We start from the raw sequence: 56,712 nt of genomic DNA on the forward strand, positions 1-56,712 counted from the left end.
GTCGACCATGGTGGGCGTATCCAGAGGGGCGAGCATCCGCGCGACGTTGAATTGGGCGATGTGATGTGTCGAGGGCATGGGATCACCTCACCAGGTCCCGAGGTATATGTCAACGAAAATTGTTTTTAGAGATCGGGGAGTGTCCAGGAGGGTAGATCGGGTGGATCAGTCGACCGGCCCCCGTCCGTTCGCCGCGTTCGCCGGCCCCGCGTTCGCGGCCCGTTGCCCCTGTGCGGTCTCCTCCGCCGACCGCTCGACCACCACGCAGCAGCGTCCCGGCACCGAGTCCAGCCTGGCCCGATGTCCGGTCGCGCCCAGGCCGTCGAGGAGCCCCTCCACCAGGGCCAGGTTCATCCCGCACACCAGCGGCGGGAAGTCCTCGGCGAGTTGGTGGAAGGGGCAGTTCCGAAGCAGGACCCGGGACGTGTCGTGCGGCTCTTCGGGCGTCGTCGGGACATCCGGATCGGGCCGCTCGTGGTGTGGCTGTGGCTGCGACTCCGGGACCGGCATCGGCACCCGGTCCGGGACCGGCTCGTATCCGCGCGCCGTCAGCGCCGCGACCACCCGATCGTGCTCGTCCGTACCGCCCGTTCCTGCCGCATCGCCCGCGCCACCCACCGTCGGCCCGCCGAGCGCCCTCCCGGCCAACCGTCCGGTGTCGTACGCGGCCGCGTGTACCGCCCGATCCGCGCCCGCGCGCTCGACCGCGTCCGCCAGGATCTGCCCGGCCGTGTCGTAGGCGCGCGGCGGCAGGCTCACGCTGGTCTCGACCGCGCTGCGGCGGTACAACTTCGCGGGTCGGCCGGCGCCGGGCCCACCCTTGCCGGCGGGCCGCGCGTACTCGGTGCCGAGCAGGTGTGCCTCGGCGAGTTTGTCCAGGTGGAACGCCGCGAGCGTGCGCTGGATCCCGACCGCGTCGGCCGCCTCGGCTCGCCCGACCGCGCCCTCGGCGGCGGCGACGTAGCGGTACAGGGCCCTGCGCACCGGGTCGGCGAGCACGCCGACCGTGTCGAGCGCGTCGTCGCCGGGCGGGGGAGGGGGAGAGAGGTCGGACACAACCGGAGTGTAGGCGAGCCGGTGGAGGCGACCTCGGGACGGTGGGGCGAGCGGTGCCGGCGCGGGCCGCCCGAGGCGCGGAGTCGGGTGCGTGGCCGCGGCCGCGCGGGTGCGGGCGACGGTGTGGCTGTCGGGCTCTACCGGCGGCGCACGCGACGGGTGATCCGGCTGGGGTGTGGGTGTTGGTGCGGGTGAGCGTACGGGTCGCGTCGGTCGCGCCCGCTCAGCCGAAGTCGAGTTCGCGGATCGGGGCCGACTCGCCGTCCCAGGTTCGGGCGGCCTCGCGGATCATCGCGAAGAAGTCGCGGTGCAGCGTGACCTCCAGGGCCTCGACGACGGTGCCGCCGTGCGCCTCGGTGGGGAAGTAGGCGAAACGGCCGCCCGGACCGGAGGTGCCGTGGTGGTACCGGTGTACACCGGCCCGGGCGAATTCGGCGAGGTACGCGTCGTAGTCGGTGGTGAAGTGGCCCAGATGATGCAGGCCCTCGCCGTGCTCGCGGCGGAAGTCGCGGTAGGCGCTGGGGGCGTCGGGGTTGAGCTGCTGGATCAGCTCGATCTGCCGGTCGCCGGCGTAGGCGATGCCGACGGCGATCCGGGCGTCGGTGGGCTCGCCCCGATAGTAGGTCTCCCGGATCGCCGCCTGCGGGAAGTGGAAGAACGGGCCGACGCCCAAACTGGTCGACCAGTGCCGCATTGCGGCCTCGACGTCGTCGACGACGTAGCCGAGCTGGTCGACGGAGCGGATCGCTGGTGCCATGGGTGCTCCCGGGGTCGGATCTGATCTGCGGGGGGACGGCGGGCAGGGGCGGGTGCTGAGCGGTCGGGGCGGGCGGTCGGGAAGGTCAGGCGCCCCCGGGAGATCGCACGCCAGGAGACCAAGGGCCCAAGGGCCCAGATCCCCAGGAGACCCGGTGCCCAGGAGGCCGGGCGCCCGGGGATGCCTCCGCTCACCGTTCCGGCCAAGCCCCCGCGACCAGCTCTCCGCCCTTGAGGACCGCGCGGGGTGGGCGGTCGGCCAGTACGCCGATGTCGGTCGTCGGGTCGCCGTCCAGGATCAGCAGGTCGGCGAGCCGGCCCGGTTCGATGCGGCCCAGGTCGTCGCCGCGTCGGGCCAGTTCGGCGCCGTTGCGGGTCGCCCAGCGCAGGACGTCGAGCGGGGTCACACCCGCGTGCTCGGTGTACAGGCGCAGCTCCGCGCCGTACATCCCGTGCGGGAAGCCGATCGCGCCGTAGTCGTCGCCGAGCACGAACCGCACACCGGCGGCCTGCGCCTTCGGGATCATCGCGTACATGTGGTTCAGATCGGCCTTGATCGCGTCGGCGGCGAAGCCCAGTCCCGAGCCCATGAAGCCGAGGAAGTGCTTCGGGAAGTGCAACGAGGGCACCACGAACGCGCCGGTCTCCACGAGTGCGGCGATCACCTCGTCGTCCATCTCGTCGCAGTGGTCGACGATGTCGATGCCCAGTTCGAGCGCCATCATGATGGCCGGCTTGTTGACCAGGTGCGCCCGGATCAGCACACCGCGCTGATGGGCCGCCTCGATCGCGGCGGCCAGTTCCGCGCGGCTCATCTCGATCCGGTCCTTGGGCGCGGTGGTGCCGTGCCCGCCGGTCACGAACAGCTTGATCACGTCCGCGCCGCGCTTGATCTCCTCGCGTACGCCGAGCCGGAAGCTCTCCGCGCCGTCGCACAACCGCACCGCGCCGGACGCGCCCATGCCCCAGTGCCACGGGACGCCGTCGTTGGAGTGCCCGGTGGTGGACAACTCGCGCGAGGAGGCCCAGAACCTCGGGCCGGGGATCAACCCGTCCTCGATCGCGCGCTTGACGCCGCCCTCGACGTCGTTGGACCCGCCCGCGCCGACTACGCCGGTGTAGCCGAGTTCGAGCGCGGTGCGCAGGTTCCGCGCGGCGATCAGCGCCTGGTAGGAGGGCGGGTACTCGTTGCCGTACGGCGTGTTCGGCTTCGAGCCCAACTCGTGGTAGGTCGCGTGGAAGTGACACGTGAACATGCCGGGCATCAGGGTGCGTCCGGCCAGGTCGACGAGTACGTCGCCGTCCTGCGGGTCGGGCCGCTCGCTCTGTATGGCGACGATCCGCTCGCCCTCCACCACCACCGTGCGATCGGCGACGGCGGCGTTGGTCCCGTCGAGCAGGTTGGCCCCGGTCAGTACCAGACGAGTCACGGCAGACCTCTCTCCCGCCACGGGAAATGACACAGCGTCAGATGCGGCGTGCAGCCATGTATGGCAGAGGCACCGACAGGAGACAAGGCCCAAACCCGCCGGCAACACCGGGCAGGCCGGCGCCGGGTCGTGCGAGTTGCGTCGGCCGGGTCGGCCGGTTGGATGGGCCGGGTCGGCCGGGTCGGATTCGCCGGGAGTGCCGGTGCGTGCCGATATTCCGCGGCCGGTCCGCCGCCCGGGTCGGGCAGGATGTGGCCGGTGAACCATGAGGTCCTCTACGGGCTTGCCGCCAATCCGGCTCTGCCGGCGGGGTTGCTCGATCGGCTGATCGCGATCGCCGACGAGGACTTGGCCTGCGCGATCGCCACGCACCCGGCGCTCACCGCCGCGCAGGCGACGGCGCTGGTCGGGCATCGGCCGGGGAGCGCGGTCGCGCTGGTGTACGCGGGTCGGCTCAGCGCCGCCGAGATCGATCCCGCGACCCGCCCGGACGTCGCACTCGCCCTGCTGGACCAGGGCGCCGGACCTCCGGAGTGGGCCCGCCTGTTCGCGGCCGACCCCGACGCCGACCACCGGGAGCGGTTGGCCGCCTGCCCCGACCTGCCGTCCGATGTGCGCGCCGCGCTCGCCGCCGACCCGGAGGTGTCGGTGGCCGCCGAACTCGGTTGGTGGACGACCACGGAGACCGCCGCTCGACTCGCCGAGCACCCGCACGCCGACGTGCGCCGCGCGGTGGCGGCCAACGACGCGACACCCCCGGCACTGTTGGCGGCCCTGCTCACCGGCAACGGCCTGACCCCGGCCCGGCGATGCGCGGTGTGTGATCGCGAACCGGTGCCCTTCGTGCACGATCCGCACTGCGCCCGGGTCGACTGCGAACTGCCCTCGAGCGCGGCCTGTGCCGGCGCGCACGAGTCGACGGTGCACCGGATACGGCACAACGCCCTGGGGAACCGGGCCACGCCGACCGAGGCGGTGGCCGGCTTCGTCGACCATCCATCGATGTTGCTGCGCGCCGAACTCGCGGCACGCGGCGACCTGTCGCCCGAGCAGACGGCCCGGCTCGCCGAGGACCCGATTCCGCTGGTGCGACTGGCCCTGGCGGAGAATCCCCATCTCGACGAGGCCGCCTGCCGCACGCTTGCCGACGACGTGTCCCACGATGTGCGGCGCGTACTCGCTGCCAACCCGGGCCTGCCGCTCGACGCACTCACCCGCGTGGCCGGCACCACCCGGCTCGGCCTCACCCTGCTGCCCCGCATCGCCACCGCGTCGCCGAGGGAGATCGCGACAGCCGCCGCGTCGGCGGACGCGGAGTTGCGGATGCTGGTGGCCGCACGTCGCGACCTTCCCGACACGATCCGCGACGCGTTGGCCGGCGACCCGGATGCCAAGGTGGTCGCGGCCGTCGCACCGCATCCCGGTCTGTCCGAGACCCGACTGCGGGCCATGCTCGCCCGGCACGGAGCCCGCGTGGCCGCCGGCGTCGCGGCGAACCCGGATGCGTCGTCGGCCCTCTTGGAGGAGTTGGCTCGCCGGTCGGCCCCAGCAGGCAAGGCACTGCGCGAGATCGCCCGACACCGCAACGCGACCGCGCGGGCGTTGCACGCGTGTCTCGCGGACGACCGGGCGAGGCGCCTGGCCGCCGGCCACCCGGCCCTGCCGCCGGCGATCCTGGTCGCCCTGCTCGCCGACGAGGACGCACAGGTGGTGCACGCGGCAGCGGCCAACCCCATGTTGCCGGTCGCCGTCATGGCGGTGGAGGTGTCCCGAGCGGAGGACCGGGGTTGGGCGGGGGACGCGGGCGGTGCGCCCGAAGTCGGCGGTGCGCCCGAAGTTGGTGGCGTGGCGCGGTAGCCGGCGGCTGCCACCCGGGAGGGCCCGACGGCCTTGCCCCCATATGCTCGGGTGTCGTCGCGGAGCGGGGGACGGATTGTTCGGGGGGCCTCTGCCGCGCAGGTTTCCTATGGCGCCCAAGTCGCCCGAGTCGCCCGGCAGGTCAAGGGCGGCCGGTCGCGGTTGGTTCGGGGTTTGGTGATTCGGCTGCTTTCAGGGTGTCGGTGGCGGCGCGGGTGAAGGCTTGGGCGAGTGGGGAGTAGGCGGCGGTGCGCCAGACCAGGCCCCAGGCCAGTGCGGGCGAGTCGTGGATGGGGATGTACGCGATGTCGCCCCGGGGGAAGTACTTGACCGCGTGCAGGGGGACCGGCGAGATGCCCAGCCCGGCCGCGATCGCGGTCAGCGTCTCGTGCGCCGTCGTGCTGGAGGGGCCGCGCGGGATCGGCTTCCCGCTGGGCGTCTGGGTCGGGTTGATCGCCTCGGCCCAATAGGCCGGGACCGAGTCGTCGATCCGGAACACCGGCCCGACCGCGAGGTCCTCGAGCGAGACCGACTCCCGTCCGGCGAACTCGTGCCGCGCGGACACCGCGAGCACCAGCGGCTCGGTCAGCACGATCGGGCCCACCGTCAGGTCCGGCTCCTCCACCGGCAGCCACACCAGTTGCAGATCCACCTCGCCGCCGCGCAGCAGCCCGAACGGGTCGCCGATGTGCGCCTCGCGAATGCGCAGCTCGCAGTCGGGATGCCGGCTGCGGAAGGTGTCCAGGACCTCGGGGATCTCGGCCAGCGTCGCGTCCATCGTGCCCAGCCGCAGCGTGCCGGAGAGGCCGCGCGCCGCCGCCGCGGCCCGCTCGATCCCGTCCTGAATGCGCTGGTAGCCCGCGGCCAGGTCCTCGCGCAACTGCCGGCCGATCGGGGTCAGCGCCACCCGCCGACTGGTCCGCTCGAACAAGGGCGCGCCGATCCGGCGTTCCTGCTGCTTGATCGCCTGGCTGACCCGGGCCGAGGACACCAGCAGTCGCTCGGCGGTACGGCCGAAGTGCAACTCCTCCGCCAACACCAGAAAGATCTCGATGTCCCGCAGCTCCATACGCCCCTGCCGTTCGTCGCCGTACCGTGCCGTGCTCCCCGCCGATGAGACCGGTGCGAGGCGGTGCGAACCGGCGCGAACCGGCGCGAACCGGTGTCGCGTCTCGTAATGCAACCTGCGCCGTACCCGTGCCGCACCCCGTGCCGTACCCCGTGCCGCCCTGGCATCGGTAACCCCTGGGTTAACGAGGGTTGCCGACATCGTCGTTGCTCGGGGAAGTGTCTCGGCACGATCGTAGAGACACGCCGGCCGGAACGTCCGGGCACCGGATCCACATCGCCGGTGGGCGTGCTCGACCGAGCGCGCTCGACCGGCGCGGCGCGGACCGTCACGGGCGCCGACCGCCGGGTGCCGCAACGCCCGGAGGCCACATGCCGCATGCCCCATACGGCATGCATACGGCGTGCATACGGGATGCCGTACGGCCTACGCACCGAACCACGGAATCGGGGATCGCCATGTCCAAGACCGCCATCGTCACCGGCGGGACCGGCGCGCTGGACCTCGCCCTCGTGCGCGGACTGTGCCGACGGCTGGGCGAGCACGGCGCGGTCTACCTGGCGTCCCGGGACCCGGAGCGCGGGCGCGACGCCGTGGCCCGACTGCGTGCCGAGGGGTTCGCATCGCACTTCGCGGCCCTCGATCCACGCGACACGACCGGTGCCTCGAGGCTCGCCGCGACGCTCGCCGACCGACACGGCGGCGTGGACGTGGTGATCGCCGGCGCCGCCGCCCGGGTCGACCTCGGGACGCGCAACCAGGACCAGGTCAGGGCCTACGTGGACACCGACAACCACGGCACCCACCGGCTGATCGAGGCGTTTGCCCCGCTGCTCAACGACGGGGCCCGATTCGTGCTCCTGGCCGGCGACTTCGCCGCGCTGCGGCACCTTCCGTTCCGGCTGCGCACACGCTTCGACGTGGATCGGGCGAGCCTGGCCGAATTGGCCGAGGTGATGGACGACTACGTACGCGCGGTGGAGGCGGGTCGGGCCGCCGCCGAGGGTTGGCCCGCGTGGATCGGCGTTCCGTCGATGATCGGCCGGGTGGCCGCGATGAAGGTGCTGGCGCGAGAGCTGGCCGAGGACGCGGCACGGCGCGACATCGTGGTCAACGCCGCGAGCGTGCGCCGCGCGGATCCGGCCGAGCCGATCGACGCCGCCGAGCGGGACGCGGAGGTGGAGCGGTCCGCCGCCGACGTCCTGTGGCTGGCCACGCTCCCGGCCGGCACGCCCGCACCGTACGCGGAACTGGTCCGCCGGCGCACCGCCGTCCCGTTCCGGGAGTGATCGGGGTGCGGCGGCCCAGGTCTGTGCGGCCCAGGTCTGTGCGCCCCGGCGACCCGGGGACGCTCCGGCCCGGGCGCACGGTGGTCCGGTGGCTCGAAGCGCGCTGCCGTGCCGGTGCCCACCCGGCGTGACGCGCCTGCAGTACGCACCTCCCCCACTCGCGCACCCGCACCCACTCCCGCACCCGACACCGCACCCGCCTCGCCACCGCCACCGCCCCGCCGGCGCCGGTCCCTCCCGCCTCGTGGTGGATCATCGAACCCTGGCGTGCGAGGGCGACGGCAACGGGTTGTGGTTCGGGTGAATCCTTTTGCGGTCCGGCGGGCTCTTATGTGTGCGTCGGCCGCTCGGTCGGCCCCGGAGTCGGAGGTGCCCATGGGAGTTGTCGTTGTCGGTGTCGCGGTCGGTGTCGCGCTGCTGGTGTGCTCGTGCGTCGTTCTGGTCCGAAAGCGGAGGAGTTCGCGTGGCTGAGACCGATTGGCCCGGCGAGCAGTTGGTCCTCGCCGCCCAGCGCGGGGACGTCGACTCGATCTCCGCGCTGGTCTCCGGTTCGTATCCGCACGTGCTGCGCTTCGCCCATTCGTTGTGCACGTCACCGCACGACGCCGAGGACGCGGCGCAGGAGGCGTTGATCATCCTCTACCGCCGGATCGGGATGTTGCGGGCGACCGCGGCGCTGGGGTCGTGGATGTTCCGCATCGTGCGCAACGAATGTCTGCGGCGCGCCCGGACGGTGCTGCGGTCGGCCGAACCGGACCGGGAGGCCGCCACGGAGTGCCTGGAGGACGACGTGCTCCGGCGGCTGGAGGCCGAGCGGGTGGCCGCGGTGATCGCCGCGCTGCCCGATGACCTGCGCCGGGTGCTGATCATGCGCGACGTACAGGGCCGGCCGGGGCGGCCGGTGGCCGAGGAGCTCGGCTTGAGTACGGCCGCCATGAAGTCGCGCCTGCACCGGGCTCGGGCGGCGGTCCGGGAGGCGCTTCGGCAACCGCTCGACGGGTACGAGGCGGGCCGCGACGGGAGCGGCGACGCCGGCGACATCGATGCGAGTGACCATCGACCGCGTGAGGGAGGCTCCGATGGGAGTGGTCGTTGACCGTGCGAAGGAGGCCCGGATGGGAGTGGGTGTCGACCGTGCGAAGGAGGTCCCGACGGGAGTGGTCGACGACCGTGTGCGGGAGGCGCCGGTGGGAGCGGACGCCGATGGCGTGAAGGTGGCCCCGTTGCCGTCGGCCGCCGACCGGCCGCGGAAGGCCTTTCGGCGGGCGACCCGCGACCGGGTGAAGGCGGTGGCCTCGATGGGGCTCGCCGGCGACCGAGGCGCCGCCCGTGATTCGGTGGCGCGGCATCTGGTTCGAGGCGCGGTGGGGATCGGGGCGCTCGTCGGCGCGTTCGCGTTGATCCCGGTGCTCGGCCCGGCCGCCCTGCTGCTCGCTCCGGTGGGTCTGATCGTGCTGCGCGGGTGCCCGACCTGTTGGCTGGTCGGGTTGATCCAGGCCATTTCTGCGGGCCGGCTGGAGCGCCAGTGCAAGGACGGCCGTTGCGAGTTGCAGGTCGCCCGGCCGCACGCTCGGCATCCCGCGAGTACGCCCACCGCCGCCGAGGAAGCGGCCGAGCGTTCGCCGGATGCCGTCGGTGAGCGAAGCGCCGCCTGAAGCGCTGCCCGATTCGCCGCCGTGCCGCCTGCCGCCCCCGTCGCTCGGAGGCCGACACCGACGGCCGGCGGCGGCTCGCGGAGAACGCACGTCCCGGCGTGGGGAAGTCGCCGGGACGTGCGGGATGGTGCCGGTCGCCGCCGCGACCTGCCGGTGGTCAGCCGCTGACGCTCTCCCGGCCGTTCTCGATGTGGCCGGCCAGTCGCCGGGTGAAGCCGTCGCCGCCCTCGATCGTCACGGTGACGTCGTACCAGCCGTCGGCCGAACCCGTCGACCAGTGCACCGTACGCTCCCGGCCCGGCTTCAGGGTGAGCGTGCGCTCGCGCTCGGAGCAGCCGAGGCCGTACGCGTTCGGGGTGAGCCTGAAGGTCACCGACTGCGTGCCGTGGTTGGCCAGTTCCAGGTCCAGCACCCGGCCCGTCGCGCGGATCCGCGAGGTGACCTCGGCGCCGGCCGCCGCCGTGGCTCCGGCGAACTCGCGGCGGAAGCCGTTCGGGCCCACCACCGTCAGGTCGTAGCGGTCGCCCTTGAGCGCGATCGTGTCCGAGCGCTTGCCCTGTACGTCGTAGTGCTTGGGCTTGGGCAGCTCGCCCGCGTAGGGGAACAACTGGAGGTGCACGCTGGATCGCCCGCCGTTGGCCAGGTCGAGGGTGAGCGTGCGCTTGGCGGCGTCCACGCGAGCCGACGCGTCCGGCTGGTACGGCAGCGGACGGGCCGGGCGGCGACCGCGCTCGGGCTCGGGCAGCTTCTGGTCGGCGGGCGGCGCGGGCCGCCAGCGCGAGGTGAACGCCGGGGCCGGGGCGGGCCGGGGCGGCACGTGCGAGCGGCGGGCCCGGTCGAAGTCGAAGGCGCCGGTCAGGTCGCCGGACACGGTCCGCCGCCACGCGCTGATGTCGGGCGCGCGAACTCCCGTCCAGGTCTCCAGGAACCGGGTCACCGAGGTGTGGTCGAAGGTCTCCGAGGAGACGTACCCGCCCACGGTCCACGGCGACACGATCATCATCGGCACCCGTGCGCCGAACCCGATCGGCCGACCGTTGTAGTACTCGTCCGTGACCTCCTCCGGCGGGCGCGGCGCCGGCACGTGGTCGAAGAAGCCGTCGTTCTCGTCGAACGTGAGCAGCACGACGGTGGAGTCCCAGATGTCGCGGTTGGACGCGATCGCGTCGAGCACCTGGTAGGTGATCGTCGCGCTGGCGGCCGGCGAGGAGGCGCCCGGGTGCTCGGAGTCGGCCGCCGAGGGCACCAGGTAGGACACCTCGGGCAGGGTGCCGGCGGCGATGTCCGCGCGCAGCGCGTCCGCCAGCGAGTGCGGCCGGCCGCGGCGCAGACCGCGTTCGTACAACACCCGGTCGGCGGCCGGCAGCGCCGCGACGCCCTGTTCCAGCTTGGCCAGCAGCGCGTCCTGTTCGGCCGCGGGCAGCCCGCCGAGCTTGCCGTAGAACGAGTCCAGGCTCTTGAAGTCGCCGGCCGCGGCCAGCGCCTTGCGCGCGACCTGCTTGAACGAGACGTAGAACTCCAGGTTGTTGTCCTGGTAGTTGTCCCACTCCTGGTAGACCTTCCAGGACCGGCCCGCGCGCTGGAGGTGCTCGGCGTAGGTGGTCCACGAGTAGCCCGCGTGGGTGTTCTCGGAGTAGGCGGCGTTGTCGATCGCCCGCCGGGTGCTGCTGCCGGGCTCGTAGCCGGTGTAGCCGCTGACCAGGTAGTTGCGGTTGGGCGAGGTCGACGACGGAAGCGCGCAGTGGTACGCGTCGCAGATCGTGAACGTGTCCGCCAGTTCGTAGTGGAACGGCAGGTCGGTACGGTCGTAGTAGGCCATCGTGGCGGGCGTCTTGGCGCCGATCCAGCCGTCGTTCCAGCCGTCGTTCCAGGCCTTGTGCCCGCCGTCCCAGCTGTGGTCGAGGTCGCCGATGTACTGCAGATCCTTGGACGCGTCCTGGGCCGCCTTGCGCAGCGGGAACGGCAACACTCGCCCGGCGGGGCCGCCCGGCTGCTCGAACACGTTGTGCCCGTCGCGCAGTCGGATCGCGTTGCGGTCCCCGAAGCCCCGGACCCCGCGCAGCGTGCCGTAGTAGTGGTCGAACGAGCGGTTCTCCTGGACGAGCACGACCACGTGCTCGATCGCCTTCAACCCGCCGCGCCGGGGCGGGGAGGCGAGGGCCTGCTGTACGGACGGCGGCAGGAGTGAGCCGGCGACGGCGAGTCCCGCGCCGCCCGCGCCGAGCTGGAACAGGCGGCGGCGGGATACGCCGGAGGGAGGCTGGGGGGAGGCCGACACGGGGAGCCCTTTCGGATGTGGGGACGAGCGCCCGTGCGATGGGTTCGCACGGATGGGGTGGTTCGGGTGCTGCACCGAGCCGTTCGCACGTACGGGGGTGGTTCGGGCGTGCGGAGGTGTTCGGACCACCGCAGTTCATCGGTCCGCCGTCGACCGGGGAGCGGATCGCGGGTGACGGACAGGCAAACTTCCGCCGGCGCGCGGGGCTGCGGTCCGCCGCGTCCGCTCCGGCGGGCACCCGGCGAGGGGCCGGGGCCGGGCGGGGCCGCGGTTGTGGGGGCAGGCCGGCGCGTGACGCGGGTGAGCTCGCGCTCGAAGAGCCGGCGCCCGCTTGCCGGGTCCGGCGTCATGGCACGGGCAGCACGTCGAAACCCCGATCCGGTGTCGTCGCCGGATCGGGGTGGTCGGGTGGTGCGGTCGAGACGAGGTCTACGGGGTGGGAGTCGCCGTGGTTGCCGCCTCTTGCGCGGCGGCTGCGGCCTTGGCCGCGGCCTGGAGGGTTTGTACCGGCGTGTTGGTTCGGAGCGCCTCGACGTAGATCAGGTGTTCCGGTGCGATTCGGCCCCGGACCATTCCGTCCTCGATGTCGGCCTCGGTCAGCCAGCCCTCCGCGACGAGCGTCTCGGTCGTGGCCGCCACCTCCTCGGCGGTGGTCGCGGTGAGGCCGGCGAGGAAGGCCACCTCGGCGCGGGCGTCGCCGTTGGCGTCCGAGTGGGCGGTGATGCCGAGGGCGGCCAGTCGTACCTGCGCGGGCTGCTTGCGCAGCTTCTTGTGTGAGATCAGGCGGGCGACCCAGCCCGAGGACCGGGTCCGGGGCAGCTTGCCCAGCGAGAAGCCGGTGGCACCGGGGACGCCGCAGCCGACCGGGTCCTCCTCGGTCGCCAGCAACTCCTCGACGTCGACACTGAGCCACCCGGACGCGGTCAGTTCGCCGACCGCGAGCTCGGCCTCCTTGCCGCAGACGCCGCGCAGATCGGGGCCGGTCAGGTTGGCGACACCCGAACCGACGCCGCGCAACAGGCAAACCAGCGCGAGCAGTCGGGCGACGGGGGCGGTGCCGGGGGCGGTCCGGCCGATGTACGTCAACGCGCCGCGCACCGGTTCGCCCAGGCCGCTCACCGCCCAGTGCCCACCGGGCTCCGCGTCGGGACGCGCGCTCTCCCACGGGATGCCGCGCTGCTGCGCCAACTGCTGGAGTGTGGTCTCGTACGCCCGACGAGCGCGGTCCGCCTCGGCCCGGACCAACCCGGTGCCCAGCGGATAGGGCGCGTCGGCCCACAGGGTGAGCGCGGCGGCCTTGCGCTTGGTCAGCTCGGCCACGACGGTCAGGTCCGCGACGCCGCCGGCCTGATGCGCGCGGAACCCCTCGACGATCGCGGTGAGTTCGGCCAGCAGCGACTCCGGCAGCCCGGGCGGCACGGTCAGCACGCCGAAGCGCCGCAGGCCGGTCTGCTCGCCGGCGTCCCTGGGCCCCTTCGGATCGCGCGGGCGGCGGGTCTCCTTCGCGCCGCGGGGCTGCTCGGCCGTCGTGCGCGGGCTTCGCGGCGGCGGTACGGAATCGGGCGAGGTCGGCTCGCGCAACTCGGGCAGCAGCGGCGACGAGGGACGCGGCGGCACCGGCTTGGCGGTCGGCTCCATCGGGCCGCGACCGGCCACGGACACCTCGATCGGCCCGTCGAGGCCGACCACGGTCAGCGGCGGGGACAGCGCCAGCAGGCCGCTGTCGACCAGATCGCCGGCGATGCTCATCGCGCTGCGCGAGCCGATCGTGCGCCCGTTGGGCCCGGCCAGGCCGGCCACCTCGCGGATGGTGATGCTCTGTCCCGCCGCGGCCGCTGCGGCGAACAGCGCGAACACCCGCAACTCCACCGGGGCCATGCGGTTCACATCCATCGAGCCGACCCTGGCGGCACGCGTCTTCAGAGGCATGTCCACCTGTCTACCGCACCGGGCCCTGCCCCGAAGCCCCATTCGGCCCCAACACCCGAAAGGACTAACCGAACAAGACGCGAACAACCCGAGAAGTCCGCTGCTCACCACCACCCTCGGGCCCGCCCGGCGCGGCGCTTCGTCCGGGTGGGTGTCGCACACCCTGGAGTCCCGCGCCCTGCCTACGGCCCGGGCCCGTGCGCAGACTGGGCGAACCAACCGCCGACCGACAACCCCACGGAGTACGGCATGACCACCGAACCCACCCGGACCGCCGCCGCCCGTGCCGCCGCGCGTGCCGCTGCCGGTGCCGCCGCCATCGTCGACGTCATCGGCATGTGGGTGACCGCCGACGGCCACATCCGCCAGGAACTCCGCGCCGACGGCCGCTACGACGAGGCCAGGGGCACCCGGCGCAGCGCCTATACCGGCAGCTATACCGTCACCGGTGCCCACCTCGACTACCTCGACGACACCGGCTTCACCGCCACCGGCGACATCCGCGACGGCGTGCTCTACCACGAACACCTGATCCTCTACCGCGAATCGGCGCCCGCCGAGCGCTCGTGACCCACCCGCCCCGTCACTCGCCGGTCCGCGCATCGGCCCCGGCCGCGCCGGCCCTCCGCGCCGCCACCGCGTCCGTGTACGACTCGTTCGTGAACGCCTCGCGGGCAACGCCGAGGTCGGCGAGCACCGCCCGCACCACCTCCAGCGCCGCCGCGACCCGATCGCGGTCCGCCACCAGGGTCTCGACCTCCACGAACGTCTCGCCCAGTTCAGGAACGTCCACCACCGAAGCGAGCAGACGCAGACCCGCGCGTTCGAACGCGTAGTTCCGACACCGCTTCTCGAACCGAATCGTCGGCAGGTACCCGAGCCCGCGCAACACCGCGTCCACACCGGCCGCGTCCCCGACCCGCGTCTCGTACTCGGGCTTCGACCCCGACACCGCCTCGACCGGGGCGTCCTTGTACGTCAACACGGACACCACGCCCTCCGCGCCCCGCACCGTCCGGACCCGCAACTCCCGTTCCCCACGCGCCAAAGCCCGCCCGGCATCGTCGTAGTAGGTGTCCTCGTACACCTCCTCCCGCCCGCCGGCGAACCCCTCCAACGCACCGAGGAGCCCCTCCCGATCCCCCACCCGAGCCTTCGACTCCACCTCGATCACGACCCACCCTTCCCACCGACCACCCGAACCGCCGCCTGGTGGAGAGCTTGTCGCGCCTGTACGACGCTCGACGACGAGGACACCAGGATCGGACGGGCCGACGCACGGTGCCACCACCGGACGCCGGCCGGGCCGAAGGATCGCGGCCGCGGCGTCGCGCGTCAGCGGAAGCGGGACCGGTTGGCGGTGAGGAATTCGGCGAAGGTGCGTGGTTTTCGGCCGGTCAGGTGTTCGACATCGGGTGTGGTGGCGGCCAGCGATCCGGTGCCGACGTCGGCCCACAGCGCGGCCACGTCCTCGGCGAATCGTTCGGGGACGCCCTGCGCCTCGAGTTGCCTCGCCATGTCCTCCGGAGTCAGCCCGACGACATGGACCGGTTTGTCGAGCAGCCCGGACAACTGTCCGGCGACCTCGGCCATCGTGAGTGCCTCCGGACCGGTGAGCACGAACGTCTCTCCCGCGCCTCGGGGTTCGGTGAGCAGGACGGCCGCGCACGCGGCGATGTCGTGGCAGTCGATGTACGACACGGGCGCGTCGTCCGCCGGGGCGATCAGGCTCCCGTCGGCGCTGAAGGTGCCCGCCCCGGTGTGGAAGTTCTGCATGAAGCCGCTGGGTTGCAGAAGGGACCACTCGATGCCGGACGCCTTCAGGTGCTGCTCGATCTCCCAGTGCGCACCCTGCGCGAGCCTGCCGCCCCGCCGCGCGTGCCAGACCGAGACCTTGACGATGCGCGCCACCCCGGCCCGCCCGGCCGCGTCGATGAAGGCCCGTTGTCGGGCCACCATCGGCTGCGCCGCCCCGTCGGCCGTCGGTACCGCGCCCGCGTCGTTGAGCAGGACCCGGTCCACGCCGACCAGCGCCGCGGCGATCGAGTCGGGATCGTCGAAGTCCGCCACGACGTACGGGCAGCCCAATGTCCGACCCTTGTCGGCGTCCCGGACGAGTGCGGTGAACGGTGCCTGGAGGTCCTGGAGTCGGCGGACCAGATGTCCGCCGATGGATCCGGTGGCCCCGGTAACCAAGATCATGTGCAGCTCCTTCGAGTGAGGACCCTCGGCTAAACTGAGGGCTCCTCGGAATAATAAGTCGAGGTACCCTCGAATAAGCAAGGGGCAGGTGGATGAGCGGCACCCGAACACGCCGACCGCGCGCCGACGCGCAACGCAACCGCGAGCACATCCTGGAGGCGGCCGACACGGCGTTCCGCGAACAGGGCACGGGCGCGTCCCTGGAGGGCATCGCCCGCCGGACGGGAGTCGCCATCGGAACCCTGTACGGGCACTTCCCCAACCGGCGGGCCCTCGCCGCCGCCCTGCTCCGCGAACGGCACGCGACCCTCTTCGAGTCCACCGAAGAACCACCGGAGCAGGTCACGCCGTTGGCCGCCCTCGCCCGCTGGATGGGCGCGGTCGCGGTACACGCGGCGGCCTACCGGGGCCTCGCCGCGCTGCTGATGGAGGGCCTCGGCGACGAGGCCTCGGAACTGCACGAGGCGTGCGAGCGCATGGCCGCGATCACCGAGAGCCTGCTGAGCACCGCCCGCGACGCGGGCGCGATCCGCGACGAGGTCACCGCCGCGGACGTCCACGCACTGATGAACGCCGCCGCCTGGCTGCGCGAACAAGTGCCACCGACACAGGCCGAACACCTCCTGGGCCTGATGGTCGACGGGCTACGCCCGGGCGGCGAGGACCCTGCGCCTGGCGACCGACCGGAACCGACGGCGGATCTCGGAGCTATTCCCGGGTCGTGGTGATCTGTTCGACCAGGTGACGGCGCAGGACCTGACCGGTTGCGGGAGTGCGGGGGAGTTCGGATACGTAGACCACGCGGCGCGGGTGCTTGTGGGTGGCGAGTCGGCCCGCGCAGGCGGCGCGCAGTGTGCTGAGGCCGGGTGGCCTCGCGGGGTCGGTCGGCACCACGACCGCGCAGATCAGTTCGCCCCAGGTCGGGTCCGGCAGGCCCACCACGGCCGCCTCGCGGACCCCCTCGGCCCGAAGCAGCACCGCCTCGACCTCGCCCGGCGCGACCGCCTCGCCTCCGGTGCGGATCAGCTCGCCCATCCGGCCGACGATGCTCAGGTAGCCGTCGGCGTCCACCGTCGCGAGGTCGCCCGTGTGGTAGCTGCCGTCCCGCAACACCGCGCGGGTGGCCGCCTCGTCGTCGAAGTAGCCGTCGAACAGCAGCGGCCCGCGCACGCACACCTCGCCGTCGGCCCCGAGCCGGACCTCCTGGTAGGGGCTCGGCACTCCGCAACTGCCCGGCTTGCGCGGCACGTCGACGCCGTCGAGCGCGGCCACGTTGCCCGCCTCGGTCGAGCCGTAGAAGACGCGGAGCACGGCGTTCGGGGCGGCCTGGGCGATCGCCGCGAGCAACTCCGGCGGGGTGCGGGACGTACCGGTGTCGGCGAACCGCAACGTAGCCAGCGTGCCGCCGCCCGACCCCTCCTCCGCCGCGAGCGTGTCCAACACCCGCTGCCAGACCGCCGGTACGCAGTTCAGCCGGGTCGCGCGGTGTCGGCGCACCGCGGCCACGATCTGCGCGCCGTCCGGCCGGGCGACCAGGACCACCGTGTCCCGCGCCTGCCATTGCTGCAGCGCGATCGTCCAGGCGCCCATGTGGAACAGCGGGTACGGGCACACCATCGCGCCGCGCGGTTCGAGTTGCGCACCGGGATGGGTGCGCAGCACGTTCGTGCGGTGGGAGAGGATCACGCCCTTGGGCCGACCGGTGCTGCCGGACGTGAAGAACAGCACGTGCGGGTCGGTCTCCCGCGGACCGTCGCAGGTCTCGCCAGTCTCGCCGGCCCCGTCGCTCCCGCCGCGCGGCGCGGCGTGCCGCGGATCCGCCGAGCCCCCCACCTCCGCCAGACCGAGCACCGGCACGCCGAGCGAGGCGCCCACCGCCGCGCCCGGCACACTCTCGTCGGCGATCATCAGCGCCGGCCGGGCCACCCGTACCGTCGCGGTCGCCTCGGCCGCGGACAGCCCCGGGCTCAGCGGGACGTACACCGCGCCGATCCGGGCCAGCGCCACGAACACCGGCAGCACGTCGAGCGTGGTCCCGTTCCAGCACGCGACCCGGTCGCCGCGCCGGACGCCGGCCGCACGCAGCGCGTGTGCGGTGCCGGACGCCGCCGCGTGCAAGGCGCCGAAGGTGAGCGCGTCCTCGCCCAGGACCGCCGCCGGCCGGTCCGGGACGGCTCGGGCCGCGCCGGTGAACACGGCGTCGATCACCAGACCCTCGTGCGCCATCGCCACCCCCTTTCGTCGGTGCTCCATGCCGGTGTGACAACCCCGGTCAGCGGTCCTTCAGTTCGACGATGATCTCGTGATAGCGCCGCTCGCCGACGTTGACCGCGGTCTCCACGCCGCCGCGCCGCATCGGGACGACCACGCCGGGCACCACGTCGGCGGCGAAGTACTCGCGGTACTCGCCCTCGGTGTCCGGCTCGGGTTCGACCGCGATCCGGTCGCCCGCGATCTGGATCAGGTAGTAGTCCAGCTCGTGCCGGTGCGCGTCGCTGCGCGCGCCCGGGGCGAGTTCGAGTTCCCAGATCCGGACCTTGTCGTCCTCGAACAACACCCGGGTACCGATCCCGCCGAGGGTGCGCTCGGCGGCCGGCTCGCCCGTCGCGGACACGGTTTCCTCGCTCATCTGCTGATCCGTCCTTGGGTCGCTGGGGTGGGATGGGCGTTGGTGGTGACGGTGATGGGCGGCCGGGGATTCAGCAGCCCGCGTCCGGGTCGATCCGGTTGCGGAGTTCCGCGCCGGCCAGATACCGGGCCAGGTTGTCGCGGAAGAGCCGGAAGACCTCGGTGAAGTGTTCGAGGGCCGCGCTGGAGCAGTGCGCGGACAGGTACAGGTTGGGCGCGTCCCACAGCGGGTGGTCGGCGGGCAGCGGCTCGGCCGCGACCACGTCCAGGGCGGCCCCGCCGAGCCGGCCGCCGCGCAGCGCCGCGATCAGGTCCGCCTCGACCACGAACGACCCCCGGCCGACGTTGCAGTAGAACGCGCCCTCGCGCATCGCGGCGAACGCGGCGGCGTTCATCGTGCCGACCGTGTCCGCGGTCTCCGGGGCCGCGGACACCACCGCGTCGCAGCCCGCCAACATCTCGTGCAGGTCGTCCGGGTGGAAGAGCCGGTCCACGTGCTCGGCGGGCACCTCCACCCGACGCCGGGTCGCGTGCACCGTCATCCCGAACGCCTGGGCTCGGCGCGCCAGTTGCGATCCGATCCCGCCGACGCCGATCAGCCCCAGAGTCCTGCCCCGGATCAAACCGCCGAACGCCGGCTTCCAGCGCCGCGCGTCCTGGAGCGCGTCCAGCTCGCGATGCCGTTTGAAGAACGCGAGCAGCCGGGCGAAGACGAACTCGGCGATCGGCGTGCCGTTCACGCCGGCCGCCGTGGTCAACCGGATCCGCTCGGTGGGCAGGCCCGCCGAGAGCAGTTGCCCGTTGCCCGCCGCGCAGCTCTGTACCCAGCGCAGTTTCGGCGCCAGGTTCGCCACCTCGAACGGCAGGTCCGCGACCAGCGCGATCTCGGCCCGGGCCAGCAGGTCGCGCTGGTCGGCGGTCAATTCGGGGGCGAGTTCGCGCAGTTCCGGGCGGGCCGCGGCGCCGGGACGGCCGCGCTCGGTGCGCAGGTGCTCGGGCTCGACGTAGCGGCAGTCCACGATCTCCAGCCGGGGATCGAGCGCGCGCACCGCGTCGAGGTCGGCCGCGAGTACGTGCGCGGGCCGGATGTCCCAGGCCGAGGGGTACATGACGGCGACCACGATGGACGGCCGATCGGGTTCGGCCTCGGGCCCGTGCGGCTGCTCGGGGGCGGGCGACTCACTCACGCGGGTGTCCTCCGGTCCTTGAGTACGCCGAGGGTGTGCGTCGCGGCGTGCGTGTTCGCCAGGTAGTCGGGCGCGGCGGCGGTGTCCACGAACCAGCCGGTCGGGCACATGGTCAGGATCTCCACGAACGAGAAGCCTTCGCCGCGCAGTTGGGTCCGGAACGCGTTCTTGATCATGCGGGTGGTGCGGGTGATGTTGACGATGTCGTTGACCGCGCCGCGCGCGACGTACGCGGCGCCGTCGAGTCGGGCGATCAGGTCGGCGAGTCGGATCGGGTAGCCGTGCACGGCCGCGTCGCGCCCGTCGAGCGTGTTCTTGGTGCGCTGGCCGAGCACGGTCGCGGCGGTCATGTGCCCGCCGGTCTCGCCGAATACACCGTTGTTGAGCATGAAGCACGTGACGTTCTCGCCGCGTGCCGCCGTGTGCAGCACCTCCTGGAGGCCCTCGTTGACCATGTCGCCGTCGCCCTGCACGGTGAACACGAGGGTGTCCGGCCGGCAGCGCTTGACGCCGGTGGCCAGGGACGGGGCCCGGCCGTGCAGGGCTTGCAACACCTCGATGTCGAGGTTGTTGGAGTAGGCCGTGTAGCAGCCGATCCCGAACACCGCGATCGCCTTGGTGACCTGGTCCAGCTCCTGCACCTGCTCGACCATCGAGCGCATCGCGATCGGCTCGCCGCAGCCCGGACACAGGTGATGCGCGCCGACGTCGATCAGGTCGGGGGTGAAGTCGTGCACGAGCCGGGCCCCGCAGGTGGGCGCGGTGGCGGTGGTGGTCAGCACGGGCAATTCGCGGCGTCCGGCGGGCTGCGGTCCCGGCCGGGGGCCGGACCGGGGACCGGACACCGGGCCCGGCGTGGTGGCCGCGCCGGTCGAGGAGCCGCTCGTCGGCATCCCGGCGGTCATCGGGGGTCCGCCGCGACTCGGGCGTCGACGGCCGGATCCCGGTCGGCTGCCGGATCGGGACCCGGACCCGGACCCGGACCCGGATCGGCGGCGGCCGGAGCCCGTGCCGATCCGTCGCCGGCCGACGCGAACACGGCCTCGATCCGCCGCCGCATCGCGCCGACGTCGAGGTCGGGCGCGATGCCGAAGCCGGACGAGTCCAGGCTGAGCCGGCCGATGAACCGCACCGGCGCCGCGCCGAGCACGGCCAGGCGTACGTCGTCCACCATCTGTCCTCCGCTGTTCTCGTACACCGCCACCACCCGCGCGCCCGCCGCCGCGGCGCGCACGATCTCGCTCGGGAAGGGCACCAGCGTGATCGGGCGCACATAGCCGACCCGCAGGCCCAGCGCGCGCAGGTCGCGAACGGCCTGGCGGACGTACAGCGCGGGCGTTCCGTAGGCGACCACCACGACCTCGGCATCGACCAGGAACCCGGTCTCCGCGCGGGGTTCGGTCTCCGCGACCATGCGTTCCATCGTGCCGCCGTGCCGGGTGTAGAACTCGGCCAGGTCGTAGCCGGCATCGGTGCGATCGCCGGCGTGCCGCTGCTTGCGGTCGGACAGCGGCGAGACGAGCTTGGCCGCCCCGGTCCCGCCGGACGAGCCGTCCAGCGCCCAGTCGCGCGCGGGCGGCGGGCCGAAGTCGCGCGGCCGGACGTCGACCGACACGTGCGTGTGGGCCAGGTAGTAGTCGCCCATCACCAGCACCGGGCTGCGCCAGAACTCGGCCAGGTGGAAGGCGTACTGGGTCAGCTCGACCGCCTCGCGCACATCGCACGGCGCGAGCACCAGGTGCCGGTAGTCGCCGTGCCCGCCGCCGCGGGTGGCCTGGAAGTAGTCGCCCTGCGCGCGCGCCATGTTCAACACCACCAGCGGCAGCCGCGCGTACACGATCTCGGCCAGCGACTCCTGCATCAGCGACAGGCCTTGGCCGGTCGACCCGGTCGCGGCCGGCGTACCGGTGGCGGCGGCGCCCCACGCCATCCCGACCGCCTCCAACTCGCTCTCCGCGTTGACGCAGACGCCGTCGACCTCGGGCAGCCGGGCCGCCATGTGTTCGAGCACCTCGGTGAACGGCGTCATCGGGTAGCCGGCGAAGAACCGGCAGCCGGCCGCGATCATCGCCTCGCCGATGGCGGCCGAGCCGGGCAGTACGGGCGGGCGGGTGTCGGCCGGGGTGCCTGGCCTGCTCATCGGCGGTCGCCTCCGGTCTCGTCGCGGGGTTCGTCGTACCGGTAGACCTGGAAGACGAAGTCCGGGCAGACCGCCGAACAGGCCTTGCAGGCGATGCAGCCGGGCAGGAGCTGCGGATAGCGGTAGCCCCGGTCGTTGACCTCGTCGACGGTCATCCGCAACACGTCCGCGGGGCACGCGTCGACGCACAGGTCGCAGCCCTTGCAGGCGTCGACGTCGATCACCAGGGTGCCCTTGCTGAGCACCGGTTCTCCGGGCCGCGTGGCCGCCGGGCCCGGGCCGCTCACGCGTACACCGGCCAGGCGCGCAACGCCGGTCCGGCGTGCGCGTGTCCCATCCGGAGCGCGCTGCGAATGCCGTCCGCGTGTTGCCTTCGGTACGGCGGCAACACCTCGGCGGCGGTGTCCAGCAGGGTGTCGAGGGCGACGACGGCGGTCGCGGCCGCGTACGCGCCGAGCGCGATCATGGTCACCGCCGAAGGGTTGCCGGTGCTCGCGGCCAACTCCGAGGCGGGGACGGGCACGAGCCGGCCGACGGTGGGCGTCGCACCCGGGTCGCACAGGCTCGTGTTGAGCACGAGCAGGCCGTCGTCGTGCAGTCGGGAGTAGACGCCGCCCGCGTGTGCGGGGTGCAGGACCAGGCCGGACCAGGCCGAGGCGACGGTCGGCGGACTCTCGACCGGCGCGTCGCCGAGGACGAGCGTGGTGTCCGAGTTGCCGCCGCGCATCATGCCGCCGTAGGACCCGAAGTACATCGCGTGTCGGCCCTCGGCCACCGCGGCCGCGGCGAGCAGTGCGGTGGCGAGCTGGATGCCCTGACCACCGATCCCGGTCAGGAGAACCTCGCGCTGCATGGAGACCCCTTCCTCGCTGCTTCTGCTGCCTGGGAGAACCGTGCGGGGAGGTACTCGGAACGCGGTGAGTATCTCTGAGAACGCCGTTCCGGATAGTATGATGCAGCGTTCCGGCACACAAGAGCGTCGGAGAATCGAAGGTGGGGACCGCCGATGGACGGGGTCGACGGGCTCGATGGGGCCCAGGCGACGGCGAACTCCGAGGGCCTGGTGGGCAACGCGGTCCGCCGGCCGCTGGAGGCGCGCTGGGCGGCCTACGAGCAGGAGGTCCGCCGGCTGATCGACGCGACCTACCGGGTGGTCGAGCGCACCGGCAGCCTCGATCCCACGATGCGCGACATCATGCGCGAGTCCGGGCTGTCGAACCAGGCGTTCTACCGGCACTTCCGGTCCAAGGACGAACTGCTCGTGGCGATGCTCGACGACGGCCGACGGCAAATGGCCGCGTACCTGGACCGCCGGATGTCGACCGCACCCGACGTCGCGGGCAAGGTCGCGGCCTGGATCGAGGGCGTCCTCGCCCAGGCCGGCGACCCGATCGCGGCCGCCCGCACGCGGCCGTTCGTCGCCCACCAGGACCGCCTGGCCGACCTGTTCCCGACCGAACAGCGCGACTCGATCGAGGCGATGCTCCGCCCCCTGCGCGAGGCGTTGGCCACCGCGCCGACCCCCGACCCCGCGGCCGACGCCCTCGCGATCTACCGCCTGACCCTGGCCACCCTCCACGACCACCTGCGCACGGGCACGGCGGTCGCCCCCGAGGACCGGGCCCACACGGTGCGCTTCGCGTTGGCGGGCGCGGGTGTGAGCGCGAACTGAGGCATTGCCTCAGTGCGCGACGGACGCCCGCGAGGATCGTCGGATGCGGACGATGTCGTGGTCGTGGCCGATGGAGAAGCCGGAGTCGTTCGGCTCGGCGCAATTGGTCAGGACGTAGTGTTCGAGGGCCTTGCGGCTCGGCAGCGGGTCGCGGGTGGCCAGGTCCGGGACGTTCACCATGAACTCGGCCACCGCGAGGGTGTCGGCCAGGTTGTCGGCACGAAAGCGCACGGGCAGCGTCTCGATGCTCCAGTCCTCGACGAGGCCGTCGTCGGCCGCTCGAAGCGCGCTCGCCGTCGCCGACAGGTCGAAGCGGACGTCGAAGAAGTGCCGCACGAGGCGCATGCACTCGTTCTCCGGATTCTGGAGCGCGAGGACGAGTTCACCGCCCGGTCGGACCCAACCCAGCATGCGCCGCACCGTGGGCAACCAACGCGGCTCCGGCAGGTAGTAGAGCATGTGCGAACACAGCGCGAAGTCGGCGACGGCGGGCAACTCCACCGCTTCGACGGGATCGCCCAGCACCTCCGCGTCCGGGCAGGCGAGGCGGAGCGCGGTACGCATGTACTCGCCGGGTTCGATGGCGATCGTGCGCTGGAAGTAACGGCCCAGGTAGCGGGTGGTCGCACCGGAACCGGCCCCGATGTCGACGAAGACCGAACGACGGGGCAACTGTTCGACCAGCGTCCTCAGACGGGCGTGGGTCACGGCCTTCTCGTCCGATCCGGCGAGGAAGAGTTCGAATGCCTGGCGGTATTCGTCCCCGGCGACGTCCAGGATCCGAATCGGGTCGGAAGGGGATGCTCCGGCGGGTGGCAATGCCATGCGGTTCGGCCTCCCCGCGAGGAGGGTCCCCGCAGATCGCTGTGGTCGTGGGACACCACGCTACGCGGTCGCGGGGACCCGATCCCGGATTGTCGAGGACAAGCGAACCGCGGTCGCCCGGCCGGCCGAACCACCGACACCCGGGCCCTGCCTCACAATCGCAGCCAGGCCGCGGTGTCCGAACCGAGTCGGTTGTCGTCGGTCAATGGCCCACTCGTCAGCAGTGGTTCGGCGTGTTCGGGAAGCTCCACCGGCTCCCGGCCCAGGTTGACCACACACGCGAACCGGTCGCCCCGGGCGAACGCGATCACCTGCGCCGGCGCCCCCGGCAACCAGGTCAGATCGCCGTCGCCGAGCGCCGATTCCGCGCGGCGCAGCCGGATCGCGGTCCGGTACAGGGTCAGCATCGAGTCCGGGTCGGCGCTCTGTGCCTCGGCGGTCCGGTCGGCCCAGTCGGCCGGCTGCGGCAGCCATGGCGGTGCCGACGCGCGCGCCGGGCTGAAGCCGTACGGCGGTGCGTCCCCCGACCAGGGCAGCGGTACCCGGCAGCCGTCCCGGCCCGGCGAGGTGCCGCCCGAGCGCAGGGCCATCGGGTCCTGCAACGCCGCTGCCGGGATGTCCTCCACCTCGGGCAGCCCCAACTCCTCGCCCTGGTAGACGTAGACCGCGCCGGGCAGCGCGAGGGTGAGCAGCGCCGCCGCCCGGGCCCGACGGGTGCCCAGTGCCGGGTCGGTCGGTACGCCGCGCGCCTTGTCCGCGAAGCGGAACGAGGTGTCCGCGCGGCCGTACCGGGTCACCGTCCGGGTCACGTCGTGGTTGGCCAGCACCCAGGTCGCGGGCGCGGAGACCGGGGCGTGCGCGGCCAGGGTGTCCTCGATCGAGGCGCGCAGCCGGCCGGGTTCCCACGGGCAGGACAGGAAGTCGAAGTTGAACGCGGTGTGCAACTCGTCCGGCCGCAGGTAGCGCGCGAAGCGCTCGGTGTCCGGCAGCCAGATCTCGCCGATCAGCGCGCGCGGATCCGGGTACGAGTCGGCGATCGCGCGCCACGAACGGTAGATGGCGTGCAGCCCGTCCAGGTCGACGTAGGGGTGCGGGGCGGTCGAGTCCGGATCCAGGTCGGGCAGCGCCGGATCCTTCTCCAGGAGTGCCGCCGAGTCGATCCGCACCCCGGACGCGCCCCGGTCGAACCAGAAGCGCAGTACGTCCTCGTGCTCCGCGCGGACGCGCGGGTGGGCCCAGTTGAGGTCGGGCTGGCGCGAGTCGAACAGGTTGAGGTACCAGTCGCCGGGCGTGCCGTCCGGGTCGGTGGACCGCGTCCAGGCCGAACCGTGGAACTCGGACACCCAGTTGTTCGGCGGCAGTTCGCCGTGCTCGCCGCGTCCGGGCCGAAACCAGAACAGCTCGCGCTCGGGTGCCGTCGGGTCGGCGATCGCCGCGCGGAACCACGGATGCTCGCTGGAGACGTGGTTGGGCACGATGTCCACGATGGTGCGGATGCCCAGCTCCAGCGCGTCGGTGATCAGCTTCTCCGCCCCGGCCAGGGTGCCGAACTCCGGTGCCACGCCCCGGTAGTCGGCCACGTCGTAGCCGCCGTCGGCCATCGGCGAGGGATACCAGGGGCTGAACCACAGCGCGTCCACGCCCAATTCGGCCAGGTACGGTAGCCGCGCGCGCACGCCGGCCAGGTCCCCGGTTCCGTCGCCGTCGGCGTCGGCGAAGCTGCGCGGGTACACCTGGTAGATCACCGCGCCGCGCCACCACGGTGCCGCCTGCGCTCCCTGTCGGCCGTGCTCTGCCACGTCGGCGTTCCTTTCGATGGAAGGAGAGGAGAGGAAAAGGAGCGGGTGCGGGCGAGGGGAGGTCTACTCCTTGACGCCGCCCGCGCTGATCCCGGCGATGATGTGCCGCTGGAAGACCAGGAAGACGGCCACCATCGGGATGCTCGCGATCACCATCGCGCCGATCAGGTAGGTCAGCGGCAGACTCGCGGACAGTTGCACCAGCGCGACGCTGATCGGCTGCTTGTCGGTGTCCGGGAAGACCAGCAGCGGCCACAGGAAGTCCTGCCAGACCGCGACCACCGCGAAGATCGACACCACCCCGAGCACCGGTCGCGACATCGGCAGCACGATGTGCCACAGGGTCCGCAGCGGCCCGGCGCCGTCGATCGACGCCGCCTCCAGCACGTCGTCGGGCAATTGGTCGAAGAAGCGCTTGAGCAGGTACAGGTTGAACGCGTTGGCCACCGACGGCAGCCAGATCGCCCACGGGGTGTTGAGCAGGTTGGTGCCGACGAACGGTACGTCGATCGCGGTCAGGTACTTGGGCACGAGCAGCGCGGACGCCGGCACCATCAGCGTGGCCAGGATCGCGCCGAGCACGATCTGGCCGAACACCGGTTTGAGTTTGGACAGCGCGTACGCCGCCGCCGTGCACAGCACGATCTGGAAGAACCACGCGCCGCCCGCCTGGAGCGCGGTGTTCCTGAGGTAGCGGGCCAGGTCCATCCGGCGCCACGCCTCGGCGTAGTTGTCCGCGTGCCATTCCTTGGGCACGTAGGTCGGCGGGCTCTGCAACATCTCGTCGGGGGACTTGAACGCGCCGGTGACCATCCAATAGATGGGGAACAGGAACGCGGCGGTGAAGCCCGCCAGGGTGAGTGCGAAGACCACCCAGTACGTGATCCTGCCTCGCCTGCCGCGCAGTCGCATCGGCGAGACGAGGGTGCGTACCTGCGCGCCGGCCCGGCGTCGGGAGCGTTCCGCCGCGCGATCCGCCCGCCGATTCGCGCGTCGATTCGCCCGGGCGCCGGCGCGCCCGCCGCCGGATCCGATCGTGATCGTCATCGCCGGCCCCCTAGTCCTTCGTCCGGGTCAACCGCAGGTACAGCGCGGAGAACGCCGCGAGCAGGATGAGCAGCAGCACGCTGAGCGCGCACGCGCTTCCGTAGTCGCTGTAGACGAACGCGTATTTGTAGATCAGGTACAGCACGGTGATGGTGGAGTCACCGGGTCCGCCGCCGGTGATGACGAACGGTTCGACGAACACCTGCATCGTGGCGATGATCTGCAGGAGCATCAGCATCAGGATGATGAACCGGGTCTGCGGGACGGTCACGTGTCGGATGCGCTGCCACAGGTTCGCGCCGTCCAGTTCGGCCGCCTCGTACAGCTCGCCGGGGATGCCCTGGAGCGCGGCCAGGTAGATCAGCACCGTGCCGCCCATGTTGGCCCAGGTGGCGACCAGGACCAGCGAGATCATCGCGGTGTCCTCGCCGTTGGTCCAGGTCGAGGTGGGCAGGTGCGCGGCGCGGAGCACCTCGTTGAACAGGCCCGGTCCCGGGTCGAAGAACCATTTCCACATCAGCGCGGTGACCACCGGCGGGATCATCACCGGCAGGTAGACCGCGAGTCGGAAGAACGCCCGGGCGTGCCGCATCTCGTTGATCAGCAAGGCCAGGACGAACGGCACCACGAAGCCGATCACCAGGGCGAGTCCGGTGAAGTAGAAGGTGTTGCGCCAGGCGGCGGCGAACTCGGGGTCGTGGAAGACGGTGGTGAAGTTGTCGAACCCCACCCACTCGGTGCCCGCGTCGGCCCGGCCGCCGGTGCGCTGGAAGGACAGTTGGATGGCCCGGATCGCCGGGTACCAGGAGAACAGCGCGAAGCAGAGCAGGCCGCCGGCGAGGAATCCGTACGCGGTCAGGTTGGCGGTGATCGTGCGGCGCAGGCGGGTTCGGTCCTGCGGGTGGAGGGCGGGGCCGCCTCGGGGGCCGGTCCGGGAGCCGCCGGGTCGCCATCGGGCCCGGCCCGGGGGGTCCGGCTTGGAGACCGCGACCGTGGTTGTCATGGCGTGCGCTCCCTCACTGCTGTCGCTTGTCGCCGCTGTCGTTGCCGCCCGCGGGCAGGTGGGTGGGCCGGGGCGGCCGCTGATGGGGGGTGCGCGGGCAGCGGGCCGAGTGCCGGGGCCGGGGTGGTGTCCCGGCCGGCCCGTCGGGCGTGTGGGGAGGGCCCGGTGGGGACCGCTGCTCGCGAGCCGGGGCTACTTGGCCAGTTGCTGGGTGATCTTGGTGTTCGCGTCGCCGAGCAGCTTGTCCAGGTCGGCGTCCTTCTTGGTCAGCACGCTGGAGACCACGCCGTCCAGGATCGAGTAGATCTGCTGGCCGTTCGGGGGCTCGGAGATCGCGGGGACCGTGGCGCCGGCGAAGCTCGCGTAGTTCTCCACCGGCAGGTTCGCGTTGGCCGCCTTGAGGTCGACGTTGGACTTCGCGGCGCCGCCGGTCCAGATGGCCGGCTCGGGCAGGCCGACCGGTTCCTTGTCGGTCTTGCCCCGGGCCCAGTCGTTCAGGCCCTTGCCCGGGGTGAGCGCGAGGAAGTCGAGCCACTTCAGGCCCGCCTCGATCTGCTCGGGGGTGCACTTCTTGTTGAACATGTAGCCGTCGCCGCCGGCCAGGGTGCCCTTGCCCTCGGGCATCGGCGCGATGCCCAGGTCGGCGAGCTTGCCGCCGAACTCGTTGACGATGGTGGGGATGTTGTCGGGCGCGGCCAGGAACATGCCGAGCCGACCGCTGCCCATCATCTGCTGGACGTCCGCGATGGTCAGCAACTGCTTGCTGCCCATGCTGTTGTCCGTCCAGCGCATGTCGTGCAGGGTCTGCAGGACGGCCCTGCCCTCGGGCGTGTTCACGGTGCCGGACTTGCCGTCGGCGGACACCGCCGCGCCGCCGCGCGAGTACAATTCGGCGACGAAGTGCCAGCCGCCCTGGTTGCTCGCGCTGTAGTCGGCGTAGCCGACCGTGCCGCCGCCGCTGTCGGCGATCTTCTTGGCCGCGGCACGGACCTCGTCCCACGTGGCCGGCGGTTTGTTCGGGTCCAGGCCGGCCTTGGTGAACAGCGCGCGGTTGTAGACCAGGCCCATCGAGTAGTTCGTGCGCGGTACGCCGAAGGTCTTGCCGCCGGCGTCCTGGAAGTACTTCACCAGGTCGGGGCGAAGTTCCTTGCCCGCGACGAGCTTGTCCATGTGAGCGCTGATGTCGGCCGCGCCGCCGCGGGCCAGCACGGTCTGCACGTTGGTGTAGTTGACGTAGAACAGGTCTTCCATCCGGCCGCCGGACAGCTTGGCCTCGAACGTGGTCGGGTCCGAGCAGGGGAACGCGTCCTTGGACTCGATGCTGATGTTCGGGTTGGCCTTCTCGAAGGTGGCCACGTCCTGTTCCCACTGCTTGCGGTCGACCTCGGCGGTGCGCGGCGGTTTGCAGTTGACGGTGATCGAGACCTTCTTGCCGCCGCCGGTCGCGGTGGTGTTCGCGGCGCCCGAGGGGTCGGCCTTGGCGTTGTCCGCCTTGTCGCCGGAGTCGTCCGAGCAGGCGACGCCGGCGAACAGGAGTCCGGCGGCGACGAGGGCGGCGGAGGATCTGCGGTACTTGGGCGTGGTGTCGCGCAGCCGGCGTGCGCGACGGGTTTCACGGATCTGGCGCATCTGAAGAGCCCTCCTCGTGGGGACCCGTCGGCCGCCGGGTCGCCGGCTGCCCGCGGGGGATTGCGGGCAGCACGACATGGCCCGGGGGCGGCCGTGCGGATCTCGGTCGGTACTCGATGGAACCCGACGATGGAACGAACAGGCGCAGACGTCCGGGAAGGTGCGTTCCGGACCCTGCGTGGCGCTGCACACTCAACCACGGGGGGCCAGGGCTCTACAAGATGTCGACGAGATTTCGCAAATTAGCGACAGTGATTGGCGGTTCGCTCGATGGCAGCCCGCAGAATGCCGCCTTTCAGTTGGCGGTGGGATCGGCGGAGCGGTCGTCCGGGGTGTTCCGACCGGCCGCCGGAACCGGCCCCGACGACTTGCGCAGCACCAACTCCGGCTCGAACAGCAGCTCGTCGTGGGTGACCCGGGTACCGGCGATCTCGGCCATCAGCAACTCGACCGCGGCCCGGCCCATCAGCTCGATCGGCTGGCGTACGGTGCTCAGCGGCGGGTCGGTGGCCGACATCAGCGCGGAGTCGTCGTAGCCCACGATCGACACATCGCCCGGAACGTGAAGTCCCAGGCGGCGTACGGCCCTTACCGCGCCGAGCGCGAGCGGGTCGCTGGCGCACACGAGTGCGGTGATGCCGCGATTGATCAGCCGGGTGGCCGCGGCCTGGCCGCCCTCGGGGGAGAACAGGGCGTGTTCGATCCGGTCCTCGGGGAGGTGCACGGCGAGCCGGGCCGCGGCCAGTTTGCGGTTGGAGGGCACGTGGTCCGGCGGGCCGAGGATCATCCCGATCCGGTCGTGGCCCAGCGCGGTCAGATGCGCGATCGCCTGCTCGGCGGCGGCCGCGTCGTCGCAGCTCACCCGTGGGAAGTCGAGGTTGTCCACGGCCGCGTTCATCAACACGGTGGGCAGGTTGCGCTCGGCCAGGCGGGCGTAGTGGCCGTGCGGCGAATCGGCCTGCGCGTACATGCCACCGAAGAAGATCACCCCGGAAACGGCCTGGTCGAGCAGCATCTCGACATAGTCGGCCTCGGTCACGCCGCCGGCCGTCTGGGTGCACAGCACGGGTGTGAACCCGCGTTGCGCGAGCGCGCCGACCACGATCTCGGCCAACGCCGGGAAGATCGGGTTCTGCAACTCCGGCAACACCAGCCCGACCAACCGGGCCCGCTCGCCGCGCAATTGGGTGGGCCGCTCGTACCCCATCACGTCCAACGCGGTCAGCACCGCGGCCCGGGTCCCCTCCGACACCCCCGGCTTCCCATTGAGCACGCGACTGACCGTCGCCTCGCTCACTCCAACCTTCTTCGCAACCTCAGCAAGTCGACGCACCATGCGCGCAAGACTAGTACGAGCAACGTCATCTTTTTGCACGATCACGCAAGTCTTGTGCAGGCAGGGGCGGGCGCGCGGGCACGGGGCGGCGCGGGCCGCCGACGTCCACCGTCGCGCTCCGCCCCGCGGCACCCGGGTGGTGCGGACCCGGGGCCGGCGCGAGGGCCCGCCAACGCCTACCGGCCGCCGCACCCACCACGTGCACCGCACCGAGACGCTACCGGGCAGGCGCGACCCGGGCACGTGAACGCGGCGACCGAAGGGTGCGCGGTTACGGGGTCGGGGGTGTGAGGGATTGGGCGGCTTCGAGGAGGGCTTCGACGATTTGGGATTCGGGGACGGTCTTGACGACTCGGCCGCGGACGAAGATCTGGCCCTTGCCGTTGCCGGAGGACACGCCGATGTCCGCTTCGCGGGATTCGCCGGGGCCGTTCACGACACAGCCCATGACCGCGACGCGCAGCGGGATCGGGAACCCGTCGAAGGCCGCCTCGACCCGGCGGGCCAGGCGGTGGATGTCCACCTGGAGTCGGCCGCAGCCCGGGCAGGAGACGATCTCGAGTCGGCGCGGGCGCAGCCCGAGGGATTGCAGGATGTGGCAGCCGGCCTTGACCTGTTCGGTGGGCGCGTCGGACAACGACACCCGGATCGTGTCGCCGATGCCCTCCGCCAGCAGGACGCCGAACGCCACGGCGGACTTGATCGAGCCCTGGAGGCCGGGCCCGGCCTCGGTCACGCCCAGGTGCAGCGGATAGTCGCAGCGCGCGGCGAGCAGCCGGTACGCGGCGATCACCGTGCGCGGATCGTGGTGCTTGACCGCGATCTTCAGGTCGCGGAAGCCGTGTTCCTCGAACAACGAGCATTCCCACAGCGCCGATTCGACCAGCGCCTCGGGCTCGGCCCGACCGCCGTGCCGGGCCAGCACCCGTGGGTCGAGCGAGCCGGCATTGACCCCGATCCGGATCGGTACGCCCGCCGCGCCCGCGGCTGCGGCGATCTCCCGGACCTTGTCGTCGAACCGGCGGATGTTGCCCGGGTTCACCCGTACCGCCGCGCAGCCCGCGTCGATCGCCTGGAAGACGTAGCGCGGCTGGAAGTGGATGTCCGCGACCACCGGGATCGGTGATCGCGCGGTGATCGCAGGCAGCGCGTCCGCGTCGTCCTGGGAGGGCACCGCGACCCGGACGATGTCGCAGCCGGCGGCGGTGACCTCCGCGATCTGCTGCAGCGTGGCGTCGACGTCGGCGGTCGAGGTGGTGGTCATGGTCTGCACGCTGATCGGCGCCCCGTCGCCCACCGGCACCGCGCCGACGTCGATCCGGCGCGACCGGCGCCGGAACGGAACCCGCGCGGGCACCTCGGGCAGGCCGAGGTCGGTGGCGGTCATACCGGTGCCTCCTGTGCGGATGGGCGCGTGCTCGCGGTTGCGCGGTACGGCTGTGTCGGGGCGTCTGCGATCGGCGCATGCCGTACCGGCGACGGGAGTTCGGCGCCGGCGGACGACGCACGAGGCGGCTTCGCTCGAATACCGGTCCGTCGGCGTAATCGCGGGTCGGTCGTGCGTGGTCGACCGAGTCTCGGGCACCCGTCGTACATGTTCCTCCCGGGTCGCGGCGGTGTGCGCACGCGGCGGCCGGACCGGGCCGAAGCCCGGTCGGCGAGACGTGCACATGGCAGTTTTCCCGACGATCGGACGATCGAGAAGGCGTGAAACCCGGCCCGGTGGCGCACCGATGATCACGACGGTACGCGGGGGGTGTGGACGCGGCGGAGGGCGCGATCGCATGCGCCGGGCGGGCACTTCGAGCGCCGTCGGGTGTCGGTTCGCGTGCCGAGGCGGAGGCGGGTTCGGGAGTCGGTCCCGGTGCGGGGCCGGGTGCGTCGGCGGCCTCGCGGCTCACCCGTCACGCAACATCCGCCGCAGCCGCTCGAAGGCGGTCGGACTCGGGCGGTTCGGCAGGAAATCGCGGATCTGCCGGGCGCATTCGGCGGGGCCGTAGGTGTGCGTGTCGCATTCGAGGTCGTACACGTCGTGCGCGTGCACCCGGTCGAACTGGAGGGCCACCAGGCCCGAGGGCCGGTCCCCGCGTGCCTGTTCGCGGCGCAGCAACTCGGCGCGCGGGCAGCGTAACCCGACCAGCACCACGTCCCGGGCGGGCAGCACGTCCAGGCAGTCGAGCAGGCGCCAACGTTTGCTGAGGACGTGGTCCATCACGACGTGGTTACCGGCGGCGGCCATGCCGGCGACCGCGCGGTGGAAGCCCCTGACCGTGCGGTCGATCTCGGCTTGGACGAGGTCCGGCGCGATGTGCCGCTTCGACCGCATGGCGTGGAAGGAGTCCACCGGGAGGTGGTGGTGCGAGGGTTCGAGAATGCGTAGCAGTTCCGTGGCGATGCTGGACTTGCCGGAACTGGAGGTGCCGTTCAGGAAGATGATGCGCCCCGTCGCGGGTCGCGGCCGTGACTCTTGCGGCGACGTCATCTCCGCAGTGTAGTGACCTATTACAGATCTCCTATATCCGTTATATCGGACTCGGCGCGACCATATCGCCCCTTCGTCGCTTCGATCGACTAGAGTGCCACTACAGTCAATGGCGAGAGCGGATGGGACGGCGGACATGGCGAGCTCGACGGGTTCCCCGGGGACGGGCGCACGTGCGGCCAAGGCCGCCGCCAACCGGGCACGCATGCTCGGCGCGGCGCGTGAGCTGTTCATCGCACGCGGATACGTCGCCACCACGATGGCCGCCATCGCGGCCGAGGCAAGCGTCGCGGTGCAGACGCTCTACTTCACCTTCGCGACCAAGCGGGCGATCCTGGCCGAGTTGCTCGACGTCGCGGTGGCCGGGGACGCCGAGCCGATCGCCACGCTGGACCGGCCCTGGGTGGCCGAGGCGCTCGCGGCTGCGCCGGTCACCCAGATCCGGCTGCAAGTGGCCGCCGCCGCACGGATCCTGGCCCGGGTCGGGCCGATCCTGGAGGTGGTGCGATCGGCCGCCGCGGTGGACCCGGAGATCGCGCGGTTGTGGCGGACCAACATCGCCCACCGACACACCGTGCAGCTACGCCTGGCCGAGGCGCTCGCGGCCAAGACCGACCTGCGGGCCGGCCTCGACGCGGCCCGCGCGGCCGACCTGGCGCTCGCCGTACTGGCCCCCGAGAGCTACCGCCTGCTCGTCCACGACCGGGGGTGGAGCCCCGAGGCGTGGCAGGTGTGGGCGGCGGACGCGCTGGTGCTGCAACTGCTCACGGGCGCGGTGGATCCGGGCTGAGCCCGATCCGCGCGCGGCCCGGCGGACCGTGCGGCACGATCTGACCAGAGTGACACTCCAGTGGAGGTGATGGGCGGATGAACCCGACCGCCGGCGCGGACGCCGGCCCGATAGTGCTCATCGGCGGCTACGGCGCGGTCGGCGTCGAGGTCGGCCGGACGCTCGCACCGTGGTTCCCGGGGCGGGTGCTGCCCGCCGGCCGCGATCTCGATCGGGCTCGTAGATGCGCCGCCGAACTCGGCGGCGCCTTCGGCGGGGCGCGCGTCGACGTCACCGAACCCGGCTCCGTCGTCCGACTTCTGACGGAGTATCGGCCCGCTGCCGTGGTCCTGTGCGTGGAGCCGCCGGATGCCGAGATCGCCCGACTGTGCCTGAGCGGCGGTGTTCCGATCGTCGACGTCGGCGCGTCCCACCACCTGCTCGCGGCGACGGCCGCGCTGCGCGATACGGCCACGTCGACCGGCGCCCGCGCGCTGTTGAGTGTCGGGGTCGCACCCGGGTTGAGCAACCTGCTGGCCCGCAGGGCACACACCGAAGTCGGCGGTGCGGATCGGATCGAGATCACGATTGTGCTCGGCGCCGGCGAGCGGCACGGCACGGACGCGATCCGCTGGACGCTCGACGGCCTCGCCGCGCCGGTGACCGGGACACCGGCCCGGGTCGGCCTGCCGGGATACGGTGTGCGCACGGCCCACCCGTTCCCGTTCTCCGATCAGTACACGCTGCGCGACACGCTCGGCGTACCCGACGTGACGACGCGGCTGTGTCTGGACTCGCGGATGTCGACGGGGCTGCTGTTCGGCCTGCGGCGTACGGGAGTTGCCCGCGCGGTCGAACGACCCGGGGTGCGCGGTGCGCTGACGGCGACGCTGCGTCGGGTGCATCTCGGCGGAGACGGGTTCGCGGTCCGGGTGGACGCGATCCGCGCGTCGCCCGGGAGGGCCGACGGCGACGCGGCGCCCACGGAACGGCGCGTCACGTACGCCGTCACCGGCCGAGGCCAGAGCCGGGCCACCGGCCTGGTCGCCGCACACGCGACCCGGCACATCCTGACCGGCGCGGCCCGACCGGGCGTGCGGCACCTCGACGAGGTCGACGAACTCCTCGGCCTGCCGGAGACCTTGGGACCGGAGGGCTTGCGACTCTGGGATTTCCGGCACGACGCCATCGGGACGGCTCCGACAGCGGGGTGACCACCGCGCGGGTGCGCTCGGGTGAGCCGGTGCGGAGCCGCTCGCGCCGGCGCCCGGGATTCAGGTCTCGGCCCACCGCTCGGCTTCCGGCGCCCGTGTCGCACCGCGTCGCGGTTCGGTCGCGGGGCGGCGCCTGTGCCGGTGGCCGCGGTGCGGGTCGGCGGGTTGGTCGGTATCCGTGACGCGGTGTCGGGTCGGCGGGCCGGACGCTGTACGTGACGCGGCGGCCGGTCGGACCGCGTGACGCCGTGGCGGGCCGGCAGGCTGGTCGGTGTGCGTGACGATGCCTTGCGTGGCCTTGCCGACGGTGGACTCGCCGACCGGGAACTCGCCGACTACGTGGCCGCCGAGCGGCGGGCCGGCGGGCCCACCGTCGGCGAGATCGGTGCCGTCGGATTGCGGCGACGGCAGCGGGAGCGCCTCGCCGGGCGGTCGGTCGGGCCCGAGGTCGCCGAGGTCCGGGACGTCGTCGCGGACGGGGTGCCGGTGCCGCCGATTCTTGCCCGCTTGTACCGACCGACCCTCGACGCCCTTCCCCTGCTGGTCTACCTGCACGGCGGGATGTGGACGATCGGCGGCCTGGAGTCGCACGATCGCCTGTGCCGTCGGTTGGCCCTGGCCGCGCGCACCTCGGTCCTGGCCGTCGACTACCGCCTGGCCCCCGAACACCCCTGGCCCGCCGGGCTCGACGACGCCGTGGCCGCCTTCCGCTGGGCCGCCGAGCACGTACGCGACTTGTCGGGTGCGGCGGGGCCGCCGGCGATCGCGGGGGACAGTTCGGGTGGGCACCTCGCGGCGCTGACGTGTCTGCGGACGCGCGACGAGGGCGGCCCGTCGCCGGCGGCGCAGATCCTCGCGTTCCCCAATACCGACCTGACGCTGTCCCGGCCGAGCACCCGGGACAAGGCCCGCGGCTGGGGGCTGACCACCGACGCCGTCGCGTGGGGTGTGGCCAACCTCGTACCCGACGCCGCCCGCCGCGCCGATCCGAGCGTCAGCCCCCTGTTCGCCGCCGACCTGTCGGGTCTGCCGCCGGCCGTGGTCGTCACCGCCGAGCACGATCCCCTGCGCGACGAGGGCGACGAGTACGCCGACCGGCTCGCCGCGGCCGGCGTCCGCGTCCTGCACCGTCGCGAACCCGGCATGATCCACGGCTTCCTGACGATGGATCACATCGCCGCGTCCGCCGCGTCGGCCGGGGATCGCCTCTTCGCCGACGTCGCGGCGGCGCTCCACGGGTGAGGCGGGCGGGTGCCGCGCCCGCCAGTGCGGCGGGCGTTGTCCACCATGGAGTCGATCTCGGGTCGGTCGCGTGATTCGGCCGCCCGATCAGGTTGCCCGATTCGGTCGTCGGATCGCGTGGGAACGCCCGGGATCGGAACGAAATCACCGATGTGGTCGACCTCGCGGAGTGTCGCACCTCCCGAAGGGGGGTTGCCCGTCGGGGCTCTGGCATGCTGGGCGGCGTCCGAGTACCCGTGATGGGGAAGCCAACGGAGGTCCCAGATGAGCCTTGCCCGCAGATCGACTTCGCCACCCAAAGCGAAGGTCGTGGTCGTGATCAACCGCAAGGGCGGTGTCGGCAAGAGCACGATCGCGGTGAACCTGGCCGCCGTCGAGGGCCAGAACTTCACTCCCACCGGGCCGTTCGACCCCGATGCCGACGCACCCGTGGTCGCCTGCGGAATCGACCCGCAGGGGTCGATGGAGGATTGGGCGGACCGGGTCCCCGAGGAACACCTGCCGTTCGACTACATGTCCACCAAGGGCAAGCCCGGCATGCTCGCCGAGTTGAAGGCCGATCCCGCGGTCGCGCGGATCATCGTGGACAGCCCGGGATTCATGGACACCGACCCCGAGGCCGAACTCGCCACCGACCCGCTCGGGCACGGCGCGGCGGCGGACGCCCTGCGGGACATGCTCGAGGTCGCGGACCTGGCGGTGGTCCCGATCACGCCGGAGTTCATGAGCTGGTCGCCCAGCGAGTACACGATCGAGCGGGTGCTCAAGCCGCGGGGGATCCCGTACATCGCGGTGGTCAACCTGTGGGACCCGCGCGACGGCGAGACCGACCGGGCCCGGGTCGAGGCGTGGATAGACGAACGCGGCTACCCCAGGGCCCGGGAGCCGATTCGCAAGTACAAGATCCACGCCCATGCGGCGGAGGGCGGACTCGTGGTCACCCAGTACAAGGAGAGCGGTACCGCGTTGCGTGCCCGCGAGGACTTCTACAAGCTCGCCCTCGCGATCGAGCAGGCGATCTGATGGGCCGTCAACGTACTCCCCGGACGGCCGCCGAGCCGCGTCGACTGCGGACCGCCGCCGACATGGCCAAGGAACTGCCGGCGCCGTTTCGGCCGTTGTCCGACAGTCCGGTCCTGATCGACGACGAACAGCGACAACTGGCCGCGTGCGAGGCCGCGATCGAGACGTTGCGGGTCGCGTTCTGGGCGGCGGGCAAGGCCTTGCAGATCGTCCGCGACGCGCGGTTGTACCGCACCCGCTACGAGAGCTTCGAGGACTACTGCCTCGACCGCTGGGACATGCAACGGCGGTACGCGGACCGGCTGATCCAGGCCTGGCCGATCGCGGAGGCGTTGAGTCCAATTGGCCTCAAGGCGGTGAACGAGGCCCAGGTCCGTGAACTCGTTCCGCTCGCGGGCCGATACGGGAACGAGGCTGCCGTGACGGTGTACCGCACGGTCGCCGAGGCGGAAGCCGTACCGCTGACGGCGGCGGTGTTGCGCGGCGCGGTGGCGGCGGTCGGTGAGGCGTTCTCCCCGGCGGCTGCGGTCGAGCAGGTCCGCGACTACCTTGCTTCGCTCGGCATCGAGCCGGAGCCCGAGGGCGACCGGGTGGTCGACTACACGGCCAAGGCCGCGGACACCATTCCGCGTCGCTGGCTGAGCACGCTGGCCCGGCAGGACCGGGCGGCGGCGGTGGCCTATCTCGACGAGCTGGAGCGCCAGGTGGCGCGGGCACGGCGGGAGCTTGCCGAGGGCGAAGCCGAAGGCCGTGCCGGTGTCCCGGGCGCAGTCGATGTCGCGGGTCGTCCGGACGGCGATGCGGGGTCGGGGTCGCGGTCGGGGTCGGGGCCGGGGTCGAGCGCGGACCGGAGCGCGGTGCCCGCGTAGGCGCCGCACGCCGCCCGAGCAGGACCGTCGGGTGAGTCCAATTGGACTCACCCGGTGAGTCGTTGCAGCCGGGCGGGCGCTCGTGCGTGCGTGGCGATGTGCCGGGGTGTGTCTGTGCGTCCTTCGGGGCCCGGCGACTCTTGCCTTCGTCGCACGCGTGCGGGTGCCTCCCGCGTTGCGCCGCCGGCCGCCTGCCGTCGGTTCCGGCTTCCCGCGTTCTGCCCCCCGCGTTCCGCACGTGCCGCGAGTACGGGGCAAGCGCGTGGGGCGGCCGGGCGCGGTCGGCGGGGACGGGTGCCGGTGCGTGCGTACCGCCGACGCGCCCGCCGCGCGCGTCCGGCCGGCGTACGGGCGGATATCGCCACGGGTGCGGCGGAGCGGATGTCTGCGGTACCTGATCGGATCGTCCCCGGCGGCCGGATCGCCTGTCACCGATGGCCTCGGAAGGTCACTTCCCGGAAGGTGACATCTCCAAGGGCGACTTCTCGAAAGGTGGCTCCGGAACGTGACCGCGGATCACCGACCGGACGTCGAAGCGGCCGTCGAAGGCCGAGCCGCGTACCGCGAAGCCGGGTTCATCCACCACGCAGGTAGCCTCCTCCACCGAAGGACGGTCCCTCACCCGAAATCCAGTCTCCGGCCGAAGGACGCCGCCGCCGAGGGAAGCTCCCACCGACCGTCGGATCGCCCACCCGGCGTTCGCTCCTCCGCGGCCCGAATCACTCACCGAAACGAGCACTTCCCGACTCGGACCCGTGCCTCGCGCGCGGGACGAAGGAGTTGTCGCAGACATGCTGGACCTCGCGCGCTGGGACTGGTCCCGGCACTGGCCCTACCTGGCCGGAGCCCTCGTCGTGCTGGCCTCGATCGTCCTCATCGAACGCGCCCGCCGCCGCGCGATCGCCGAACGCGCCCGCGTCGCGGCCCTGCCGGAGGAGGCCCGCAAGGCGCTGGAGAGCGACCGGTCCGCGACCCGGGACCGGCGCGGGAGGCGCGTCGAGGACCTGCTGACGGCGGCGGTCGCGGCGGCCGCGGCGGGCCTGTCGGCGGCCCAACTCGGCAAGTTCGGCCGGGACGTCATGGGTCTGCACGGCCCGTGGGCGTATCTGCCGTTCGTCGCGCTGGACTTCGCGGCCGTGGTGTGTGCGCTGCGGGCGCGCAGGCGGGCGTCGCGGGGCGCCGCGGCGGGGCTGTCGGGGGCCTTGGTGTGGGTCCTGGCGCTGTTGTCCGCGTCGATGTCGGCCAGCGAGGGCGACAACCTCGGCGAGGCGTTCGCGCTCGGCATCTGGGCGCCGATCGCGGCGGTGTTGTGGGAGCTGGGCCTGGCCGAGGAGCGGCACGCGCGGACCGAACGCGCCGACCGTCGAATCGGGTTGATCCGCTGGTTGCACCCGATCGAACGCGTCCTGGTCCTGGCCGAGCTGGCGGGTGACGAACACCTCGGCGCGGCCGACGCGACCGAACGTGTCCGTGAGCGCCGCGCGGCACGCGCGTTGTACCGCCTGCGCCAGGCCACCGAGGCCCGTGCGGCACTGGTCGACGGGGGCGTCTCCCGCCCCAAGCGCGGGACCGAGCGCAGGTACCGTCGCGCCGAGGCCTTCGCGCAACGTACGGCGGCGCGCGTCCGGTTGGCCGACGCCGAGGTGGAGGCCGCCGTACTGCCACAACTGCGCATCCTGGTCGACGTGGGCCGGCTCGCGAACATGAGCTGGCCCGCGCCGGACGCCACCGCCATTCCCCGACAGCGCGGCGGCCGGCCGCACCTCGGCACGGGTTCCACGCACCCGCAGGCCGGCGAACCGCACGCCTATCCGACCGCCACGGGCCGGGTTGCCGGCGTCGCGGTCTCCGCCGGCGCACAGCCGGAGGCCGGGTTTTCCTCCATGGGTGACGGATCGTCGGAGGACGAGGCTTCGGAGCGCGGTACGACTGCCGCCTCGTCGGGCGTGAACGGCTCGGGCCGTGGCGCAGCCGTGGGCGCGCCTTCCTCTTCGTCCTCGCCCGCGCACGGTGGAGACGGGGAGGCGGGGCGCCAGGGGACGAGGATCGGGTGGCCGGGCGCCGGAGACCTGCTGGTCGGCGGGACGGTCGGGTCGGCGCGTGCCGGGGACCCGCGTGACGGTGTGGTGGCCACCTGGCCGGGCGGCGTCGAGTCGGGTCCGGGGGCGGGGGCTCGGTCGCCAAGGGTCTCGGGTCCGGCGTCTCTCGGTGCCGGGGGGCAGGCGACCCGAGGTACGTCGAACGGGCCGCGCGGCCCGGAAGGCTGGGCCCGGGAAGCGGCGATGGCTTCGGCGGGCACCGAGGGCTCGACCCGGTCGTCGGGCGCCGGGGCGGGGGCGCCGCGAGCCGGTGAGCCGCGTCGGGCGGAGGCGGGCGACGGGGACTCGGATGACGGAGATCGGACCCGAGGCGTGACCGAGGACTCGTCGAGTGGGCACGGCTCCCGGTACGAGCGTCCCCCGGGTCCGGCGGCCGCCCAGCCCGACTTCGCCGCGCTGGGCCGCCCGCAACGGCGTCCCGGCGCAGCACGCGAAGCCGCGGTGGAGTCCGCACCGGCCGCCGTGGGCTGGGCCCCGGACCTGGCGACGACTCCGCCGGGCGACGAGGGCTTGCCTCCCGGAGCGCGGATCGCGCCGCTCGCGCCTGGCGCCGGCCACCGCGAGGCGGGTGCCATGGCCGGGCCGCGCGGAGGTGGGCCCGACCTTTCGGCCGGCGCCGGCGTGCACGAGCGGGGGACCGGGCCGGAACCCGCGGGTGACGGTCGGCACTTCGTGGGGACGGATGCGTACGGCGACGTGTACCCGCCTCCCGAGGCACCGGCCGGGGCGTCCGGTGGCGGGGGCGCGTACGGCGGCGACCTCGGCGACCTCGGCACGTGGCCGGAGTCCGGCACGCGCCGTGATGTCACGGAAGCCGAGGTGTCCGGCGATACGGCCGCGCCTCGGGGCACGGCGGCGGGTGCGCGTCGGCAGGTCGCGGGTCCGGACCCGGACGTGTCGGATGCGGTGGCGGGGGCCGACGCGGTGGCGGGGCCCGAGTCGTTCGGTGGCGGCAGTACGCGTCGCCACATGGCGGGTACGTGGTCCGAGGACTCCGAGTCGGAGTCGGATCGCGTGTCGGGTGTCGCCGGCGCGCGTCCTGTCGCCTCGGGGCAGGACACCGGTGGCGGGTCGTCGGGTTCGGCGTCGGGCTCGGGTTCGGCGTCGGGTGTCGGGGGAGGGCCGGGGTTCGACGTGGTGGCTCCCGAGGGGCGACTGCCCGATGCCGGCGTGCGCGGGGAGGGGGATGGCCGGTCGTGGGAGGTCGGTGATCTGCACCATCGCGCGACGACCGAGGTGCGCTGGGAGGGGACGCCGCAACCCGCCACGTCGGGCATGTCGCCGGCGGCTCCGAACAGGTACGAGGACGGCGCCGTCGGGTCGCCCGCCATGGCGGGTTCGTACCCGGACGCGAGTCCCGGTTCGCCCGACATTCCCAACCGGCCTCGCGATGCCGGCGGCGGCGTGAGCGCGTCGGGAGCGGTCCGACCCGACATGGCGGGGAGTGGCTCCGGTACGGGGGCGACACCCGTGTCGGCTCGTCCCACCCGCCACGGGCGGAGCCCCCGACACGACGGCGACCCCGACATGGCGGCGCCCGGCGACCCGACACCCGCCATGGCGGCACCACGCGGCCGGACACCCGACACGGCGCCCAATGCCGATTCCGGCAGCGGCGCACACCGGCCGCCATCGGATCCGACACTCCCGGACATGCCCGCCCCGCCCGCCAACCGCCGCGCGGAACCCGACGTCGCACCGTCACGCCGGTCGGCCCCGGCCAAGTCGGCGGCCGGCGGCGCCGATTCCGTGTCGGCGACACCCGACACGCCGTCGGAGCCGCCTGCCGGCGACCCGATCGAAACGTCTCCGGCAACCTCCATCGACTACGACGTCGCACTCCAGGGCCGCGTCGCCGACGGCGCGGCGCTCACCACCGCCGCGCGCCGTGACCCCCGAGTCCTCAGCCTCGCCGCCCTCCTCGCCGCCGAAGCCGACCTGACCGGCGCCGCCGTGGGCCGCAGCCTCGGCGTCAGCGAACGCACCGGCCAACGCCTGCTCCGCCTGGCCCAGGAGGAACTCGACGCCCGCCGCAACCACGCCGACAACCCCGACCTGGCCGACGCGGGCCTGTGACCCGGGGCCGCCACCACCCGGCCCGCCATCACCGAGGTGACCCACATCCGAGAAGTGAACTCACACAACCGAGATCCCGGCGCATGTCGGTGGTGGTCGTGACGTCGAGGGTTCGCCCGAACTCCTCGCCGGGTATTGGTGACCGGTGACCGGGCCCGTTCACCGAGTGCACCGTCTCGCGTTTCGCGGCCCGCCACACGGCACGCTGCGCACGGTGGGTTCCGCAATCGCGCGCACCTCGACCACGCACGTCGACCGGTTGCCCGATTCCCGAGTCCTGCTCCTTGAACGTCGGCCCGACCTCCGGCGACGGAGGCCGGGCCGACGCGTCCACCACCCTGCGGCGAACATGGCCGGTCGCAGCAACGACGGCCTCCCACAGCATGACCGGTCGCACCGACACGACGACGACCGCATGGCAGCACGAGCTCGGGACGGCCGGCGCGGCCCGCGCGGCCCGCGTGGTCGGTCGATCGGCGCCGCGCCAGGTACTTCGCGATCAGCAACCCCACGAACACTTCCGGTCACAGCACCGGCAGGCCCCGTCCAAGAGCCGTCGGCGGTCGTTACGCCGTTACTTCGACACGCAGAATGTTGTGGTCCGACAGGCCGTCGACCGAGTCGACCAGCACGTTTTTGATGGCGGCGCCCCGTACGGCCACATGGTCGATGTGCGGGGTCCGTCCGCCCGGTCGAGTCGGGGGCGACCCCGGGGGGAGTTCCGCGACACTGAAGTGCGGGCCGAGGCCGGCGGCCACGGTGCGGCGCGCGGCATTGAAGTCGCCGAGTACAACGACCGGTCCCGCCGAGGCGGCGGTCAGTTCCGCCAGGCGCGCCAGTTGACGCGGCTGCTGTCGGCCGAAGCTCACGTGCGTCGCCACGACGAGCGCACGGTCGGTCCGCACCGCAAGGAGCCCCTTGCCGGGATCATCGTCGAACGCGTCCGCGGCCACCTGATCGGCCTCCCCCCGTATCACCAGCACGAGGTACTCGCAGGGGTCGGTGAGCGTCGACGTTCCGATACGTACTCCAGGGACGCGCGGATAGCGCATTGCGTACACGGTACGCCCAGTCAACGCGCCTTGCAGACTGGCAAGTTGGTCGCCGCTTACTTCCTGCAGAGCGACAGCGTGCTCATCGAGTTCCGCAACGCGAGCCGTGACGGCGGCAATCCGCTTCGATTCGTCCGGCCAGTGCTCCGCCGCCGCTTCAGCCCAATTTTCCGCGTGGATTCGATGGAGCACATTCCAGGTCGCTGCGGTGATCACGATTCGCCATACTACTGACGCCACCACCCCATGACAGCCTCCCCACCGACGGCCGAGCCGGCCGACCCGGTCTCGTACAACGGAAGCCCGACCCGGTACTACGACGACGTGAGCGACACCTACCTGGTCCAGTCCTGGAAGGTCACCGACGCCGACCGGTTGGCCCGGATGGATGTGCCCGATCACCGGCCTCGGCGCCCCGTGTCTTGCTCCACGGCCCAGGTCCGCAGCCGGGTTGCGGCCTCTTCCCGTGACAGCGGGCCGCGTTCGAGATGCAGATCTTGCAGATGGCGAGTGGCCGCACCGATCAGTGGGCCCGGAGGTAGGCCGAGCAGCTCCATGATCGCCTTACCGTCCAGAGCCACCGGAACGTTCGGGAGCCTCCTGTATTTCTCGAACTCCGCAGCAGCACGGGCTGTTCTCTCGTGCTCCGCATGCCACTCGTCGTAGGTTGCCGCCCATCGAGCAGCCCGGCCGGCCGACTGCCAGCCGTCCATGTCCTGTTCCCCACCAAGCCCCGCCTCCAGGAACAGGTCGTGGTGGCTCGCTACTTCGGAACCGCTCGGAACGACATCGAGCAGGGCGAGCGCGGCATTGATCGGCCAGTCTTCCCGCGGACCGGTGAAGTCCCGGGTATGGGCCGGACCCCACGCCTTCACGCCGGTTCGCCACACGGCAGCGGTCTGGTATCCGTCTCCTCCGTGGAAGTCGGCCTCCACGTAGGCGATCGGCCCGCCCCGGGACCAGTCGCTCAAGGTCTGCTCGAAGGCCGGGGACATCACGGTGAATGGTTGACCGGGCCCGACGCCATCCTGACTGGTAGGCCGACCGGCCGGCTCCTCGAGGAGCTGTTTGGGGACAGGCACCAGCCCCATGCGCTGTCGGAGCGGGGCGACAGCCGCTGCCCGAGTCCCGGCAGTCCGGCTCCTGAGCAGGTCGAAAATTCCAATGACGGCGTTGAGCTGGTACGGCATTCCCGCAGGGTAGCCACACAGCCGCCCCACGGCGTTTCGATTTCGGAGCACCCTGCGGCAGGCGTCACTTCAGGCGCTTGCCGCCCGCGCCGCGCGAACAGCCTCCTCCACAGCGGGGTCGGCCGGTCGGACCGGCCCACCGAACGAGGCGAACACGCCACCCGGCTCCAGCAGCGCGGCCACGCGTGACCACCGACCCTCCGGGCTCGTCCAATGCAGCGCCGCCGCCGCGTACACCAGCCCGTGGCTTTCGCCCGGCCACAAGTCCTCGAAGGCGGCTTGCATCGTCCTGACACGAGCCGTGCCGTCGTGGCGCGGACTCGTCCGAGGCCTCCGGCATCGGTGGTCGTCCCGGTCGAGGACAGCACCCGCCTGGCCACGCGTGCGCGAAAGGTGCCGGAACGGCGGTGCGTCGCCGAGGAGTTCCCATCCGTATTCAGAGGAAAACGCGCGCGTTGTCCAGCCACGTCCGCGCGTCCCCACCGATCGCCGTGAGGTCGGTATCGGCTCGGGACCTGCGCTGGGTGACCCGGAGGCAGAAGTCGAGGGCACTGCCGTGCACCCGTTGCGTCGCGTCCTCCGGGCCCCATGCCCAGGTTCGGCCGTCGGGGTCGGTCGGTTCGACGCGGAAGGGCTCCGTCGGAACAGGTAGCCGGGCGGCATGGAACGAAAGCGCTCGCCCGATCACTCCCAAGGAGGCCCCATGCCGAAGCCGATCGGTCGCACGACGTGAGACACCCAGTGCGTCGAAAACGTCCTGCCCGTGCGCCCACACTTCCATGAGCCGAAGCGGTGCCATGAGCGTTGCGCTCACCTGCGAGCCGTACCAGGGAAATCCGCGATCCTGTGGCGCGTCACGCAGCGCGGCCGCCACCTCGGTTCGGCCGGTACGCCATTGTTCCAGCACCGTGGTTTCCGTTACTTCCGCCTACGGTGTACAACCCGGATCGGGCACGGGTCGACATCAGCCGAACCACGCGACCAGACGCACGTTCTCGTCCCCGTGTTCGGCGGCAAGGTCCCGCATCGCCGTCCAGAGCGCGACCCAGTTCTCCTTGTCCGGCGAGACGAACATCCGTGCCGTGAGGACCACGGGGCGGTAGACCACGCCGTCCAGCAGCACCTCCCCACCCGACGGCCACTCCGCCGGTGAGTCGAAGTCCCCGCCGAAGGCGTCGTCCGCGGCCTCGTTCATGGCGGGCGTAACCCACGCGAGGTCGTGCAGGACGAGATCGCCGTCCTCCCCGGACCGCCACTCGCCCGCCCAGAGCCAGGCGGGTCCGTCCGTGATGGGCGCGTCCCAGTCGACCGCGGCGACCTCGGCCCACGTGGCGTATGTGTGGCTGTGCTCGCAGTCGCCGTAGACACTGCTCTCCCGCACCGGATCCGAGACGTCGTCCGGGAGCCCCCGATGGGCGAAGAGCGGACGATCCGTCCCCACCTCACCCCGCCCGGTGCCGAAGAGACATTGGAACGCGTTGGTGTCCCGCCCCAGCCCGAGGGTCCACAGCGCGACCTCGACCTTCCAGCGGCCGTCGGCCGAGCGGCTCTCGATCGCACCATCGATGTCCGCCCCCATGAGGGACGAGACTAGGGCCGGCACTCGCCCTGTCGATACCCGGCGATCTCGAGAATCCGCCGCCTCCGACCGGGGGGACCACCCCATGACACGGATCGGGATTGCGCGCCCGCCGCCGACCCTCCCCCCGTCCGGCCTTCGGCCTGCCGCCCGCAGTCCGTACCGCTGGGGGATCACATCGCGGAGCCCCGGCCCGGATTGGGAGGCTTGGGGGTCGGTACGAAGATGCTCAGCCGGTGGGTGGTCGGATGGGTCAGGCGCCCACAGAACGTGTCCATCCGCACCGCCGACCAGTCGATCTGCCGGTCCGTTGCCCGGAGTTCCCGGATGTGCGCGCGCCAGGCCACCTCGTCCTGGGTCTCGAAGAGCACCTTCCAATGGCCCGCGTCGGGTGCGAAGCGAGCCGCGGCTCGCCGCGCATCGTCCTGCTGCCGACGCCTTCTCTTCCCTTGTCCCGGCACCGACTCAGCATCGCCGGCTCCCGTCGACACCGCAAGGCCATTACCCACCGCCCGCCGCCGACCCGACACCGCCCGACCCGACGAACCCCGACCAACCTTCGGACCCGCCGCACGCGGATCGGCGGCTCGATGTGGATGTCGGGATACTCGCCTCGGATTCGACCGGCGGGTTCGCCGGGGTGGTGTCTTCGGACTCCTATCGGGGAGGGCCCAGGGAGGCCAGTGCGGTGGGTGGTGTCGCGCCGGCGGCGGCTGAGCCGAGGAGGAGGGCGGTCAGGTTGTGGGGGAGCGCGTGTTCGTCGGTCGGCGTCGCTGCGGCGATGCGGTCCAGGCGGAATCCTCGGCCGGCTCGGCGGCTTCGGCACCAGGCGATGAGGTACCAGCGGCCGTCGGCGGTGAGCAGCCCGGCCGGTTCCACGACGCGGTCGCTTCGGTGTCCTGTCGCGTCGGTGTACGACAGTCGCAGCACCAGGTTGTCGGCGAGGGCGCGCTCCACCGCGGTACGGATCGCCGAGTCGCCGGGTGTCGGCAGGGTGACGATTCGTGCGGCGAGTTCCCGGGCCGCCATCGAGGCGGGGCCGGTCATCGAGGCCACGATCTTCTGCGCCGCCGTGCGGGCCGCGCCGGCGTAGGGGGTGGAGGCGTCGGCCGCGGCCAGTGCGGCGGTCAGCGCGGAGGCCTCGTCGACGGTGAGGCGGATCGGGGGCAGGGTCGTCTTCGGGTCGATCGACCAGCCGCCGCCGCGCCCGGGTATGGAGCGCACCGGGACACCGGTCTGCATCAGTGTCTGCAAGTCGCGCTGTACCGTGCGGGTGCCGACCTCGAACCGCTTGGCGAGCGTCGCGACCGTCAGAGGCCGCGGCGCCGCCGCGCGCAACTCTTCGACCAGCGCGTACAGCCGCGCAGTGCGTTTCATGCCGTCGACGCTACCTTCACGCGGAGGCCAGGAAGTCCCGTTGTCGGCGCAGCTCCCGCTCGGTGATGGTCAGGGGAAACAGCGTGAAGCCGTGCATCGCGCCGGCGACGACACCGAGCTGCACGGGCGCGCCCGCCGCCTGCCATCGTGCGGCCAGGAACAGCGAGTCGTCCAGCAGCGGATCCTCGGTTCCGACGACGATCCGGGCGGGCGGCAGGCCGGTCGGATCCGCGAACAGGGGCGAGACCTCCGGTGCACGGCGCTGCTCTTCCACCATCCCCGGAGTGAACAGCTCATAGCCGCTTCGAAGCGTGTCGGTGTTGCTCAGCAACTGTCGGGAGCCGAACCTGCGCTGGCTCGGTGTCATCGACAGGTCGTACGGGCCGAAGAGCAGATGGGCCGCCCGGAACGCGCCGGTGATGCCGTACCGGTCGCGAAGGCGCAGCAGGGTCAGGACGCTCAGGTGGGCGCCGGCCGACTCGCCACCGATCAGCAGCCGTTCGGTACCGAACTCGGCGGCGGCGTGTTTCACCAGCCACCGGGCAGCGGCCTCGCAGTCGTCGGGCCCGGCGGGGAACGGATGTTCCGGTGCGAGGCGGTACTCGACGCCGACCACGGCCAGCCGCGCCTGCTCGGCGAGCTGCCAAAGCCGCTCGTCCTGTCCGCCCGCGGACCCGAATACCCAGCCGCCTCCGTGAATGTGCAGGTATACGCCGTCGACGTGGTCCGGTACGAAGACCCGCACCTTCACTCCGCCGTCGACGACGCGGTCCCGGCCGTGCGGCAGCCGCACAGGTGGCGTGTCGCCGCCGAGCCGGTTGCGCCGCAGGAGCGCCAGCGTGGCCGGGCTCGGCGCCTGCGCCCGAGCCGGCCGGCTCGCGGCGGCAGCCTCGAACTGCTCATTGAAGGCCAGGGTTTCGGGGAGGCAGTCCTCATCCGTGATCGTCATGCCGTCGACGGTCGCAGCCGCCCGCGACAACCCCCTGTCACCCTTTCTCCGTCTTCTCTGTGATCCGGGTCATGTTCCCGGTCTCGCGTCGGGCCCGAAGCCGGGTGCGCGGCTACGGCTCTGGCGACCAGGCAACGGTCGGTCTCGCCTCGTCTCGCCTCGCCTCGCCTCGGTCATCGAGCCGGGCTCGGCGGTCCCTGTGTGACCGCCTCCGCATATCGCTCGACGAACTCCCCGACAGCCCCGGACGCCCCGTGCAATGCGAGTCGCTCGGCGAGCAGCGTCAGCCGCGCGTCGGCAGCAGGGCGCGGATGTTCGGCGTGGCGTCGCGGCGTCCTCCGGCCTCGGCGGACCGGGCGATCAGCACGGCCTCGCTCGGATTGCCCGTGTTGGCCACCTGATACGACAGCGTCGACAACAGATTCGCGGCCAGCGGTCGGTTCCCCGCGGCGTGCGCGAGTTGCACCCCCGCGAGGTAGTCGCGTTCGGCCTGCGCGTTCCGCCCCATGTCGGAGGCGACCCACCCGGCGAGCTGGGCGAGTTCGGCGCCGACGGTCAGCAGTGCACGGCCGGTCTCCTCCGTGTAGGCGCCCTCGCGGAGGACGGTGACGGTGTCCGCGAGTTCGGTGGCGATCGCCGGGTACAGGTCGTTGCCGCCCACGACGTCGTCCAGTCGCCGCAGGCGATCGCCGCGCTCGCGAATGGTGTCGGCGAGCGCGATTCCCACTCGTCGGCCGGATCGCATCTCGTACACCTGGGGAGCATCGGCGAGAAGCCATTCATGCGCGACGCGCACAGCCAGGCCGTCGGGGTGTTCGGCACGGAGAATGGCGGCGACCCCCTCGACATCGGCGCGTCCTCTCCGTGCGACGAGAGCGCCGACGCTTTCGCGTTGATGCATGCCCACTCCCGACATGGTGACATGGTGCACAAGCCGCGCTTCGGGCCCACAGTCTCACCCACGTACATGTTCCTCGCCGATCCCGGCGTCAGCGATATGGCAACAACGTGCGGGGGTTGGCTATCCGCGCCGCATGTGCCACACCGGGCCGACCGTCGAGGTTGCGGTTGTGGGGGCGATCGGAGCTTCATGCCGGTCGTTTGCGGCGTACCGTGGCCAAAGGCTCACACACCACCTTCTGGGGGCATCCATGGATGTGCCGGCTGACCTGTCGACGGGCGAGCGGATCGAGTGGTTGCGGACGCGGCGAGGCATGAGTCGACCCGTTCTGGCCGGTCTGTGCGGTCGCGGCCCCGACTGGCTGAAGAAGATCGAGAGCGGCGAGCGTGAACTGCGCGACTACCGGCTGATCCTGCGGCTGGCGTCCGCACTCGGAGTGACGGACCTCGGGGTCCTGACCGGCACCGGAGAGGTGATGCAGCCCGTGTCCCCAGCCCTGCACCACGAGTCGATCCCAGCCATTTGGGCGGCGATCAAGAAGCGCAACTACTCGGCGGTGCGCCCGGATGCGCCACCGGACGTCCCCGCGCTCCGTGCCCGCGTCGATGCGGCCTGGCGGCTGTGGCACTCGTCCCGGTACAACCGCACCGAGGTCGGGGAACTGTTGCCCGACCTGATCGGTGCCGGCGAGATCGCGGTCCGCGCCCTGGACGGGCCGCAGCGCCGCGACGCGTACGCGGTGCTCGCGACGATCTACCACCTGGCGCAGCAGCACATCGCGTACATCGCCCCGGCGGAACTCGTGTGGGTGGTGGCCGACCGGGGGATGTCGTCGGCGCAGTACGCGGATACCCCGGAAGCCCTGGCCGGCGCGGCCTGGTGCTACGGAAACGCGTTGCGCGAGACGGCCGACGGGGACGAGGCGCTGGCCGTGGTGGTCGACGCCGCCGAGGTGATGCGCCCGCACCTGGACGATCTCGGCGACGACGCCCGTGGGTTGTACGGCGCGCTGCAACTGCACGCGGCGATCACCCACGCGAAGCACGGCCACGACGGCGACGCCTGGGCACACTGGCAGCGCGGCGACGCCACCGCGAAGAGCCTGCCGGCGGGCTACCTGCACCCGTGGACCGTGTTCGGACGGCCGAACGTCGACATCCACGCCGTGTCGGTGGCGGCCGATCTGCTGCGCGCGGGCACCGCGCTGGAGTACGCGGATCGCATCGACCCGGAGAGCATGCCGTCCATGGAGCGCCAGTCGAGGTTGTGGACGGAGAGCGCCCGCAGCCACGTTCAGCGGGGCGAACACACGGCGGCGCTGCACTTGATGCAACGGGCGGTGGGTGTGGGCCCGGAGGCGGTCAGGTACACCCCGGCCGCGCGTGGAGTGGTCGCCGAGTTGTGGCGCACGACACGAGGTCCGCTTCGGCGTGAGGTGGTGGAACTCGCGGAGAACGTAGGGGTCGTCGAGGGCTGACTCATTCGACGATGCCAACTGCGCCAACTGCGCCAACTGCGCCAACGGCAAGAACGGCGACGACAGGGACGGATCGTCCCCTCCGCATAGGGGGACAATCCGTCCCTGTCGCTGCGTGTGCATTCGGTTACGGTCTCGGCACTGTCCGCCGCCACCGCGAGGGATGCCATGCCTCACCATCAGTGCACGCACGCTGCGCTCACCCCGGACGTCCGCCCGAAGCTCGACTCCGAGACCGGCGAACTGCGGCTGGGGATAACGCTCTACGCCGTGGACGAGCCCATCGAGCACCTGGATCTCGTCCTGTCCGGGCCCGAGGTGGCCGACCTGGTCGACGTGGTGCGCCCGTCGGTGACGAGGTGACCGTGGATCGGTCCACCGCGGCCGTCATCCACGTCGGTCCCTCAGGTGACGAGCACCATCCGATCCGGATCGAAGTCCCCGGCCGTGCGCCGCTGGACGTGACGCGGGCCGAGCTCACGGCGCTGGTGCACGAGTCCCGGATGTATCTGATGCGGACGTTTCCGACTCCGCCGGTCGGTCGGATCTCGAACTCGGGTGGGTGAGTCCCGCCCGGTGCCGCCCGCAGACGTCACCTGCGGGCGGCGGCGCGCCCGGTCCCGCGGCCACCGGCGCGGTTGCGGGACCGGGTTCGTCGCTCTCGCCCGGCCGGGGTTCGCCCGACCGACGCGGCCACGACTGCCACGACCACCCCACCCCACCCCACCCACACCTGGAGGAGAGGCCATGATTCGGCCCGAACGTGACTGGAAGCTGCTTCGATTCGAGTACGACCCCGACCTGCTGGGGGCGCAGTACGAACTGCCGACCGGCGAGTATCGGTGGCAGACGTTCGCCGTGTCCACCGGCACGTTGCCCGCGCTGGTCGGGGCTCTCCTGGCGCACGCCGACCAGAACGAGCGCACGGACATTCTGCGCGCGGAGGTCGAGCGGAACGACGAGGCGATGTCCGCCCGGTACAGGGCGATGACCGATCGCACGCGAGCGCCGTCGTGGCTGCCCGAGTTCCTCCGCCACGGCAACACGCTGCGGTGATCGCACATCTCGGCCGTGCCCGCCGCCGGTCGGGTGGTCTGCCGGTTCAGCGCCGCCGGAAGGGCCTCGCGCGATGGTCGAGAAGATGTCCGGCTGTGCGGCGAGGGTGAACAGTTCGGGTCCTGTGAGTGGGGCCGCCCAGCAGTGCGCCGGTCCGCGAGTTGCGGGTGCCCGATGAGTGCGCGTGCGGTGTCCGGTGGGTAGGACGTCCGGTCCCGAACGTGACGCCCACCGCCGTCGTCGGTGCGGCGCTCGGCGAGCCCGGCCGGGTAACTCGGCGCACCGACGCGGGAGTTGGGCACGCACAGTAGACGTGCTCATACTCGGATGAAGGCCGAGGCCCCGTCAGCCCGGGGTCCCGCCTCGCGCTCGTGACCCGAGCCGACATAATCCAAGCCTTCGGGGCAACCCCGGGATTGTCCGTTCGTCCGACCGACCGTCTTTCACGCTCCCTGCACGTTCTCCACGCTCTCCACGTCCTCCGGGCTCGCCAAGCTCTGCGAGCTCTGCGGACGTTCGTCGGACGTTCGTCGGACGACGGGCGCGGGCTCGTTCCGAAGCAGGCACCCCCTTCCAGTTCAGGAGCACTTCAGTGCAGCTGCACATCAGCAGGCACATATCGGGCGCCGTCGGCGTCGGTGTACTCGCGCTCGCGCTGCCGGTCGTCATGGCCGGTACCGCCGAGGCCAAGAAGGACCACGACACCTGCGCCCGGGTCGGCGTGGAGTACTCGCTCGACGGCGGCAAGCACTGGACCACCAGCGGCCGGATGGACGGCACCCTGGTGACCCGGATCGAGGTTCGGCTCAAGGACAAGCCGAAGAACAAGTGCGAGTACGCGGTGTCGCTGGCCTCGTACAACACCGAGGGCCCGACCTGGCCGACCTCGGGTACCCAGAAGTTCCTCGGCTGGGACTCCAAGAAGCTCAGCAAGAACAACCCGAAGGTCACCCTCGACGTCAGCGCGTACCGGCCGACCTGCTTCGGGCAGGTCGACCTGTACGGGAACGGCAAGAAGTACGACGGCGTGGCCAATCCGCTGCCGGCGTACCCCCGCAGCACGATCGCCAACCTGATCACGGCGTGGAACGGCGGCGACAAGTGCGCCCCGCCGACGACGCCGCCGACCACGACGCCGCCGACGACCAAGCCGCCGACGACGAAGCCCCCGGTGGAGACCACCAAGCCGCCGGTGGAGACCACCAAGCCGCCCGTCGAGACAACCAAGCCGCCGACGGAATCCACCAAGCCGCCGGTGGAGACCAGCAAGCCCGCGACCTCGTCCTCGGCCCCCGCCGTCGAGGAGACCAGCAGCACGCCGCCCGTCGGCAAGCCCGAGGTGACCCCGGTCGACGACACGGCCCCCGCGTCGCTCGCGGAGACCGGTTCGGACAACTCGAGCGCGATCGTGCTCGGCGCCTCGGCCGGCGTGCTCTTGGTCGGTGGCCTCGGCGCCTTCGCCTGGAGCCGCCGCCGCAATACGACCGGCACCGGCACCACCGCGTAATCCACACAACCACCACTCGGCGGGCCACCCGGGACTCCCACTCCGGAGCCTCGACAGGGCCCGCCGGCGGCAAGACGTACGGCCCGGCCGGGACATCCCGGCCGGGCCGTACTCGTGCGTAGGGCGGGTTCGTCGGCGACATCCCGCCGCCTCGCCGATGACCCTGGTTTCCCCAACCCGCCTGTGGCACGATCCGTCACCTCTGGTCGTGGGCGCCCTTTCGCGTCCCATACCGCTCTCGTCCGATGGAGTGAACGTATGTCGATAGCCCACGTGTCCGGCCGGTTCGACGGCAAGACCGCGGTGGTCACCGGAGCGGGTTCCGGGGTCGGCCGCGCGACCACGCTGCGCCTGGCCGCGGAGGGTGCGAACGTCTTCGCCTTGGACATCGCGGCGGCGGCGCTGGCCGAGACCGCGGAACTGGCGGCCGGGCTCGCGGGGAAGGTCGTCACCCGGGTCACCGACGTGGCGGACCGGGACGAGTGCTTCGCGGCGGTGGCCGCGGCCGTGGCCGAGTTCGGCGGGCTGGACGTACTGGGCAACGTGGCCGGCATCGCGCGTGCCGAGCACGTCCTGGAGGTCACCGAGGCGGACTACCGGCGGATGATGGGCGTCAACATCGACGGCTACTTCTTCATGTGCCAGGCGGCCATCCCGCACCTGCTCGAGCGTTCCGGCAACGTCGTCAACATCGCGTCCAACGCCGGTGTGATGGGCCTGGCGTACGGTGTGGTCTACACCATGAGCAAGGGCGCCGTGGTGCAGTTGACCCGGTCGCTGGCCTGGGAGTTCGCCAAGCAGCCGCTGCGCGTGAACGCGATCGCGCCGGGCGGGATCGACACCAACCTGGTCGCCAACTACCAGATGCCGGCGGACGTCGACTGGGATCTGGTCGGCCGGGCGATGACGCCGCGCCCGATGGCCCAGCCGGAGGACATCGCCGCGATGTTCTCCTTCGTGGCCTCCGAGGAGGCCCGCAACGTGCACGGCGCCATCCTGCACAACGACAGCGGCCTGACCGCCGGCTGACGCGACTCGCGGCGGGAGCACCGACGGCACGAACGGCACCGACGGCACTGACGGCACGAACAGAACGAACGGCACGAACGGCGCGAACGGCACGATCAGCGCCCAAGGTGCGAGGCCCGCAATCGCGCAGCACGCGCAAAGCAAACGACCCGGTCCACCACGGTTGCCCAACCGTGGTGGACCGGGTCGTCGGCCACCGCCCTACCAGGCCACCGCCCTACCAGGCGAACCCCCGGCCGGGCGAAGCCCGGTCAGGCGAACCCCCGGCCCGCCGTGGCCGTCACCGCGACTGGGACGGTTCTCCCGCGGCTCGGCGGTCGAGGGAGTCGCCGACGAGGTGGTAGACCGCGTTCGTGGCCGCGGTGTGCTTGGCGACCTCGCCGGGATCGCGGTCCTTGCCGTCCATGCGCCCGGTCATCTCGTAGATGAAGTAGCGGTACAGCGACTCGTGAATCCAGGTGTAGGCGGCTTCCGGCGCGAACACCTCGGTCTCCCGGTTGGTCGGGGGAGTGACCTGGTTGTAGTAGCCGGCGTTGGACTGGGCGAGCGTCGCCGCGGCGATGGCGGTGGGCATCGTGAGCACGCCGACCGTCGTCTGCACGTTGTTGGCCTTGTCCACGTACAGCGCGGAGACCGCGCGCACGCAGCCCAGTCGTTTGATCAGCTCGGCGGCTTCGCCGGAGGCCATCGGGCTGCAGTCCTCCAGGACCTTCACGCAGGTCCGGGTCAGTGTGCCGCCCTGGTACTTGTAGGGAAGCTGGGCGACGCCGAAGACCTCGTCGACGGTCACCGGCTTGGGGTCGGTCTGCGCCGAGCGCAGATCCTCACGGGTGAGCGTCCCGCGCGTGGGCTTGTCGGTCGCGGTGACGGGTGCGCACGGCCGCAACGGCTTGCCCGTCGAGGCCGCGGTCGGCGAGGCGGCCCCCGTGGCCCCCGTGGCCCCGGGCACCGGCGGCGTGCCGGGCGCGGCCGAAGACGCCGACCCGGGGGTCTGCGATCCGCTCGCCGGAAGCGGCGCGGCAGCCTTCTTCTTGTCGTCTCCGCCGCACGCCGTGGAGCCGGCCAACACGGCCAACGCGCACACCGTCACGGCGAACCCGCGAACTCGCGTGCGCCGCCTGGCGCGAACGGAATCGCGAACGGAATCGCGAACGGAGTCACGGACAGAATCATGCTCGGACATCGGGGACCCGTTTCGAATCACGGCCGACACCCACCGCCGCGCCCGGCCGCCGTGGATCCGGTGAAGCGGCCGGATTTCGTCGTACCGGCTGATAATCGTGGGAAACCTACCATCCGGTGAAGCAGCAAGATCAACCATGTGGGGCAATAGCACGATCCCCGCGCGAAATGGATAAGCCGATCACACCGTGTGGTTTCCCGACTCGGGCAGGCTCTCGAGCAGGCGGGTCAGCAGTCGCCCGGCCGCCGGACCGGTCGGGCCGTCGGTCGGCCAGGCGAGGGCGATGCGGCCGCGGGGGCTCGGGTCGGTGAGGTGCAGGGTGCGCAGGCCGGCCGCCGTCGCGACGGCGGGGGGCAGGGCCGGGAGTACGGCCACGCCGAGGCCTCGGGCGGCCAGTTGCACCAGCAGTTGGGGCGCGGCGGCCTCGAACGCGATGCGTGGGCGGAATCCCGCCTCGGCGCACGCGCGGTCGAGGGTCCCGCGCAGACCGGTGCCGCGGGGCAGACTGATCAGCGGACGATCGCGCAGTTCGGCCAGCGGGACGCTGGTGCGGCCGGGCGTCAGCAGCGGATCGTCCGGGGCCGTCGCGACGACCAGCGGCTCGTCGACGAGCATCCGGAAGGTGAGGCCCGGCGGGGGCTCCGGGTCCACGATCCCGACCATCGCGAGGTCGAGTTCGCCTCGGCGCAGGGCGGCGAGCATGCGCTCCGACGTGTCCTCGGTGAGCGCGATCTCGACCCGGGGGTGCTCGTCGTGGAAGTCGGCGAGCACCGAGGCCACGTCGAACTCGTGGGTGGCGGCGCCGGAGACCAGGCCGAGGGTGACCCGGCCGCGCAGGAGACCGGTGAACT

Annotated in this window: 53 protein-coding genes (2 of these 53 running past the window's edge); 18 read left to right on the forward strand and 35 right to left on the reverse strand. The window is 72.2% G+C overall.

Annotated elements, in window-relative coordinates; translation table 11 throughout:
- The 4 genes from ACWCPW_RS03940 to ACWCPW_RS03955 all read right to left on the reverse strand — a co-directional run.
- Positions 1-78 carry the beginning of a DUF3291 domain-containing protein gene (locus ACWCPW_RS03940; RefSeq protein ID WP_449759983.1) on the reverse strand. Its footprint begins 396 nt before the window's first position, so the window shows 78 of its 474 coding nt (coding positions 1-78); it begins with the start codon at positions 76-78; its stop codon lies off the left edge, out of view.
- A gap of 87 nt (positions 79-165) precedes the next feature.
- Entirely contained in the window at positions 166-1,056 is an 891-nt protein-coding gene (locus ACWCPW_RS03945) for a helix-turn-helix transcriptional regulator (RefSeq protein ID WP_449759984.1), read from the reverse strand.
- A gap of 223 nt (positions 1,057-1,279) precedes the next feature.
- The gene (locus ACWCPW_RS03950; protein WP_449759985.1) at positions 1,280-1,813 is read right to left on the reverse strand and encodes a VOC family protein; all 534 of its coding nucleotides are present in this window, start codon (positions 1,811-1,813) and stop codon (positions 1,280-1,282) included.
- Between the two features lie 190 nt (positions 1,814-2,003).
- Complete coding sequence (locus ACWCPW_RS03955) at positions 2,004-3,242, reverse strand: amidohydrolase family protein (protein ID WP_449759986.1); 1,239 nt, start codon at positions 3,240-3,242, stop codon at positions 2,004-2,006.
- Positions 3,243-3,500: 258 nt separating this feature from the next.
- On the opposite strand from ACWCPW_RS03955, the gene ACWCPW_RS03960 reads away from it, so the two are divergent.
- Positions 3,501-5,099, forward strand: coding sequence for a hypothetical protein (locus tag ACWCPW_RS03960; protein ID WP_449759987.1), 1,599 nt, complete (start codon positions 3,501-3,503; stop codon positions 5,097-5,099).
- 142 nt (positions 5,100-5,241) lie between these two features.
- Here the strand turns inward: ACWCPW_RS03960 and ACWCPW_RS03965 are convergent, their stop codons facing one another.
- Complete coding sequence (locus tag ACWCPW_RS03965; protein ID WP_449759988.1) at positions 5,242-6,168, reverse strand: LysR family transcriptional regulator; 927 nt, start codon at positions 6,166-6,168, stop codon at positions 5,242-5,244.
- A 458-nt stretch (positions 6,169-6,626) separates the two neighbouring features.
- Between ACWCPW_RS03965 and ACWCPW_RS03970 the strand changes: the two genes are divergently transcribed.
- From ACWCPW_RS03970 to ACWCPW_RS03980, 3 genes are all read left to right on the forward strand, one after another.
- A complete protein-coding gene (locus tag ACWCPW_RS03970) occupies positions 6,627-7,457 on the forward strand; it encodes an SDR family NAD(P)-dependent oxidoreductase (RefSeq protein ID WP_449759989.1) in 831 nt (276 codons plus the stop codon).
- 463 nt (positions 7,458-7,920) lie between these two features.
- Positions 7,921-8,553, forward strand: coding sequence for an RNA polymerase sigma factor (locus ACWCPW_RS03975; RefSeq protein WP_449759990.1), 633 nt, complete (start codon positions 7,921-7,923; stop codon positions 8,551-8,553).
- Positions 8,554-8,572: 19 nt separating this feature from the next.
- A complete protein-coding gene (locus tag ACWCPW_RS03980; protein ID WP_449759991.1) occupies positions 8,573-9,112 on the forward strand; it encodes a hypothetical protein in 540 nt (179 codons plus the stop codon).
- A gap of 157 nt (positions 9,113-9,269) precedes the next feature.
- On the opposite strand, the gene ACWCPW_RS03985 is transcribed toward ACWCPW_RS03980, so the two are convergent.
- Both ACWCPW_RS03985 and ACWCPW_RS03990 read right to left on the reverse strand, forming a co-directional pair.
- Positions 9,270-11,390 (reverse strand): phosphocholine-specific phospholipase C, encoded by a 2,121-nt coding sequence (locus tag ACWCPW_RS03985; RefSeq protein WP_449759992.1) that lies wholly within the window; start codon positions 11,388-11,390, stop codon positions 9,270-9,272.
- Between the two features lie 429 nt (positions 11,391-11,819).
- Positions 11,820-13,319, reverse strand: coding sequence for a hypothetical protein (locus tag ACWCPW_RS03990; protein WP_449759993.1), 1,500 nt, complete (start codon positions 13,317-13,319; stop codon positions 11,820-11,822).
- A 336-nt stretch (positions 13,320-13,655) separates the two neighbouring features.
- Between ACWCPW_RS03990 and ACWCPW_RS03995 the strand changes: the two genes are divergently transcribed.
- The gene (locus ACWCPW_RS03995) at positions 13,656-13,889 is read left to right on the forward strand and encodes an Atu4866 domain-containing protein (protein WP_449760214.1); all 234 of its coding nucleotides are present in this window, start codon (positions 13,656-13,658) and stop codon (positions 13,887-13,889) included.
- 13 nt (positions 13,890-13,902) lie between these two features.
- Here the strand turns inward: ACWCPW_RS03995 and cyaB are convergent, their stop codons facing one another.
- The gene (cyaB, locus tag ACWCPW_RS04000; protein WP_449759994.1) at positions 13,903-14,493 is read right to left on the reverse strand and encodes a class IV adenylate cyclase; all 591 of its coding nucleotides are present in this window, start codon (positions 14,491-14,493) and stop codon (positions 13,903-13,905) included.
- Between the two features lie 161 nt (positions 14,494-14,654).
- Positions 14,655-15,521, reverse strand: coding sequence for an SDR family oxidoreductase (locus ACWCPW_RS04005; protein WP_449759995.1), 867 nt, complete (start codon positions 15,519-15,521; stop codon positions 14,655-14,657).
- 92 nt (positions 15,522-15,613) lie between these two features.
- Here ACWCPW_RS04005 and ACWCPW_RS04010 point away from each other — a divergent pair, with 92 nt between their 5' ends.
- Positions 15,614-16,249, forward strand: coding sequence for a TetR/AcrR family transcriptional regulator (locus tag ACWCPW_RS04010; RefSeq protein ID WP_449759996.1), 636 nt, complete (start codon positions 15,614-15,616; stop codon positions 16,247-16,249).
- On the opposite strand, the gene ACWCPW_RS04015 is transcribed toward ACWCPW_RS04010, so the two are convergent.
- From ACWCPW_RS04015 to ACWCPW_RS04045, 7 genes are all read right to left on the reverse strand, one after another.
- Positions 16,230-17,774: a class I adenylate-forming enzyme family protein gene (locus tag ACWCPW_RS04015; RefSeq protein ID WP_449759997.1), complete on the reverse strand. Its 1,545-nt coding sequence runs from the start codon at positions 17,772-17,774 to the stop codon at positions 16,230-16,232. The two genes, ACWCPW_RS04010 and ACWCPW_RS04015, sit on opposite strands and share 20 nt — an antisense overlap.
- A gap of 19 nt (positions 17,775-17,793) precedes the next feature.
- Positions 17,794-18,150, reverse strand: a complete 357-nt coding sequence (locus tag ACWCPW_RS04020) for a hypothetical protein (RefSeq protein ID WP_449759998.1) — start codon at positions 18,148-18,150, stop codon at positions 17,794-17,796.
- A gap of 70 nt (positions 18,151-18,220) precedes the next feature.
- The gene (locus tag ACWCPW_RS04025) at positions 18,221-19,336 is read right to left on the reverse strand and encodes a D-2-hydroxyacid dehydrogenase (RefSeq protein WP_449759999.1); all 1,116 of its coding nucleotides are present in this window, start codon (positions 19,334-19,336) and stop codon (positions 18,221-18,223) included.
- Complete coding sequence (locus ACWCPW_RS04030) at positions 19,333-20,241, reverse strand: thiamine pyrophosphate-dependent enzyme (RefSeq protein WP_449760000.1); 909 nt, start codon at positions 20,239-20,241, stop codon at positions 19,333-19,335. The genes ACWCPW_RS04025 and ACWCPW_RS04030 overlap by 4 nt, the downstream gene beginning before the upstream one ends.
- The gene (locus ACWCPW_RS04035) at positions 20,238-21,476 is read right to left on the reverse strand and encodes a hypothetical protein (RefSeq protein WP_449760001.1); all 1,239 of its coding nucleotides are present in this window, start codon (positions 21,474-21,476) and stop codon (positions 20,238-20,240) included. Before ACWCPW_RS04035 ends, ACWCPW_RS04030 begins: the two co-directional genes overlap by 4 nt.
- A complete protein-coding gene (locus tag ACWCPW_RS04040) occupies positions 21,473-21,721 on the reverse strand; it encodes a 4Fe-4S dicluster domain-containing protein (protein ID WP_449760002.1) in 249 nt (82 codons plus the stop codon). Before ACWCPW_RS04040 ends, ACWCPW_RS04035 begins: the two co-directional genes overlap by 4 nt.
- 38 nt (positions 21,722-21,759) lie before the next feature.
- A complete protein-coding gene (locus ACWCPW_RS04045; protein ID WP_449760003.1) occupies positions 21,760-22,329 on the reverse strand; it encodes a 2-oxoacid:acceptor oxidoreductase family protein in 570 nt (189 codons plus the stop codon).
- Between the two features lie 153 nt (positions 22,330-22,482).
- Between ACWCPW_RS04045 and ACWCPW_RS04050 the strand changes: the two genes are divergently transcribed.
- Positions 22,483-23,148, forward strand: a complete 666-nt coding sequence (locus ACWCPW_RS04050; protein ID WP_449760004.1) for a TetR/AcrR family transcriptional regulator — start codon at positions 22,483-22,485, stop codon at positions 23,146-23,148.
- Between the two features lie 9 nt (positions 23,149-23,157).
- Here the strand turns inward: ACWCPW_RS04050 and ACWCPW_RS04055 are convergent, their stop codons facing one another.
- From ACWCPW_RS04055 to ACWCPW_RS04090, 8 genes are all read right to left on the reverse strand, one after another.
- Positions 23,158-23,973 carry a class I SAM-dependent methyltransferase gene (locus ACWCPW_RS04055; protein WP_449760005.1) on the reverse strand — a complete coding sequence of 272 codons (816 nt, stop codon included), beginning with the start codon at positions 23,971-23,973 and terminating at the stop codon, positions 23,158-23,160.
- Between the two features lie 152 nt (positions 23,974-24,125).
- Positions 24,126-25,772 (reverse strand): glycoside hydrolase family 13 protein, encoded by a 1,647-nt coding sequence (locus ACWCPW_RS04060; RefSeq protein WP_449760006.1) that lies wholly within the window; start codon positions 25,770-25,772, stop codon positions 24,126-24,128.
- A 63-nt stretch (positions 25,773-25,835) separates the two neighbouring features.
- Positions 25,836-26,819 (reverse strand): carbohydrate ABC transporter permease, encoded by a 984-nt coding sequence (locus tag ACWCPW_RS04065; protein WP_449760007.1) that lies wholly within the window; start codon positions 26,817-26,819, stop codon positions 25,836-25,838.
- 10 nt (positions 26,820-26,829) lie between these two features.
- Positions 26,830-27,822 (reverse strand): carbohydrate ABC transporter permease, encoded by a 993-nt coding sequence (locus tag ACWCPW_RS04070; RefSeq protein WP_449760008.1) that lies wholly within the window; start codon positions 27,820-27,822, stop codon positions 26,830-26,832.
- Between the two features lie 192 nt (positions 27,823-28,014).
- On the reverse strand, positions 28,015-29,451 hold the full coding sequence (locus ACWCPW_RS04075; RefSeq protein WP_449760009.1) for an ABC transporter substrate-binding protein: 1,437 nt from the start codon (positions 29,449-29,451) through the stop codon (positions 28,015-28,017).
- Between the two features lie 295 nt (positions 29,452-29,746).
- Entirely contained in the window at positions 29,747-30,787 is a 1,041-nt protein-coding gene (locus ACWCPW_RS04080; protein ID WP_449760010.1) for a LacI family DNA-binding transcriptional regulator, read from the reverse strand.
- 271 nt (positions 30,788-31,058) lie between these two features.
- Complete coding sequence (gene ispG / locus ACWCPW_RS04085; protein ID WP_449760011.1) at positions 31,059-32,174, reverse strand: flavodoxin-dependent (E)-4-hydroxy-3-methylbut-2-enyl-diphosphate synthase; 1,116 nt, start codon at positions 32,172-32,174, stop codon at positions 31,059-31,061.
- Between the two features lie 510 nt (positions 32,175-32,684).
- A complete protein-coding gene (locus tag ACWCPW_RS04090; RefSeq protein WP_449760012.1) occupies positions 32,685-33,269 on the reverse strand; it encodes a chloramphenicol phosphotransferase CPT family protein in 585 nt (194 codons plus the stop codon).
- Between the two features lie 136 nt (positions 33,270-33,405).
- Here ACWCPW_RS04090 and ACWCPW_RS04095 point away from each other — a divergent pair, with 136 nt between their 5' ends.
- The 6 genes from ACWCPW_RS04095 to ACWCPW_RS04120 all read left to right on the forward strand — a co-directional run bounded on the left by ACWCPW_RS04095 (position 33,406) and on the right by ACWCPW_RS04120 (position 42,561).
- Positions 33,406-34,059 (forward strand): TetR/AcrR family transcriptional regulator, encoded by a 654-nt coding sequence (locus ACWCPW_RS04095; protein WP_449760013.1) that lies wholly within the window; start codon positions 33,406-33,408, stop codon positions 34,057-34,059.
- Positions 34,060-34,136: 77 nt separating this feature from the next.
- A complete protein-coding gene (locus ACWCPW_RS04100) occupies positions 34,137-35,252 on the forward strand; it encodes a saccharopine dehydrogenase NADP-binding domain-containing protein (RefSeq protein WP_449760014.1) in 1,116 nt (371 codons plus the stop codon).
- Between the two features lie 273 nt (positions 35,253-35,525).
- Positions 35,526-36,494 (forward strand): alpha/beta hydrolase, encoded by a 969-nt coding sequence (locus tag ACWCPW_RS04105; RefSeq protein ID WP_449760015.1) that lies wholly within the window; start codon positions 35,526-35,528, stop codon positions 36,492-36,494.
- Positions 36,495-36,809: 315 nt separating this feature from the next.
- Positions 36,810-37,517: a nucleotide-binding protein gene (locus tag ACWCPW_RS04110; protein ID WP_449760016.1), complete on the forward strand. Its 708-nt coding sequence runs from the start codon at positions 36,810-36,812 to the stop codon at positions 37,515-37,517.
- Entirely contained in the window at positions 37,517-38,386 is an 870-nt protein-coding gene (locus ACWCPW_RS04115; protein ID WP_449760017.1) for a hypothetical protein, read from the forward strand. Before ACWCPW_RS04110 ends, ACWCPW_RS04115 begins: the two co-directional genes overlap by 1 nt.
- Before the next feature lie 791 nt (positions 38,387-39,177).
- The gene (locus tag ACWCPW_RS04120; protein WP_449760018.1) at positions 39,178-42,561 is read left to right on the forward strand and encodes a hypothetical protein; all 3,384 of its coding nucleotides are present in this window, start codon (positions 39,178-39,180) and stop codon (positions 42,559-42,561) included.
- 566 nt (positions 42,562-43,127) lie between these two features.
- Here the strand turns inward: ACWCPW_RS04120 and ACWCPW_RS04125 are convergent.
- The 9 genes from ACWCPW_RS04125 to ACWCPW_RS04165 all read right to left on the reverse strand — a co-directional run bounded on the left by ACWCPW_RS04125 (position 43,128) and on the right by ACWCPW_RS04165 (position 49,609).
- Positions 43,128-43,829 (reverse strand): endonuclease/exonuclease/phosphatase family protein, encoded by a 702-nt coding sequence (locus ACWCPW_RS04125; protein ID WP_449760019.1) that lies wholly within the window; start codon positions 43,827-43,829, stop codon positions 43,128-43,130.
- A 182-nt stretch (positions 43,830-44,011) separates the two neighbouring features.
- On the reverse strand, positions 44,012-44,803 hold the full coding sequence (locus ACWCPW_RS04130; protein ID WP_449760020.1) for a hypothetical protein: 792 nt from the start codon (positions 44,801-44,803) through the stop codon (positions 44,012-44,014).
- 69 nt (positions 44,804-44,872) lie between these two features.
- Positions 44,873-45,088 (reverse strand): hypothetical protein, encoded by a 216-nt coding sequence (locus ACWCPW_RS04135; protein WP_449760021.1) that lies wholly within the window; start codon positions 45,086-45,088, stop codon positions 44,873-44,875.
- A gap of 151 nt (positions 45,089-45,239) precedes the next feature.
- On the reverse strand, positions 45,240-45,710 hold the full coding sequence (locus ACWCPW_RS04140) for a maleylpyruvate isomerase family mycothiol-dependent enzyme (RefSeq protein WP_449760022.1): 471 nt from the start codon (positions 45,708-45,710) through the stop codon (positions 45,240-45,242).
- Positions 45,711-45,767: 57 nt separating this feature from the next.
- Complete coding sequence (locus ACWCPW_RS04145) at positions 45,768-46,382, reverse strand: hypothetical protein (protein WP_449760023.1); 615 nt, start codon at positions 46,380-46,382, stop codon at positions 45,768-45,770.
- Positions 46,383-46,555: 173 nt separating this feature from the next.
- Positions 46,556-46,753, reverse strand: coding sequence for a hypothetical protein (locus ACWCPW_RS04150; RefSeq protein ID WP_449760024.1), 198 nt, complete (start codon positions 46,751-46,753; stop codon positions 46,556-46,558).
- A gap of 286 nt (positions 46,754-47,039) precedes the next feature.
- Positions 47,040-47,759, reverse strand: a complete 720-nt coding sequence (locus ACWCPW_RS04155) for a helix-turn-helix transcriptional regulator (RefSeq protein ID WP_449760025.1) — start codon at positions 47,757-47,759, stop codon at positions 47,040-47,042.
- A 16-nt stretch (positions 47,760-47,775) separates the two neighbouring features.
- On the reverse strand, positions 47,776-48,708 hold the full coding sequence (locus ACWCPW_RS04160) for an alpha/beta hydrolase (RefSeq protein WP_449760026.1): 933 nt from the start codon (positions 48,706-48,708) through the stop codon (positions 47,776-47,778).
- Positions 48,709-48,991: 283 nt separating this feature from the next.
- Positions 48,992-49,609 (reverse strand): hypothetical protein, encoded by a 618-nt coding sequence (locus ACWCPW_RS04165; protein ID WP_449760027.1) that lies wholly within the window; start codon positions 49,607-49,609, stop codon positions 48,992-48,994.
- A gap of 250 nt (positions 49,610-49,859) precedes the next feature.
- Here ACWCPW_RS04165 and ACWCPW_RS04170 point away from each other — a divergent pair, with 250 nt between their 5' ends.
- From ACWCPW_RS04170 to ACWCPW_RS04190, 5 genes are all read left to right on the forward strand, one after another.
- Positions 49,860-51,086, forward strand: a complete 1,227-nt coding sequence (locus ACWCPW_RS04170) for a helix-turn-helix domain-containing protein (RefSeq protein ID WP_449760028.1) — start codon at positions 49,860-49,862, stop codon at positions 51,084-51,086.
- A gap of 168 nt (positions 51,087-51,254) precedes the next feature.
- Positions 51,255-51,449, forward strand: a complete 195-nt coding sequence (locus ACWCPW_RS04175; protein ID WP_449760029.1) for a hypothetical protein — start codon at positions 51,255-51,257, stop codon at positions 51,447-51,449.
- A 384-nt stretch (positions 51,450-51,833) separates the two neighbouring features.
- Entirely contained in the window at positions 51,834-52,142 is a 309-nt protein-coding gene (locus ACWCPW_RS04180; RefSeq protein WP_449760030.1) for a hypothetical protein, read from the forward strand.
- Between the two features lie 592 nt (positions 52,143-52,734).
- On the forward strand, positions 52,735-53,649 hold the full coding sequence (locus tag ACWCPW_RS04185; protein WP_449760031.1) for an LPXTG cell wall anchor domain-containing protein: 915 nt from the start codon (positions 52,735-52,737) through the stop codon (positions 53,647-53,649).
- Between the two features lie 258 nt (positions 53,650-53,907).
- On the forward strand, positions 53,908-54,678 hold the full coding sequence (locus ACWCPW_RS04190; RefSeq protein WP_449760032.1) for an SDR family NAD(P)-dependent oxidoreductase: 771 nt from the start codon (positions 53,908-53,910) through the stop codon (positions 54,676-54,678).
- Positions 54,679-54,958: 280 nt separating this feature from the next.
- Here ACWCPW_RS04190 and ACWCPW_RS04195 read toward each other — a convergent pair whose 3' ends face one another.
- Positions 54,959-55,753 carry a hypothetical protein gene (locus ACWCPW_RS04195; protein WP_449760033.1) on the reverse strand — a complete coding sequence of 265 codons (795 nt, stop codon included), beginning with the start codon at positions 55,751-55,753 and terminating at the stop codon, positions 54,959-54,961.
- A 288-nt stretch (positions 55,754-56,041) separates the two neighbouring features.
- On the reverse strand, positions 56,042-56,712 hold the 3' portion of the coding sequence (locus ACWCPW_RS04200) for a LysR family transcriptional regulator (protein WP_449760034.1). Its footprint extends 250 nt past the window's final position; 671 of the gene's 921 nt are visible here — the last part of the coding sequence; its start codon lies beyond the right edge, outside the window; the stop codon is at positions 56,042-56,044.

The sequence above is a fragment of the Embleya sp. NPDC001921 genome, from assembly GCF_053594475.1.

Bases quoted from the DNA above. Each gene is read 5' to 3' on its own strand.
- ACWCPW_RS03950 (WP_449759985.1), bottom strand. From the start codon at position 1,813: ATGGCACCAGCGATCCGCTCCGTCGACCAGCTCGGCTACGTCGTCGAC.
- ACWCPW_RS03965 (WP_449759988.1), bottom strand. From the start codon at position 6,168: ATGGAGCTGCGGGACATCGAGATCTTTCTGGTGTTGGCGGAGGAGTTG.
- ACWCPW_RS03970 (WP_449759989.1), top strand. From the start codon at position 6,627: ATGTCCAAGACCGCCATCGTCACCGGCGGGACCGGCGCGCTGGACCTC.
- ACWCPW_RS03980 (WP_449759991.1), top strand. From the start codon at position 8,573: ATGGGAGTGGGTGTCGACCGTGCGAAGGAGGTCCCGACGGGAGTGGTC.
- ACWCPW_RS03990 (WP_449759993.1), bottom strand. From the start codon at position 13,319: ATGCCTCTGAAGACGCGTGCCGCCAGGGTCGGCTCGATGGATGTGAAC.
- ACWCPW_RS03995 (WP_449760214.1), top strand. From the start codon at position 13,656: ATGTGGGTGACCGCCGACGGCCACATCCGCCAGGAACTCCGCGCCGAC.
- ACWCPW_RS04005 (WP_449759995.1), bottom strand. From the start codon at position 15,521: ATGATCTTGGTTACCGGGGCCACCGGATCCATCGGCGGACATCTGGTC.
- ACWCPW_RS04010 (WP_449759996.1), top strand. From the start codon at position 15,614: ATGAGCGGCACCCGAACACGCCGACCGCGCGCCGACGCGCAACGCAAC.
- ACWCPW_RS04015 (WP_449759997.1), bottom strand. From the start codon at position 17,774: ATGGAGCACCGACGAAAGGGGGTGGCGATGGCGCACGAGGGTCTGGTG.
- ACWCPW_RS04020 (WP_449759998.1), bottom strand. From the start codon at position 18,150: ATGAGCGAGGAAACCGTGTCCGCGACGGGCGAGCCGGCCGCCGAGCGC.
- ACWCPW_RS04030 (WP_449760000.1), bottom strand. From the start codon at position 20,241: ATGACCGCCGGGATGCCGACGAGCGGCTCCTCGACCGGCGCGGCCACC.
- ACWCPW_RS04035 (WP_449760001.1), bottom strand. From the start codon at position 21,476: ATGAGCAGGCCAGGCACCCCGGCCGACACCCGCCCGCCCGTACTGCCC.
- ACWCPW_RS04045 (WP_449760003.1), bottom strand. From the start codon at position 22,329: ATGCAGCGCGAGGTTCTCCTGACCGGGATCGGTGGTCAGGGCATCCAG.
- ACWCPW_RS04050 (WP_449760004.1), top strand. From the start codon at position 22,483: ATGGACGGGGTCGACGGGCTCGATGGGGCCCAGGCGACGGCGAACTCC.
- ACWCPW_RS04055 (WP_449760005.1), bottom strand. From the start codon at position 23,973: ATGGCATTGCCACCCGCCGGAGCATCCCCTTCCGACCCGATTCGGATC.
- ACWCPW_RS04065 (WP_449760007.1), bottom strand. From the start codon at position 26,819: ATGACGATCACGATCGGATCCGGCGGCGGGCGCGCCGGCGCCCGGGCG.
- ACWCPW_RS04070 (WP_449760008.1), bottom strand. From the start codon at position 27,822: ATGACAACCACGGTCGCGGTCTCCAAGCCGGACCCCCCGGGCCGGGCC.
- ACWCPW_RS04075 (WP_449760009.1), bottom strand. From the start codon at position 29,451: ATGCGCCAGATCCGTGAAACCCGTCGCGCACGCCGGCTGCGCGACACC.
- ACWCPW_RS04080 (WP_449760010.1), bottom strand. From the start codon at position 30,787: ATGGTGCGTCGACTTGCTGAGGTTGCGAAGAAGGTTGGAGTGAGCGAG.
- ispG (WP_449760011.1), bottom strand. From the start codon at position 32,174: ATGACCGCCACCGACCTCGGCCTGCCCGAGGTGCCCGCGCGGGTTCCG.
- ACWCPW_RS04090 (WP_449760012.1), bottom strand. From the start codon at position 33,269: ATGACGTCGCCGCAAGAGTCACGGCCGCGACCCGCGACGGGGCGCATC.
- ACWCPW_RS04095 (WP_449760013.1), top strand. From the start codon at position 33,406: ATGGCGAGCTCGACGGGTTCCCCGGGGACGGGCGCACGTGCGGCCAAG.
- ACWCPW_RS04100 (WP_449760014.1), top strand. From the start codon at position 34,137: ATGAACCCGACCGCCGGCGCGGACGCCGGCCCGATAGTGCTCATCGGC.
- ACWCPW_RS04115 (WP_449760017.1), top strand. From the start codon at position 37,517: ATGGGCCGTCAACGTACTCCCCGGACGGCCGCCGAGCCGCGTCGACTG.
- ACWCPW_RS04120 (WP_449760018.1), top strand. From the start codon at position 39,178: ATGCTGGACCTCGCGCGCTGGGACTGGTCCCGGCACTGGCCCTACCTG.
- ACWCPW_RS04130 (WP_449760020.1), bottom strand. From the start codon at position 44,803: ATGCCGTACCAGCTCAACGCCGTCATTGGAATTTTCGACCTGCTCAGG.
- ACWCPW_RS04135 (WP_449760021.1), bottom strand. From the start codon at position 45,088: ATGCAAGCCGCCTTCGAGGACTTGTGGCCGGGCGAAAGCCACGGGCTG.
- ACWCPW_RS04145 (WP_449760023.1), bottom strand. From the start codon at position 46,382: ATGGGGGCGGACATCGATGGTGCGATCGAGAGCCGCTCGGCCGACGGC.
- ACWCPW_RS04155 (WP_449760025.1), bottom strand. From the start codon at position 47,759: ATGAAACGCACTGCGCGGCTGTACGCGCTGGTCGAAGAGTTGCGCGCG.
- ACWCPW_RS04160 (WP_449760026.1), bottom strand. From the start codon at position 48,708: ATGACGATCACGGATGAGGACTGCCTCCCCGAAACCCTGGCCTTCAAT.
- ACWCPW_RS04165 (WP_449760027.1), bottom strand. From the start codon at position 49,609: ATGCATCAACGCGAAAGCGTCGGCGCTCTCGTCGCACGGAGAGGACGC.
- ACWCPW_RS04170 (WP_449760028.1), top strand. From the start codon at position 49,860: ATGGATGTGCCGGCTGACCTGTCGACGGGCGAGCGGATCGAGTGGTTG.
- ACWCPW_RS04175 (WP_449760029.1), top strand. From the start codon at position 51,255: ATGCCTCACCATCAGTGCACGCACGCTGCGCTCACCCCGGACGTCCGC.
- ACWCPW_RS04180 (WP_449760030.1), top strand. From the start codon at position 51,834: ATGATTCGGCCCGAACGTGACTGGAAGCTGCTTCGATTCGAGTACGAC.
- ACWCPW_RS04190 (WP_449760032.1), top strand. From the start codon at position 53,908: ATGTCGATAGCCCACGTGTCCGGCCGGTTCGACGGCAAGACCGCGGTG.